The organism is Microbacterium hibisci, assembly GCF_015278255.1.
Lineage (GTDB): Bacteria > Actinomycetota > Actinomycetes > Actinomycetales > Microbacteriaceae > Microbacterium > Microbacterium hibisci.
The window spans coordinates 1-57,428 of the sequence record NZ_JADIJC010000011.1 but is presented as its reverse complement, the minus strand read 5'-3'; the positions used below and the strand labels follow the sequence as shown (position 1 = coordinate 57,428).

The window sequence follows — 57,428 nt, the reverse complement described above, 5'->3', positions numbered from 1 at the left end:
CCATTGCTTTGCTCTCCTAAACCCTGGGGGCCGCGCCTTAGCGCGCCTTCTTCTTGCCGGCGACGGTGCGCTTCGGGCCCTTGCGGGTACGCGCGTTCGTCTTGGTGCGCTGACCGCGCACCGGGAGGCCGCGGCGGTGACGCAGGCCCTCGTAGGAACCGATCTCGACCTTGCGGCGGATGTCGGCGGCAACCTCACGGCGGAGATCACCCTCGACCTTGTAGTTGCCTTCGATGTAGTCGCGGAGCGCGATGAGCTGGTCGTCGCTGAGGTCCTTGACGCGGATGTTCTCGTCGATCTCCGTCGCCTGGAGGATCTCGTTCGAGCGGGTACGGCCAACGCCGTAGATGTACGTGAGGGCGATCACCACGCGCTTGTCGCGCGGGATGTCAACGCCGGCAAGACGTGCCATGCGGTTCTCCTGAGAGTAGGTGGAGGTGTGGAGCAGTGTCGGTGCCCGGGCCTCCAGCCCGAGGTGTCCCCTCCGGAGAGGTTCTGACGCTGCCTGTATTCGTGTTCAGTTGTGGGTCTGCGGTTCGACAGGCTCACCGACCGTGCGGTCCCTGAGCCTGTCGAAGGGTCAGCCCTGGCGCTGCTTGTGACGCGGGTTGCTCTTGCAGATGACCATGACGCGACCGTGGCGACGGATGACCTTGCAGTGGTCGCAGATGGGCTTGACGGAGGGGTTGACCTTCATGATTTCTTCTCTTCGCTGTCTTCACCGGGCACATTTCGGCCGTTGAGCCTTCCGAAACGCGGGGTGTTACTTCTCGACCGGCCTAGCGGTAGCGGTAGACGATGCGCCCGCGGGTGAGGTCGTAGGGCGACAGCTCCACGACGACACGGTCCTCGGGAATGATGCGGATGTAGTTCTGCCGCATCTTGCCGGAGATCGTCGCGAGGACCTTGTGGCCGTTGCTCAGCTCAACGCGGAACATCGCGTTGGGCAGCGCCTCGGACACGACGCCCTCGATCTCGATGACACCGTCTTTCTTCGCCATACGCTCGCTAACACTTGTGCAGACCGGTCGATCTGCGGTGGATGGGGTTCGGTGCTACGACACGCCAATGAAGGCGCAACGCACCAAAGATCAAGCATACGTGATAGTGGATGCCGCGGCAAATGCCCGCCGCCACGTCACGGCTCCCCCTCAGGAAAGCCGCTCTCCTACGCACGCCGGAGCTGACGGATGCCGCGGGCCGCGGCATCCGTCACCTCCGAAGCTCAGTCGAAGAGCGTCGCGAGCTGGCCGGCCGCCGGCAGCTGCGAGTTGGCGATGACCTCGCCGTTGACGGCGACGGTCGGCGTGCCGACGCCGGCCGCGCCGGGCTGGATCGGGGTCTCGGCGGTCATCGCAGCGACGTACCCGGCATAGATGCCGTCATTGACGCACGAGTCGATGCCGGTCACGCCGACGCCCGAGGCGATCTCGAGGATCTCGTTGTTCGTGAGGCCCGACGAGCCCTCCGACGGCTGGTTCTCGAACATCGCCTGCAGGAAGGGCAGGGAGGCGTCGGCATCTTCGACCGCCACGCAGTACGCGGCGCTGGCAGCGCGCGTGGAGAACTGGGTGCCGTTGGACTGTTCGTCGAGGATCGAGATCGGGTGGATGCCGAGCGTGATGCTGCCGTCGTCGACCATGCCCTCGATCTCCGCGCCGTAGACCTGCTCGAACTGGCCGCAGACCGGGCACATGAAGTCGATGTAGGTGTCGAGGCGGTCGTCGCCCTCGCCGACGAGGATGGCACCGGTCTCGGCGTCGATGTTCGACGCGGACGGCGTGTTCACCTCGGTCGGCAGCGGCTTGGGAGTGGCGGCGTTGTTGAGCGTCACCACGAGCACGGTGACGAGCACGAGCGCCACCACGACGCCGAGGGTCACCCAGATCGCGAACCAGTTCGTCTTGCGTCCGGCCTGTGCCATTGTCGAGCCTCCTAGGCGATCGCGCGCGGTGTGACGCCGAAGGGCGCAAGCCCCGCCGCACCGCCGTCGGGTGCCGTCAGCACCCAGATTCCGTCCTCGTGCACGGCCACGCTGTGCTCCCAATGGGAGCCCGCGGTGCCGTCGACCGTCGAGACCGTCCACCCGTCGTCCTCGACGAAGGTGGCCTGATCGCCGATGACGACCATCGGCTCGATCGCGAGCACGAGCCCGGGGCGCACCTCGGGTCCCGGGTCTGCGACGCGGTAGTTGAAGACCGACGGTGACTCGTGCATCTTGCGGCCGATGCCGTGGCCCACGTACTCGCGCAGGATGCCGTAGGTGCCGGACTCGGGAGAGTTGGCTTCGATGTAGGACTGGATCGCCGTGCCGACCTCGCCGATCTGCTTCGCCGAGGCGAGGGCGGCGATGCCGGCCCACAGCGATCCCTCGGTGACGTCGGACAGACGCTGCCGCTCGGCGACGACCTCGGGGCGCGACTCGTCGGGCAGGACGAAGGTGAACGCCGAGTCGCCGTTCCACCCCTTGAACTCCGCGCCCGCGTCGACCGACACGATGTCGCCGGCGCCCAGCACCCGGTCACCCGGGATGCCGTGCACGACCTCCTCGTTCACCGAGGCGCAGATGGTGTGGCGGTAGCCGCGGACCATCTGGAAATTCGACTTGGCTCCTCGGGCGGTGATGAGGGCGGATGCCGCGGCGTCGAGCTCGCCCGTCGTCACACCGGGCGCGATCAACGCCCGGGCGGCGTCGAGCGCCGCGGCGGTGATGAGCCCGGGCTCGACCATCGCCCGCAACTGGGCGGGCGATTTGTAGATCGAACGGCGGAGCGACACGGATCAGGCCGCAGCGGTGCGACCGAGGCCACGGGCCTCGAGCGACGCGATGATGCGGTCGGTGATCTCGTCCAGCGAGCCCACGCCGTCGATGCGGTCGACGAGGTCGCGCGTGCGGTAGACCTCGAGGATCGGCGCGGTCTCACGCTCGTAGATCGCCAGGCGGTTGGCGATCCCCTCTTCGGTGTCGTCGCTGCGGCCCTGCTCGGCGGCGCGGCGCGCGATGCGCGCGATGCTCTCGTCGCGCGGCACCACGAGCTCGATGACGGCGTCGAGCTCTTCGTCGCGGCCCTCGAGGAACTCGTCGAGGTGCATGACCTGGGCGACGTTGCGCGGGTAGCCGTCGAGGAGGAAGCCGCCCGCGGCGTCCTGCTGCGACAGGCGGTCGCGCACGACCGCGCTCGTGAGCTCGTCCGAGACCAGATCGCCGGCCTCGATGATGGCCTTGACCTGCTGGCCGAGCTCGGAGCCGTCTGCGACGGCGCCGCGGAAGACGTCGCCCGTCGAGACGGCGGGGATGCCGAACGCCTCGGCGATGCGGACGCCCTGCGTGCCCTTGCCCGACCCCTGCGGGCCGATGATCAGAAGACGGGTCATCGGAGAAGCCCTTCGTAGTGGCGCTGCTGGAGCTGCGCGTCGATCTGCTTCACCGTCTCGAGACCCACACCCACGATGATGAGGATCGAGGCGCCGCCGAACGGGAAGTTCTGGTTGGCGCCGACCGTCGCGAGGGCGATGAGCGGCAGGAGCGCGATCAGACCGAGGTAGATCGAGCCCGGCAGCGTGATGCGCGTGAGTACGTAGTCGAGGTACTCGGCCGTGGGGCGACCCGCGCGGATGCCGGGGATGAAGCCGCCGTACTTCTTCATGTTGTCGGCGACCTCGACCGGGTTGAACGTGATCGCGACGTAGAAGTACGTGAAGCCGACGATGAGCAGGAAGTACAGCGCCATGTACAGCGGGTGGTCGCCGCGCACGAGGTACAGCTGGATCCACGCCACCCAGGCCGGCACATCCTCGCCCGCCTGCGGCTGGTTGAACTGCGCGATGAGCGCGGGGATGTACAGCAGCGACGAGGCGAAGATGACGGGCACGACACCGGCCATGTTCACCTTGATCGGGATGTACGTGTTGGTGCCGCCGTACGTGCGACGGCCGACCATGCGCTTGGCGTACTGCACCGGGATGCGGCGCTGCGACTGCTCGACGAAGACCACGAGCGCGACGACGACGATGCCGACGGCCAGGACGAGCAGGAAGACCTCGAAGCCCTTGGACTGCCAGATCGCCCACATCGAGGCGGGGAAGGCGGCGGCGATCGAGGTGAAGATGAGGAGCGACATGCCGTTGCCGATGCCGCGCTCGGTCACGAGCTCGGCGAACCACATGATGAGGCCGGTGCCGGCGGTCATCGTGATGATCATCAGCAGCTGCGCCCACCACACGTCGTTGGTGAGGAGGTTCTCGCACTCGGGCACGCCCGTGGTGCCGAAGAGCTGGCCGCTGCGGGCGACGGTGACGAGGGTGGTCGACTGGAGGAGTGCCAGCGCGATCGTCAGGTAGCGCGTGTACTGCGTCAGCCTCGCCTGGCCCGCCTGGCCCTCCTTGTAGAGGGTCTCGAAGTGCGGGATGACCACGCGGAGAAGCTGCACGATGATCGTCGCGGTGATGTACGGCATGACGCCGAGCGCGAAGATCGACAGCTGCAGGAGAGCGCCGCCAGAGAACAGGTTGACCAGCGAGAGCAGACCCTCGGTACCCGCCGACTGCCGCAGACACGACTGGACGTTGGGGAAGTCGACGAACGGCGCCGGGACGTGCGCGCCGAAGCGGTACAGGGCGATGATCGCCAGGGTGAATGCGATCTTCCGCCGGAGGTCGGGTGTGCGGAAGATCCGCGCGATGGCGCTGAACAAGAGGATTCCTCCAAGAGGGGGCGTCGGCACATACGACGTGCCAGCGTCCAGGGTAACCCAGTGGGGGCCGGAGCAAGCTCCGACCCCCACTGTGCGCGTATTACTTGACGGCGCCGCCCGCGGCGACGATCTTCTGCTCGGCGGACGCCGAGACCTTGTCGACCGACACGTTGAGCTTCACCGAGATGTCGCCGGTGCCCAGCACCTTGACCTTCTCGTTCTTGCGCACCGCACCCTTGGCGACGAGGTCGCCCACGGTGACGTCGCCACCGGCCGGGTACAGCTCCGCGAGCTTGTCCAGGTTCACGACCTGGTACTCGACGCGGAACGGGTTCTTGAAGCCACGGAGCTTCGGGGTGCGCATGTGCAGCGGCATCTGCCCACCCTCGAAGCCGACCTTGACCTGGTAGCGGGCCTTCGTGCCCTTGGTGCCACGGCCCGCGGTCTTGCCCTTCGAGCCCTCACCGCGACCCACGCGGGTCTTGGCGGTGTTGGCGCCGGGGACCGGACGCAGGTGGTGCACCTTCAGCACGCCCGGGCGCGAAGCCGGGACGTCCTTCTTCGGGGCGGCCTTGGTGGCAGCCTTCTTGGGCGCAGCCTTCTCAGCCTTGGCGGGAGCCTTGTCGGCAGCGGCCTTCTTAGGGGCAGCGGCCTTCTTCGGCGCCTTCTCGGCCTCGACGGCCTCGTTCTTCTCGGCCTTCTCAGCCATCAGTCGATCTCCTCAACCTTCACGAGGTGCGCGACGGTCCGGACGTAACCGCGCGTCTGCGCGTCGTCGGGACGGACGACCGAGTCGCCGATCCGCTTCAGACCGAGCGAACGCAGCGTGTCGCGCTGGTTCTGCTTCTCGCTCACCTTGGACTTGACCTGCGTGACCTTCAGACGCGCAGCCATCAGACACCTGCCTTCGCAGCGGCCGCGGCCTCAGCCTCGGCACGGACGAGACGGGCGGGGGCGACCTGGTCGAAGTCGAGGCCACGACGCGCGGCGACCGCACGGGGCTCCTCGAGCTGCTTCAGGGCCTCCACCGTCGCGTGGACGATGTTGATCGTGTTCGACGAGCCGAGCGACTTCGACAGCACGTCGTGGATGCCGGCGCACTCGAGCACGGCACGCACCGGGCCACCGGCGATGACACCGGTACCGGCTGCGGCGGGGCGCAGGAGCACCACACCGGCAGCGGCCTCACCCTGCACCGGGTGCGGGATGGTCGAGCCGACGCGCGGCACACGGAAGAAGTTGCGCTTGGCCTCTTCGACACCCTTCGAGATCGCCAGCGGCACCTCGCGGGCCTTGCCGTAGCCGACGCCCACCACACCGTTGCCGTCACCGACGACCACGAGCGCGGTGAAGCTGAAGCGACGACCACCCTTGACGACCTTCGACACGCGGTTGATGGTGACGACGCGCTCGAGGAACTGGCTCTCGTTGCGGTCGCGACCACCGCGGTCACCGCGGGTCTGGTTGCGCTCGCGGCCACCGCGACGCGGCTCGCGCTCGCGCTCGGCGGGCGCTTCGGCAGCCGGGGCCTGGGCCTCGGCAGCAGCCTGCTCGGTCACGATGTTCTCCTTGTTGTCACTCACAGGTTCAGACCTCCCTCGCGGGCGCCGTCGGCGATCGCCGCGACACGGCCCGCGTAGCGGTTGCCGCCACGGTCGAACACGACGTCCGAGACGCCGGCGGCCTTGGCGCGCTCGGCGAGGAGCTCGCCGACCTTGCGGGCCTTGGCGGTCTTGTCAGCGTCGGACGCACGAAGGTCGGTCTCGAGCGTCGAAGCGGAGGCCACTGTGTGGCCCTTGCTGTCGTCGACGAGCTGCACGAACACGTGACGCGACGAGCGCGTGACGACCAGGCGGGGACGCTCGGGCGTGCCGACGACCTTCTTGCGAAGGCGGGCGTGACGACGCGCGCGCGCGTCGGACTTCGACTTCACAGCCATGGTTACTTACCAGCCTTTCCGGCCTTGCGCCGAACGACCTCGCCGGCGTAGCGCACACCCTTGCCCTTGTACGGCTCGGGCTTGCGGATCTTGCGGATGTTGGCCGCGGCCTCGCCGACAGCCTGCTTGTCGATGCCCGAGACCGTGAGCTTGTTGTTGCCCTCGACGGTCAGGGTGATGCCCGCAGGAGCCTCGACGAGGACGGGGTGCGAGAAGCCGAGGGCGAACTCGACCGACGTGCCCTTCTGCGCGACGCGGTAACCCGTGCCGACGACCTCGAGACCCTTGGAGTAGCCCTGGGTGACACCGATGATGTTGTTGTTGATGAGCGTGCGGGTCAGGCCGTGGAGCGAACGCGAAGCGCGCTCGTCGTCGGGACGGGTCACGACGACCTGGCTGTCCTCGACCTTGACTTCGATGGGACGGGCCACGGTGAGCGTCAGCTCGCCCTTGGGGCCCTTGACGGCGACATCCTGGCCCTCGACCGAGACGGTCACGCCGGCGGGGATGTCGATCGGGAGACGACCGATTCGCGACATGTCAGATCACCACACGTAGGCGAGGACTTCCCCACCCACGCCCTTCTGCTCGGCCTGGCGGTCCGTGAGGAGGCCAGAGGAGGTGGACAGGATGGCGACGCCGAGCCCGCCGAGGACACGGGGGATCTCGGTCGACTTCGCGTACACGCGGAGACCGGGCTTCGAGACGCGCTTGATGCCGGCGATCGACCGCTCGCGGTTCGGGCCGTACTTGAGCGTCAGCGTGAGGGTCGAGCCGACGCGGGCGTCGCTGACCTCCCAGGAGGAGATGTAGCCCTCCTGCTTGAGGATCTCGGCGATGTGGGTCTTGAGCTTGGAGCTCGGCAGCGACACGGAGTCGTGGTGCGCCGAGTTCGCGTTGCGCAGACGGGTCAGCATGTCTGCGACCGGGTCTGTCATTGTCATTTCTTGATTCCTTTGTTCACGAGGTATCGGCTGCCGTTACACGCCAGACGACCTTCCATGATTTCCGTATTCAGTTGTGGCGGTATTCAGTTGCTGGTGTGGGGATGCCGCGACCGCCGCTTCAGCGCCGGTCGCGGCATCCGTTCAGGAATTACGCCTGCGCGTCGTCGGCCTTGAACGGGAAGCCCAGGGCGCGCAGGAGAGCGCGGCCCTCGGCATCCGTCTTCGCCGACGTCACGATGGTGATGTCGAAGCCGCGGACGCGGTCGATCTTGTCCTGGTTGATCTCGTGGAACACGGACTGCTCCTGGAGACCGAAGGTGTAGTTGCCGTGACCGTCGAACTGCTTGCCCGAGAGGCCGCGGAAGTCGCGGATGCGGGGCAGAGCGAGGTTGACGAGGCGGTCGATGAACTCCCACGCGCGGTCGCCACGGAGGGTGACGTGCGCGCCGATGGCCTGGCCCTCACGCAGCTTGAACTGCGCGATGGACTTGCGGGCCTTCGTCACGACCGGCTTCTGACCGGTGATCTTGGTGAGGTCGTCGACCGCGCCATCGATCACCTTGCTGTCGCGAGCGGCCTCGCCGACACCGGTGTTCACGACGACCTTGACCAGGCCGGGGATCTGCATGACGTTCGGGTAGCCGAACTCGTCCTGCAGAGCCTTCTTGATCTCGCCGTTGTACTTCTGCTTCAGGCGGGGCTGGATCTTGCCAGCCTCCACGGCAGTGGTGGTGCTCATGTTCAGAGGTCCTTGCCTGACTTCTTCGCGTAGCGCACGCGGACGTTGCGCTTCACGCCGTCCTTCGTCTGCTCCTCGACACGGTGGCCGACGCGGGTCGGCTTCTTGGTCGAGGGGTCGACGATCTGGACGTTGGAGATGTGGATGGGGGCTTCCATCGTCTCGATGCCACCGGTCTTGGTGCCGCGCTGCGACTGGCCGACGCGGTTGTGCTTCGTGACGTAGTTCACGCCCTCGACGATGACGCGGTTCTGCTCGGACAGGACCTCGAGGACCTTGCCCTGCTTGCCGCGGTCGCCGCCCTTGTCCTGCTTCTTGCCCGTGATGACCTGAACCAGGTCACCCTTCTTGATCTTGGCCATGAGGTCAGATCACCTCCGGTGCGAGCGAGACGATCTTCATGAACTTCTTGTCGCGAAGCTCACGACCGACCGGGCCGAAGATGCGGGTGCCGCGGGGCTCCCCGTCGTTCTTCAGGATGACGGCGGCGTTCTCGTCGAACTTGATGTAGGAACCGTCGGCACGACGGGTCTGCTTGACGGTGCGGACGACGACGGCCTTGACCACGTCGCCCTTCTTGACGTTTCCACCCGGGATCGCGTCCTTGACGGTCGCCACGATGATGTCACCCAGACCGGCGTAGCGGCGGTTCGAGCCGCCGAGAACGCGGATGGTGAGCAGCTCCTTGGCGCCCGTGTTGTCGGCGACCTTGAGGCGGGACTCGTTCTGAATCACTTGGCCTTCTCCAGGATCTCGACCAGACGCCAGCGCTTGGTGGCGCTCAGCGGGCGGGTCTCGTTGATGAGCACGAGGTCGCCGATGCCGGCAGTGTTGCCCTCGTCGTGCGCCTTCACCTTGGAGGTGCGGCGGATGACCTTGCCGTAGAGCGGGTGCTTCACGCGGTCCTCGACCTCGACGACGATGGTCTTGTCCATCTTGTCGCTGACGACGTAGCCGCGGCGGGCCTTGCGGTAACCGCGGGCGTCGGCGTCGCGAACGTCGTGCTCGCCGTGCTCGACCTCTGCGGCCTGCTTCTTGTCAGCCATCACTCGGCCTCTTCCTTCACGGCCTCGTCAGCGGCGTCCGCCTTCTTGGCCTTGGTCTTCTTCGCCTTCGTCGCCGTCTCCAGCGGAGCGGGCGTGGCACGGATGCCGAGCTCGCGCTCGCGGATCACGGTGTAGAGCCGCGCGATGTCACGCTTGACGGCGCGGATGCGGCCGTGGCTCTCGAGCTGGCCGGTGGCCGACTGGAAGCGCAGGTTGAACAGCTCTTCCTTGGCCTTGCGCAGCTCCTCGACGAGGCGCTGGTCTTCGAACGTGTCGAGCTCGCTCGGGGCGAGCGTCTTGGTGCCGATCGCCATTACGCGTCGCCCTCCTCGCGCTTGATGATGCGTGCCTTGAGAGGCAGCTTGTGGATGGCACGGGTCAGGGCCTCACGAGCGAGTTCCTCGTTGACGCCGGCGACCTCGAAGAGGACGCGACCCGGCTTGACGTTTGCGACCCACCACTCGGGCGAACCCTTACCGGAACCCATGCGGGTTTCGGCCGGCTTCTTCGTGAGCGGACGGTCGGGGTAGATGTTGATCCACACCTTGCCGCCACGCTTGATGTGACGGGTCATCGCGATACGAGCGGACTCGATCTGACGGTTCGTCACGTAAGCGGGCGTGAGGGCCTGGATGCCGAACTCACCGAACGACACCTTGGTGCCACCGGTGGCCTGGCCCGAACGGCCGGGGTGGTGCTGCTTGCGGTACTTGACCTTGCGGGGGATGAGCATTACGCCGACGCTCCTTCTGCCACGGGGGCCTCGTTGCGGCGCTCGCCGCCACGCTCGCCGCGGTCGCCACGCGGGCCGCCACGACGGTCGTCACGACGACGGTCGGACTTCGGCGCGTTGGCCTGCTCGCGAGCGAGCTCCTTGTTGGTCAGGTCGCCCTTGTAGATCCAGACCTTCACGCCGATGCGGCCGAAGGTGGTCTTCGCCTCGTAGAAGCCGTAGTCGATGTTCGCGCGCAGCGTGTGCAGCGGCACACGACCCTCGCGGTAGAACTCCGAGCGGCTCATCTCGGCGCCGCCGAGGCGGCCGGAGACCTGGATGCGGACGCCCTTGGCGCCGGCGCGCTGCGCGCCCTGCAGCCCCTTGCGCATCGCGCGGCGGAACGCCACACGAGCGGTGAGCTGCTCGGCGATGCCCTGCGCGACGAGCTGGGCGTCGGCCTCGGGGTTCTTGACCTCGAGGATGTTCAGCTGGATCTGCTTGCCGGTGAGCTTCTCGAGGTCGGCGCGGATGCGCTCGGCCTCGGCGCCGCGGCGACCGATCACGATGCCCGGACGGGCGGTGTGGATGTCGACGCGAACGCGGTCACGGGTGCGCTCGATCTCGATGTTGCTGACGCCGGCCCGGTCGAGCTGCGTCTGCAGAAGCTTGCGGATCCGGATGTCCTCGGCCACGTAGTCGGCGTAGCGCTGTCCGGGCTTCGTCGAGTCCGAGAACCAACGCGACACGTGGTCCGTGGTGATGCCGAGGCGGAAGCCGTACGGGTTGACCTTCTGTCCCATTACTTGCTCGCCTTCTTGCTCTTGGCAGCCGGCGCCGTCTCCGCGACCTCGGGGGTCGAGAGCACGACGGTGATGTGGCTGGTGCGCTTCTTGATCTGGAACGCACGACCCTGCGCACGAGGCTGGAAACGCTTGAGCGTCGTGCCCTCGTCGACGTACGCGTTCTTCACGTACAGGTCCTGCTCGTCCAGGTACTCGCCGTCCTTGTCGGCCTTCACGCGAGCGTTCGCGATCGCCGAGGCGACGAGCTTGTAGATCGGCTCGCTCGCACCCTGCGGTGCGAACTTGAGGATGGCCAGGGCCTCCTCAGCCTGCTTGCCCTTGATGAGCGCAACGACACGACGAGCCTTCTGAGGGGTCACGCGGATGTGTCGCACGCGTGCGATGGACTCCACCATTTCTCTCTCCTCTGCCCCCGCGTCAGCGGCGGCGGCCCTTCTTGTCGTCCTTCACGTGGCCGCGGAAGGTGCGGGTGGGCGCGAACTCGCCCAGCTTGTGGCCGACCATGGTCTCGGTCACGAACACGGGGATGTGCTTGCGACCGTCGTGCACGGCGATGGTGTGACCCAGCATGGCCGGGATGATCATCGAACGGCGCGACCAGGTCTTGATGACGTTCTTGGTGCCGGCTTCGTTCTGGACGACGACCTTGCGAAGCAGGTGCTCGTCGACGAAGGGGCCCTTCTTAAGGCTGCGAGGCATCTTCCTCTACTCCTACTTCCGCTTCTTGCCGGCGTTGCGACGACGGACGATGTACTTGTCGCTTTCCTTGTTCGCGTGACGGGTGCGGCCCTCGGCCTGACCCCACGGCGAAACGGGGTGACGACCACCGGACGTCTTGCCCTCACCACCACCATGCGGGTGGTCGACCGGGTTCATCGCGACACCGCGGACGGTCGGGCGGATGCCCTTCCAGCGGTTGCGGCCGGCCTTGCCCCAGTTGATGTTCGACTGCTCGGCGTTGCCGACCTCGCCGACGGTCGCGCGGCAGCGCGCGTCGACGTTGCGGATCTCGCCCGAGGGCAGACGCAGCTGGGCGTAAGGGCCGTCCTTCGCCACGAGGCGCACCGACGCACCGGCCGAACGGGCCAGCTTCGCGCCGCCGCCGGGGCGGAGCTCGATCGCGTGGATCACGGTACCGGTGGGGATGTTCTTCAGCGGCAGGTTGTTGCCCGGCTTGATGTCGGCCGACGGACCCGACTCGACGATGTCGCCCTGCGCCAGCTTGTTCGGCGCGATGATGTAGCGCTTCTCGCCGTCGAAGTAGTGCAGGAGCGCGATGCGCGCGGTGCGGTTGGGGTCGTACTCGATGTGAGCGACCTTGGCGTTGATGCCGTCCTTGTCGTTGCGACGGAAGTCGATGACGCGGTACTGACGCTTGTGGCCACCGCCGATGTGGCGGGTGGTGATGCGGCCCTGGTTGTTGCGGCCACCGGTCTTGCTGAGCGGGCGGAGGAGCGACTTCTCGGGCGTCGATCGGGTGATCTCGGCGAAGTCGGCCACCGACGAGCCGCGGCGACCCGGGGTCGTGGGCTTGTACTTGCGAATAGCCATAGTTCTCTAGTCCTCTGTCCCGACCGTCAGCCGACTGCCGTGAAGATGTCGATGGTGCCCGACTTCAGGGTCACGATGGCGCGCTTGGTGTCCTTGCGCTTGCCGGTGCCGAAGCGGGTGCGACGGGCCTTGCCCGTGCGGTTGAGCGTGTTGACCGCTGCGACCTTGACGCCGAAGATCTTCTCGATGGCGAGCTTGATCTCGGTCTTCGAGGCGCGGGGGTCGACGAGGAAGGTGTACTTGCCCTCGTCGATGAGCCCGTAGCTCTTCTCCGAAACGACCGGCTTCAGGATGATGTCGCGCGGGTCCTTGTTGACGGCGGTCATGCCGAGGCCTCCTCGGTGACGGCGCTCTTCGACGCGACGAACGCGTCGTAGGCGGCCTTGGTGAAGACGATGTCGTCCGAGACGAGCACGTCGTAGGCGTTGAGCTGGTCGAACGGCAGCACGTGCGCGAACGAGATGTTGCGGACGCTCAGGACGCTGATGTCGTCGGAGCGGTCCACGACCACCAGGACGTTCTTGACGGCGCCGAGACCGGTCAGGACCGCAGCGGCGGCCTTGGTCGACGGAGCACCCTCGATCGCGAACGACTCCACGACGTGGAGGCGCTCACCACGAGCACGGTCGCTGAGCGCGCCCAGCAGGGCGGCCGCGATCATCTTCTTGGGGGTGCGCTGCGAGTAGTCGCGCGGCTTCGGGCCGTGGACGATGCCACCACCGGTCATGTGCGGCGCGCGGATCGAGCCCTGGCGGGCGTTACCCGTGCCCTTCTGCTTGAAGGGCTTGCGGCCGGCGCCCGAGACCTCACCGCGACGCTTGGTCGAGTGGGTGCCCTGGCGAGCCGCCGCGAGCTGCGCGACGACGACCTGGTGGATGAGCGGGATGTTCGTCTTGACGTCGAACAGTTCGGCGGGCAGCTCCACGGAGCCGGCCTTCTTGCCGTCTGCCTTCACGACGTCGAGCGCGAGAGTCGAGTCAGCCATGAGATCAGGCACCCTTCACTGCGTTGCGGACGTAGACGATGCGGCCACGCGCGCCGGGGACGGCGCCCTTGACGAGCAGCAGACCCTTCTCGGCGTCGATGCCGTGCACCGTCAGGTTGAGGACGGTCACGCGCTCGCCACCCATACGGCCAGCCATGCGCATGCCCTTGAACACGCGGCTCGGGGTCGACGAGGCGCCGATCGAACCGGGCTTGCGGTGGTTGCGGTGCGCACCGTGCGAGGCGGAGACGCCCTTGAAGTTGTGGCGCTTCATGACACCCGCGGTGCCCTTGCCCTTGCTGGTGCCGACGACGTCGACCAGCTGGCCGGCCTCGAACGTGCCGTCCACCGTGAGCTCCTGACCGAGTGAGTAGTCAGCGGCGTCCGCGGTGCGGATCTCGGTGAGGTGACGGCGCGGGGTCACACCGGCGGCCTCGAAGTGGGCCGTCTGGGGCTTGTTGACCTTGCGGGGGTCGATCTGGCCATAGGCGATCTGGACGGCCTTGTAGCCGTCCTTCTCCGGCGTGCGGACCTGGGTCACGACGTTCGGAGCGATCTCGATGACGGTGACGGGAACGAGCTTGCCGTTCTCGTCCCAGACCTGGGTCATGCCGAGCTTGGTGCCGAGCAGGCCCTTGGAAACCTTGTTGTTGATGTCAGCCATGTCGAACCTCAGAGCTTGATCTCGATGTTCACATCGGCCGGAAGGTCGAGGCGCATGAGCGAGTCGACGGCCTTCGGCGTCGGGTCGACGATGTCGATCAGACGCTTGTGGGTGCGCATCTCGAAGTGCTCGCGGCTGTCCTTGTACTTGTGGGGAGAACGGATCACGGCGATCACGTTCTTCTCGGTCGGAAGGGGCACGGGGCCCACGACGGTCGCGCCCGCACGGGTCACGGTGTCGACGATCTTGCGCGCCGACGAGTCGATGACCTCGTGGTCGTACGACTTCAGGCGAATGCGGATCTTCTGTCCCGCCATTGTCTGCTCACTCTCTTTCTCGCGTCATACCCCTGTGGCATTGGACGCACGTGGCGCAAAGCGCCATGGCACTGTTCCTCGCGGCCGCTCGGTTCCCGAGCTTGTCGAGGGATGCTGCACCGCTGTTCTTCTGTCAATCCGGATGTCGCGCCGAAGCGCCGGCCCCCGGCATCCGTTCTCCGCCCGCGCGAAGCATGGCTCCGCTGAAGCTGGATTCTGGATGTGGTGGTTCTGCTGCCCGCGGCCTAGGACTCCGCGCTCTCGCGCCGCCTATGCACTGCCCTGGCAGTGATCCAGCGCGCGCCGAAAGGGGCGCTGGAATGTGGAACCTCACTAGTCTACGTGCAGCCCGGGCGTGTCGCAAACTCGGGCGTGTCGCGGCGCGGGTATGCTCGGGCGTTTCCCAGCCGGGCGGTCGAGAAGGCGACGAGCGGATGCCGGTGGCGCCGGTTTCCGCTCGGTTCCGGCGGCGCGGCGGTTCAGATCGTGCGGAGACGGATGCCCCGGAACAGCGTCTCGACATCGGGCTCGAGGAACGCCACCGAGGCGATGTTGTCGTCGAGGAGCTCGAGCATGAGCGCTGTGCCGTCGCGAGCGCCGATGACACGCATCACCGTGGCCGTCGCCCCACCCGGCAGTTCGAGCAGGATCATCACGCGGAGGGCGGTGTGGAACGGCGTTCCGGTGAGCGGCGTGACGCTCTGCACGAAGCCGCCGAAACCGGTGCGCGCGAGCTCCGTCAGCTCCTCGGCGTCGGGGTCGCCCTCCACCTGCATGGCGTACAGGTGCACGAGGCGATCCGGAGCGCCGGTGTCGGGACGACGCCAGAACCGCTCGATCGCCTCCTCGAGGGGTGACGGCATGAGGGCCCGCTCGAGCGCGGTCGCGGCGAAGGCGCGCTGCACCTCGTCGGGGGCGTCCCGCCCGGCGAGGAGGTCTTCACTGAGGTCGGCGGCCCACGCCATGGCCGTGTCGTAGCCGTTCCACGGGAACTCCAGCGGGACGGGAACCCAGACGGTGTAGTCGATGTCGAACGTGTACTCGAGGGTCATCGCCAGCGGAAGGTCTCCATGATCGTGTCGCTCGTCTCGGTCATGAGGGCGACGGCTTCGGGCGCGGCGTCGTCGGGGTACGCGATCGACGCGAGGAACACCATGCCGCGCCGATCGCCGGCGATCGGCAGGGGGAAGCCGTAGCCGACCTGCCGTGAGGTCACGCCGGCCATCTCGTCGCGGCCGCGCGAGTCCTTCTGCCACCGGAGGATCACGCCGATGGGCGTCTCGAACCTCTCGATCGGCGCGACTGCGAGTGCGGGCAGCGACTCTTCGAAGGGCACGCCCGGTGGGGCGGCGTGCTGTTTGGCCGCGATGGACAGCGGGATGCCGGCCTCGCCGGACCCCGTGGGCAGGTAGATCGCCGAGATCCGCTGCCGGATCAGCGTCTGCCAGTACGACTGGATCATGCTGCGCGCCTGCGCGTCGAGGTCGGGACGCGACAGTTCCCGCATCTTCGCGGTCGCCTGGGCGACGAGCGCCGCCTTCCCCTCGGCATCCACCAGATACCGCACCCAGCCGGGCGGCATCATGATGTGGAAGCCGCTCGGCTCAGCGGCGGCGACTGACTCCTCAGTCATAGAACTCCGCGCCGGTCTTGCGGATCCGCTCGTAGGCGATGCCTTTGACGACGATCGCCACGATCAGGACGGGCAGACAGAGCACTGAGAGCGCGAGCGCGATCCAATGCAACCCGAGATAGGTCCCCTCCTCTGGGAGCGGAAAGAGGCCGGAGTCCGCGGGGAACATCAGCATGAAGATGACCTCCGACGCGATGGCCGCGCCGGTCACCCCGAGGGCGCCGATGATCCGCGGCGCCTGGGCGGCAGGAGTGAGGATGCACATCGGGACGACGACGATCGCAGCGACCGCGGCGGGGAGGATGAGCAGCCACGGCGGCACGACGAAGACCGGCCAGTACCACACCGGCTCCCATTTGGTCGTCTCGCTCTCCGCGACCTGCCCACCCGTGAAGATCATGGAACCGGCGATGAAGGCCACCAGCACCAGCGCGTTGAATCCCAGCGCAATGGTGTAGATCCGCGACAGCAGCGTTGCGCGGTCACGCGCGCGGGTCACCATGAGAGCTTCACCTGGTCCAGTCCCGGGATCGTGAGGTCGGGGCCGACGCCGAACGAGGTCTTCACCGCCTGTGTCGTGTCCAGGCCCGCGGATCCCAACCAGACCGACACGTTCGCTGTACGGATCCAGAAATTCGGCATGGACGCGTTCGTGTTGGCGACGAACTGCTGCACGGCAGGCGACTGCCCCCACGGGGACTTCGCCATGGTGCCGAGGAACGTGTGGGTCTGTGTGAGCTTCGCGTCGCCGAACGCCATCGTACGGAGCGGGTTCGTCCACATCCCGGGCGACGGCAGTCCGGCGCGGGCCCTGAAGGGCGCGGCAAGCCACTGGAACGGCTTCCCCCAGGTCGTCGGGCGGAGCAGCTGCATCCGCGGGATCGCCGAACGGATGACGCCGGTCGCGACGGAGCGCCCGCCCCTGATCACCGTGGACAGCACGGGTGCGCCTTTGGACAGCACGCGGCCGATGCCGAACGGCAGCAGGCTGAGTGCCGCCAGGCCGAGGTCGCCCAGCGTCGCCCTTCCGAAGGCGAACTTGAGCGCGTTGAGCGCGAAGACGAGGAGTGCCAGTCCGAAGATGATGGCGCCGAGCAGTCCTGCCAGCGGAGCCCCGATGATGAGGGCGATCACGGTCAGCGCGAGGAGCACCCAGCCCAGCACCTCGAGCGCGTTGTCGATGAACTCCCAGAAGCCGTCGTTGTTGCCGGCGGTGTCCATCGCCTTCTGGATGCCCGACACGGCGTCCTCGTACGCGTCCTCCCACGTCTCGAACACCTGATCGAACGAGCCCCACATCTCGTCGCGATGGTTCGTCGCCGTCGTGAGCGCGGCGGCGGCGTTGTGCGCGGCCGTCTCGGCCGATGACTTCTCGGAGGCGCTGGGCTCGGCCTCCCACGACATCACGGTCTGGATGCCCGACAACTCGCGATCCGCGGAATCCCGCGCGTCGATGGCGGACTGATAGTCGCGCTCGGCTTGCTCGACGCTCGACTGGTTCGTGCGTATCCACGTCTGCGCGGTGGAAAGCGCGTCGGCGTAGGTGCGGAGGACCCGCCCGGTGTCTTCATAACGGACCGCGGCCTTCGCCAGGTCGTCCGCGGTCTCGTCCGCCATCTCGGCGAGCTTGTCGGTGCCCTGGCTCTTGTGGACGGACGAGTCGGCGATGTCAGCGAGGGCCGTGGCCGTCCTGTCCATCTGCAGGCCCAGCTTGACCAGGCCGTCGCCTCGTGTCCACAGGTCGCCGGCGTTGCCGTCGAGCTGTCGCAGCTCATGTCCCTTGGGTGAGCGCATCAGAGCGCGACCTCCGCGTTCACAGTGCCGGTCGAGGTCGCCCCGTCGAGATCACTGGCGGTCTGGCGATCCCACTCGTCCCAGCCGTCGATGATCGACGTGAGCTGTTCGAGGATGTTCGACAGGTTCTCTTCGAGCTTGCCGCGCTTGTCGTTCCAGGAGGCCTCGAAGTCCGAGACCTTGTCGCGCAGCTCACTGCGGTCGTCGGGCCGGCCGACCGACGACTCCAGTCCGTCGTTGTTGCGCGCCGCGTTCTTGAACTCGTCGATCGACGCCTTCAGGCCGGCCTGCGTCTCACGCAGCCTGGCCAGGTCGAGCATGATGTCGGCCATCGCCCATTACCCCCTCGAGATCGACGCCGCGGATAGGATGACGGATGCCGCAAGCCAGGCTTGCGGCATCCGCCCCCGGAAGATCAGTTACCGGCGAGTGCCTGGTCGGTGTCCTTGATCGCCTGCATCATCTTGCGCAGCGACTCGCCCATGTCGGAGATGCCCTCGATGGCCTTCTCCAGACCCGTGGTCAGCTCGTTGTACCCCTCACCGAACTTGCCCGACGCGTGCTGCGTCTTGAAGTCATCGCCCAGCAGACGGTCCACATCGCTCTTCAGACGACGCAGCGTGTCACCGATCTCCTCACGACCGGTGTCGAGCTTGCCCGCCATCGACTCCATCTCGCCATACGACGCCTTGAAATCAGCCATGATCCATCCCTTCGTCAAAGCCTGCAGACCCGATCAGGCCCACAAGCACCCTAATACGAGGTGACGAACAGCTTCGATGGGGATGATTCCCCATGTGGACGGCGCAGCAGAAGAGGGCGGCCGCGCTGCGCGCGACCGCCCTCTCCGGCTGACTGATCCGGGTTACCGCGTTCCCGCCTGGCGGCGACGGTAGGCCGCGAAGGCCACTGCGGCGATGCCGGCGAGGAGCGCGGTGCCACCGGCGACCGCGAACATCGGGCTGACGCCGCCACCCGTGGCGGCGAGCGCCTCGGAGTCATCCGACGCCGGCGTGCCGGTCGTGGGGGTGTCGGTCGTCGGGGTGTCGGTCGGGTCGTCGCCGCCGCCCACGGGCGGGTTGGCGCACAGCGCGGTCGCCGCCGGGTACTCGACCACGGTCTCGTACGTCGGGTTGACCGCGAAGCGGACGGTGACGCCCTCGCGGGTCCAGTTGAAGTTGCCGTCGGTCTTCACGTACTCACCGTCGACGAGCTCCCAGCCCGGCCACATCTTGGTCGGTCCGTCCGAGGCGCCCGGCCACAGCAGCGAGCCGCTGAGGGGCTGGTCGCCGCGCACGTAGTCCTCGCCGTCGGGGTTCACGAACGTGATGGTGACGGGGGTCTCGCTGTCGGCCTCGAAGCCCTCGGGCAGCGTGACCTCGTAGCTGAGGTACGGCACGTCGCTCACGCACATGGAGGTGATGTCACCGGGGACCAGCTCGCAGTCCTCGCCGATCTCGTCGGACGTGAGGTCGCGGGTCTGCTTCTCGGTCGTGGTCACGGTCGGCTCGGCGACCTCGCCGCGATACACGGTGGTGTAGACCTCGCGAGTCTGCGTGACGGTCGTGTCACCGCAGTCCCACTCACCATCGGCCCACTCACCGTAGGTGGTCTTGGTCGTCGTGGGGTAGCACTCCTCGCGTTCCTCGTCGGTCAGCTCGCGCTTCTTCTCGTCCTTGACGGTCTGAGCCTTCGACTCGTCGAGCACCCACGTCTTGGTGTCGGCGTCCCACTTGAAGGGCGTGGTCGTGGTCGTGGTCGTGGTGACCACGTAGCCGTTCACACAATCGGTGACCGACTGCTTCTCCTCGGTGACCTTGTCCTCGGGCTGCTGCGATGCGCAGCCCTCGACGAGCTTCGCGAGGTTCGGGACCTCCCAGATCGTCTTGATCCCCTCGGGGAAGTCGTAGCCGGGCGCGGGCTTCGCGGTCCAGATGGTGGCACCGTTCGTGCCCGGGGCCGACGTCCAGATGGCGCCGGCGCCCTTGATCAGCTCGCCTGCGACGTCACAGCTGGGGGGCGTCCAGTCGAGCGTCGGCGTGACGACGACAGGCTCGGTCTTGGGGTTCTCCCCCTTGCAGACGATCCAGTGGGAGATCTCGGCCTGCTGGCCACCGTTGTTGATCGGCGATGCGTACGGAACGCCGGCCTGCGGGTGCTCGATGACGGTCTGGTCGGCGCTTCCCGCCTTGATGACGAGCACCTCCCAGTGGTCGCCCGGCCACGACTGATTGAACTCCTTCAGCGTGATGCTCTTCTCATCAGGCGAAACCGTGCCGTGGTCGGAGCTCTTCGCGCCCTCGACCTTGTAGCAGTCGGCCTTGTGAGCCTTGTAGAGCTCTTCCCAGTACTCGACCTTGTTGGTGTCGTTTGTCCAGGAGCCCGAGGACTCCGGCTTGTCGGGCTTCGCGGCAGACGCGCCGGCGGTCGCGAGCGGCGCCACGACCAGGGCCGCCGCCATCAACGCCCCGGCGAGCGCCTTCAACGTTCTCTTGCGCACTGCAGACACAGTGATCCTCCCCTATTCGGCGCGAAGCGCCGTCTCAACGGCGCGACGAGGCGCACCGCACTTCCCAGCGACGTGCAGAAGCACGCCGTACATCCCAGCGACGTGCGGGAGCACGCCGTACATCCCAGCGACGTGCGGGGGCACGCCGTCCAACTCCGGCACGGGGGTGCCGGTCCTCACTCTCGACGCGCGGGGGCACGCCGTCCTCCCGTCACAGGACGGGTTCGGACCCCACGCAGTTCGGGCTGAGCGAGACCCAGATCCGCCGCCTTCCCGAAGGCCGCGGACACGACGGAGAACCGCCGTTCGTGCAGGCTATCGTGACAGCTCGAATAGGCGAAATCGACGCGCGGAGCGGATGCCGGGGGCCGCGGCATCCGTCCCCCTCTCCGTTCCTTGCACGCGCTCGAGCCCCCCGCCTTGGGGCGGGGGGCTCGAGTGTCCGGCCTGCTGAAAGCCGGAGGGTGCGAGAGCGCGGGCCTTGGGGCAGTCCCGCTCTCTCTCACGTCACAGCGTCGGCTTCACCTCTCCGCGACGACGGCGGGTGACGACGAGCATCGTCGCGCCTCCGAGCAGGGCGAGCAGACCCAGGATCACCAGCAGCGGAGGCAGCTGACCACCCGTCGCCGGCAGCGGCGGCACCGACGTGAGCTGGACGACGGCGTCATCCGAGTCGCGTCCGGGGTCGTCCGGGTCGCCGAACGTGTGGTAGTCGACGACCGCCACGTTGGTGATCGAGGTGCTCGTGCTCGACGGGTTCACCGTCGCCGCCAGCGTGATCGTCGGCGCGGCCGAGGGCATCTCGTTGGCGCCCTGCGGCTGCAGGGGTCCGTAGAGCACGCACTCGAGGTTGCCGCCGTATCCCGCGCTGTTCTGACCGGTCACCTCGCAGGACTGCCAGTTCGGGAAGACCGTGTCGTCTCCCTCGCCGGGCCAGCTGACGTCGGTGATCTTGATGTCGGCGGGGATCGCGTCGGTGATCACCACGGACTCGGCGGCCGCGTCGTCGCTCATGTTCTCCACCGCGAGGGTGTAGGTGAACGACTTGCCCGCCTCGGTCTTCTCGACGCTCGCGGTCTTCTCGATCTGGACGTCCGAGTGGCGGGCGACGAAGCACTCAGGCGTCGCCACCGGGTACTCGGTCTGGAACACCAGCTCGGGGTTGACCGTGAAGGTGATCGTCGAACCGAGCCGCCACGCGTAGTCGAGCTCGCGGTCGTCGAGGATCAGGCCGTTGAAGATGTAGTCCGGCTGGTCCTCGGGCGAGATGATGTCGGTCGTTCCCGGGTAGTAGTACTGCGTCGGGATCGAGCCGGGCACCACGTCGCTCAGGACGATCGGCCGCCATCCGGGGTAGTCGATGCTCACGCCCGAGGGGGTGAAAGCAGCGCCCGGCCACTCGATCTCAGCACTCCACGTCGCCGTGCCACCCGGCTGGGTGATCGCGACCTCCGCGGGGTCGGTGGTTTCCGTCCCGCTGTCGGGGGTCCAGAGGAAGTCGATCTCCTCGTTCAGGAGGGCCGCCGACTTGGTGATCGTCCAGCCGAGGAACGGGGCGTCAGCCACGCACTTGGTGTAGACGACCGCGGTGATCTCGCGGACCGGGATGTCGACCGTGTCGCAGTTGTTCTCCTCGACCTGGTCGCGCTCCGCCGCGACGCACGCGGTGTTGACGAGCTCCTCGAGCGGAACCGGCGGCTCTTCGCTGCCGTCGCCCGGCTCGACCGGCGGTACCTCCGCCGGCAGGAACTCGACCGTCACCGTGATGGCGGCGGACGCGCCCTTCGCCAGCGTCGGCGTGCTCACCTGCAGCACGTTGTCGCCGTCGACGAGGTCGGGCGCGTTGTCGTTGCTCCACCCCGCCGGGAGGTCGATGTTCGTCACCTCGAGACGGTCGGGGACCGCGTCGGTCACGACCACGTCCACCGCTTCGCGCGTGCCGTTGTTGGTCACCGTCAGCACATAATCGAACGTGTCACCCGGCTCGACGGAACCGCCCTCGGGGAGGTCGGTCGCCGTCTTCTCGATGTCGACGTCGTCGAAGTGGACGGTGCCACAGGCGCTGTCGTCCTCGGTGACCTCACCGACGGTCAGATACGCCGTGTTGACGATGCCGATGCCCTCGCCCTCCGCCGAGGCGCACGGGCCCGGCTGGGCGGGCATCGCGGCGACCTCGACGTCGACCTCGACCGTGTATACGGGGTCGTTCGAGCCGTTGTTCGGCGGCGCAACCTGGTCGTCGGCCAGCTGCGCCGACAGGCTCGGCAGCGTCCACGAGCCGCTCGTCGGTCCGGTCCACGACGCACCCGTGTAGGTGACGCCGGCGGCCGGGGTGTCGAGCGTGTCGACCAGGTCGTACGTGATGGGCACGACGACGCTGTTGTTGTGCACGGTGATCTCGTAGGTCACCGTCCACGAGCCGTCCTCGTTCTGGACCGAGTCGACAGCATCCTTCTCGACCGTGAAGCCCTGGTCGATGTGGCTGTTGATGATGGTGCAGACCACGTGCTCGCCCTTGTCGAGGCCTCGCAGCGTCGCCGAGCCCGGCTCGCTGTCGGTGAGCGTGATGGTGCCCGCGTCGTCAGAGACGCACGACCACTCCTCGGCTTCGAATTCGTCGAGGCCGACGGCGTCGCCGATGACCTCCTCGGTCAGCTCGTGCGGGAGGCCCGGCAGCACGGGCGTCGGAGCGACGTCGCCACCCGCCGGGTTGGTGACCACGTCACCGTCCTCCGGGGTGCCGAAGAGCTGCCAGTTCGTGTCGGCGACCGGAGCACCGTTCACGACCTTGACGAGCGAGAGCGTCGGACGCTCTGCCGTGTTCGTGAACTCGCACTGGACAGCGCCGTTCGGCATCGTGAACGAGCCGGTGCGCGCATCGACGTCGACCAGAGTCCCGGTCGTATCGGTGCAGACGAGCGACGACGCGTAATCCGACGGATCCCCTGCGAGGGTGTCGATCACCTCGGTGACCGTCACCGTCCCGCCGATCGTCGCCTGGTCGGTGACGGCGTTCTCCGTGTCGGTCCACTCGCCGACGTCACCGTTCGACGTCGAGGTGCCCTCGGCGTCCGCGTCGGCACCGGTGATGCTCAGGTCGGCGGTGTCGCCTTCCTGACCGTTCACCCAGGTCTTGACGACGGTGACGTCGCTGGTGAGGGCGCGGTTGACGAAGAAGCAGGCGGTGTTCCCGTCGGTGACCTTGAGGGTGAACTCCCGGCCCTGACCGTTGCCGCTCACCACACCCCCGCCGAGGCAGAGGTAGTTGGATGAATACACGCCGACGTTGTTGAGCTCCTCCTTGAAGGGCAGGATCGCGCCAACCCGCACCTCGAGCGTCAGCTTCACGGGGTCTTCGTACTCCCCCGGGTCACCGTTCGCCAGAGACGTCCTGGTCAGCGTGTTCAGGCTCAGCAGCGTGCTGCTGCCCTCGAGGGAGTTGATCCAGCGCTTCTGCAGCGTCACCTGCACCTTCTTGGCGGCGTTGGTGAACGTGCAGGTCACGTCGCTGTCGGGAGCCGTGAACTGGAAGGAGGTGCCCGACCCGACGCCGTCCTGCACCACCGAGCAGGCGTAGCCGCTCAGATAGGTGCCGACGTTGTCGCCGGCGAGGGTCTCGCTGACGTTCACGACGTCGCCGATGCGGACCGTCTTGACGACGACGTCCTCATCCAGCTGGTTCACGACCCCCGTCGCCGTCGAGACGTCGTTGTCGCCGTTGATGTACAGCGTCGCGTCGTCGCCCTGGAAGGCGTCGATCCAGCGCTTGTCGACGCGGACCGTGATCTCCCGGGCGGTGTTCACGATGGTGCAGTCGAGGTCACCGACGACGGTGATCTCGGGGATGCTCCCACCTGCGCCCTGCGTCCCGTTCGAGCAGAACCACGTCGAGGTGTACTCGCCCGTGTTCGCACCCGGCAGGCTCTCCGAGAGAGTGACCTTCTCGCCGACGCGGACCTCGACCGACGCCACGTTGGTGTTGTCGGTGCTGTTGCCGCCGGTCGCGACCGAGGTCGCGGCATCCGTTCCCGCTCCCGTGATGGAGAGGTCGGCCTCGTCATCCGCGAAGGCGTTGACCCACTGCTTGTTGAGGGTCACGGTGCCGCGGTCCGCGGTGTTGGTGAAGGTACACGTGACGTTCGCGTTCGGCACGGTCAGCGTGAACGACGTGCCGGTGCCGGTGCCCGTCGTCTGGCCGGCGGTGCACTCGTAGGTCGAGCCGTACGTGCCGACGCCCGCGAGAACCTCGCTGAGGTTGACGGTGTCGCCCACCCGGACCGTGGCCTCCGCGACGTTCACGGTGTCGAGCTGCTCGGCAGACCCGTCGGCCGTCGAGGTCTTGGAGTTGCCGCCGACCGTGAGCTGAGCGGTGTCGCCCTCGATCGCGTCGATCCACTCCTTCTGCAGCTTCACGGTCTTTTTGATCGCCGTGTTGGTGAAGGTGCACTGCACGCCGTTCGCCGACGCCGGGTAGGCCGGAACGGTGATCGATCCGCCGGTGCCGGTGTTGTTCGACACCGTCGCGCCGACACACGCGAGCGTCGACGAGTACTCGCCGGTGTTCGCGTCAGGCAGGGCCTCCGCCAGCGTGAGCGGCGAGCCGGGCGCGACCGAGACCTGGATGACAGGCCCGTTCGTCGGAGCGGTCGACGTGCCGTTGGCCGTCGCCGTGCCGCCGATCGAGATGTCGGCCCTGTCGCCCGGGAACGAGTCGACCCAGACCTTGGTCAGCGTGACCGTCGCGTACGGGATGTTGACGAACGCCGTCGCGATCGACGCGTTGGGCGTCTGCTGCGAGATCGTGAAGGTCTTGGGCGTGCCGTCCAGGACGTAGCCCGCCGGCGCGGCGGTCTCAGCCACCGAGTAGCTGCCCGTGGGGAGGTTCACCACCTTGATCTGGCCGGCCACCGGGTCGGCGTCGTTCGTGCCGTTGTCGACGACGGTCTTCGGGAACGTGCTCGCCCACGGTGCCGCCGCAGCGGCGCCGCCCGTCGCGGACAGCTGGAAGGTCGCGCCGCCGAGCAGGTTGCCTGCGGCATCCTTCTTGAGCCAGGTCGCGCTGCCGAGCGGGTCGACGAACGTCAGGGTCGTGGTCTGCCCCGTAGCGATCGACGCGGGCTGCGTGTCAGGCGTCGGCAACAGGTAACCCGCCGGCGCGACCGTCTCCTTCACGGAGTAGCTGCCCGGCTTCGCGTTGGGGACGGTCACCGAGCCGCCCGCTCCGCTTTGGACATCCAGGAAGGCGTCGTTGCTGATCGGACTCGGAGTGATCCGGAAGGTCGCTCCCTCGAGCCCGGTACCGGCCTCGTTCTTCTTGACGATGGTGAGCGTGCCGCAGGTGGACGGCGGGGTGATCGTCAGCGGGCCGGCCCAAGCCTGGATGTTGCCGCCGAGCTCGTTGTTGTTGCCGGTGAACGACCGGATGTAGACCGCGGAGCCGATCGTCGGCGGACAGCCCGGCTTGACGTTCGCCAGCAGTGCCAGGTTGAGCCCGACCTCTACGAAGGTGCCGTCCTCGCTGGTCACGCCCATGAAGCTGTTCGCGGGGAAGTTGCTCGTCACACAGGTGCCTGGATAGTTCGCGGTGCTCGTGTAGGTGCAGACACCCCGCAGAATCGTGCCGTCGTTGCCGCTCTGGTCGAGGAAGAAGACGGTCCCTCCGAGTGACCGGTCGGGCTGCGGGACGTTGCCGATGCCCCCCGAACGCGTCGGGGCCTTCGTGATCTCGATGATGAAGCCGGAGGAGCCAGTGCCGCTGGCACGGTCCCATGCCGCGAACAGGATGGGATCGCCATTCACCATCGTCGACCACGCCTGCCCGTTGAGGATGGTGGAGTGCTGCGCAGGATTGCCTGCCGCGTACCAGGTCGCAGGGTCGCTCTTGTCATTGTCGGTCTTGTAGGGACCGTGAGCGTTCGTGGTCGAGTCGGGCACGCTGCCCCAGTCGTTGCCTCCACAGTTCGCCGGACGATCGCCATCGATCTCGAACCCATAGAACAGCGGTGTACACGCGAGTGCTGCGACGTCCTCGGCAGCGGTCGGCGCGGCGAGAGTCGAGAACGACTGGTTCAGGACGGGCGTGTCGGCCTCGGCGGGCACGTCACTCTCCGCGACCTGCTCCTCCGGCGCCGTCGCCTCGGGCGCCACCGGCTCCTCGACCTTCGGCTCCTCGACGACCGGCTCTTCCGCAGGCGGCGGGGCCTCGGCATCCGTCGTCGCCGGATCCGTGGCCGTCGCCTCTGTCGTCGTGACTGCGGGGTCGGTCGGGGTCACCTCCTCCGCCGATGCCGGAGACATGCCCGAGAACACGAGCGAGCTCGCGACGAGTGTCGCGAGCCCTCCCACATACCAGCGGTGCTGAAGCGCGATCCTGCGCTCTTCGTTCCGCTCCTGACGCATGCGGCGGCGCAGACCCTCGTTGTTCGAGGTGCGCACGAAAGTACGACTGAACATCATTCACCCTTGGTCGAAACGACACAGGGTGCCCCAAGATGGAGCCCCTCCCAGCACGTCACGACCACGGCCGAAAAAAAGGCGTCCCCTAGAAGGTTCGGCGTTCTCCCCAAACACGAGCCGAAACGTGTTCCCGCTGGCAAAGGTATGCCCGGCGTCCACCGGCGTCAAGTGAACGGGACGAAAAACACCTGACGAGCCCGAAGAGGGCGGGCCCTTGGGGAAGCCCGCCCTCTCCGGTGATCATCACAGCGTCGGCTTGACCTCGCCGCGGCGTCGGCGCGTCACCACGACCGCGGTGACACCGGCCAGGAGCACGAGGAACCCGAGCGTCAGCAGCGGCCACACCGTGCCGGTGCCCGTCGCCGGCAGCGACGACAGGAGCACCGTCGCGTCGTCCGAGTCGCGCCCCGGGTCGTCCGGGTCACCGAACGTGTGGTAATCGACCACCGCAACGTTCGTGATCGTGTTCACCGTCGCCGACGGGTTCACCGTCGCCGCGAGCGTGATCCGAGGAGCCGTCGAGGCGCCGCCGTTGTCGGAGTTGATCGGCTGCAGCGGTCCGAAGAGCACGCACCGGAGCGTGCCGCCGTAACCGGCCCCGTTCTGACCCGTCACCTCGCAGGACTGCCAGTTCGGGAACGCGTCCGCGTCGCCCTTGCCCGGCCAGTTCACCGCGGTGATCCGGATGTCGGCCGGGATGGCGTCGGTCACGACCACGCTCTCCGCCGCCGAGTCCTCGCTCACGTTCGCCACGTCCAGCGTGTAGCTGAAGGACTTGCCCGGCTCGGTGCGCTCGACGCTCGCCGTCTTCTCGACCTGCACCTCGGTGTGTCGCGCGACGAAGCACTCCGGCGTCGCCGGCGGGTACGCCGTGGAGAACTCGAGCGTCGGGTTCACGGTGAATGTGATGTCGGTGACCCCGCGCCACGCGAAGTCCAGCTCGCTCGGGTCGAGGATCAGCCCGTTGAAGACGTAGTCCGCCTGCTGCGCCGGCGTCATCACGACGTTGGTGCCGGGCAGGTAGTACTGCGTCGGGATCGAGCCGGGGACGATGTCCGAACCCTCGATGGCGCGCCAACCGGGGTAGTCGATCGAGATACTGGACGGCGGCGGTGTGAACACCGCTCCCGGCCACGCGATCTCGTCGCTCCAGCTGAGCGATCCACCCGGCTCGGTGATGGCCACCTGAGCCGGCGAGGTCTGCGGCGTGACGTCCGCGTTGTTCGGCACCCACAGGAAGTCGATCGGCTCGGCGATCAACGACTGCGACTTGGTCACCGCCCAACCCAGGAACGGAGCGTCGTTGACGCAGCGCGTGTACACCAGCGCCACCACGTCGCGTGCCGGCACCTCGGCGTCGTCGCAGTTGTTCTCCTCGACCCCGTCGGCCTCCATCGAGACGCACGCCGTGTTCTCGAGCAGATCGATCGGCTCCGGGATCTCGGGCAGCCCCTCGTCGCCGACCAGCGGCGGGAGACCCTCGATGTCCGGCGTCTCGGGGTTGTTGTCGTGGTCGTAGAACACCGGCTCCTGCTCGTAGGGCAGGAATTCGACGTCGATCGTGATGACCGCCGACTCCCCGACGCCCAGCGTGTCGAGCGTGAGATCGACGACGTCGTTCGTCTGGTCGCCGCCGTTCTCGGTCCAGCCGGGCGCGGTGTGCCAGGTGACCTCAGCCGGCGACACGGTCAGCCCGAGGATGTCGAGCCGATCGTTGAGGTCGTCGTCGGTCACCCGCACGTCGACGGCCGGCCGCGTGCCGTAGTTGGTGACGGTCAGCTCGTAGCTGTACTCGTCGCCCGGCTCGACCGACTCCTGACCCTCGGCCAGGATCGCCGTCTTCTCGATGCCCACGTCGTCGAAGTGCACGACCTGGCAGCCCTCGTCGTCGTCGGTGTACTCACCGGAGGTGATGGTACCCACGTTCGGGATCAGGATGCCGGTCTCTTCCGTGTCTTCGCACAGCACCGGGTCGCTCGTCGGCGGCGCCGTCACCGAGACCGTCGCGAACACCCGGTAGGTGTGCACGTCGTTCTCAGGCGTCAGCTCGCCGTCGTCGACGACGGTCCACGTGCCGGAGCCGTTCCACGTCGGGTTCGTCGGGTCGGGGGTGACCTCGTCCCGCGCCTCCGCGTTCCAGTCGCCCTCCAGCTCGACGCCCGCCGGAAGCGCCGGAGCGTCCGTCAGGTCGTAGGCCACCGACTCGGGCAGCGGGTCGGAGCCGGACTCCGGGTACCGCACCGTGACGAGGTACTCGATGTCCCACGTGCCGTCGCCGTTGTCGGTCGTCTCACCGCCGTTCTTCTGGATCGTCGGGAAGACCGGCTCGGAGCAGGCGTCGACCGGAGTCTCGGTCCCGCCCGACGTGAGCAGCGCCGTGTTCAGGAAGCCACCCGGTTGCGGACCCTCGCTGCTGATGCAGTCGGTCGTGTCGCCGTCGATCGCCTCCTCGGTCACCGACGCGACGACCCGCACCTGGTAGGTGTGCGTCTCCCCCGCGTCGATGGTCTTGTCGACCGCCAGGTCCGCCGGGTCGGCAGGACCCGGGAACTCACCCTCGGACTCGCCCGTCCACGACGCGCTGCCGATGAGGATGTCGCCTCCGAACTGCAGCCGGTCGACGAGGTCGTACTCCGCCGACAGGCCCTTCGGGTTGAGCGGTCCCTCGGGAGCCAGCGTCACCTCGATGTCGTAGAGGATCGTCCAGTCCCCCGTCTCCGGATCCTGCGTCGTCGACGTCACCGTCTTGGTCGGCACCGGGTAGACGCGCTCCTCGACCGGGATGCAGGCCTCGCCGGGGATCTCCGTCTCGCCGATGGACAGGATCGCCGTGTTGAAGAAGCCCGTCCCCTCGCCCTCGCAGGCTGCGAGGTCGGGGTCGAACGTGTCGGAGATGTCGACCAGCCACGCGACCGTGTACACGTGCGGGGCGTCGTCGGCGTCAAGCGGCACATCGGCCACGAAGTCGGCGCCCGCCGTCACCGGAAGGACCGGACCGTCGGGGTCGGTGTCGGTGCGCTGGGCCGAGCCCGAGATCACCGAGATCCCGTCGGCGAAGTCCGGCGTGTCCGACAGCGAGTAGAACGTGTCGAAGCCGCCGTCGGTCACCCGCAGCTCGTACGTCACCAGCCACTTCGTCGCGTCGTCCTCGTCCTGCGCCGCCGAGACTCCGATCTTCTCGAAGGTCGGCAACGCCGGCTCCTCGCAGTCGTCCGCGATGATCTCGTCGCCGTTGACCGTGACGGTCGCGGTGTTGAGGAAGCCGCCGGCCACGGGGCCTTCGCCGTCCTCACAGGCGAGCGTCTCGCCCTCCCAGGCTTCCGCATCCACGTCCGCGTGCACGGTCACCGTGTAGGTGTCGACACCCGCGTCGCCGGCCCGCGGCGCGAGCACCTGGTCGGTCGCGAGGCTGTCGGCCCAGGCCGGCCCGGCGAACGCGTCGCCGCCGGTCGGGCCCGTCCACGAGGCATCCAGGATCTCGATGTCGCCGCCGAAGAGCAGCTCGTCCTCCAGCGAGTACACCGCCGCCAGCTCGGTCGACTCGTTCGTGACCACGACCTGGTAGGCGATGTCCCACGTGCCGTCGGCCCGCTGCGACGTGCTGGTGACGGTCTTGTCGATCGTCACCCCCGGCGGGTCGACCTGCGCGCAGGCCTCGGCGTCGTTGCCGCCGATGCCGTTCGTGACGACGGTGCCGTTCCACAGGCCGCCGTCCTCGCTCAGGCAGTCGAGCAGGTCCTCATCGACGGATGCCGGGATCTTGACGGTCCGGTTGATCGTGAAGGTGTGCGTCGCCCCGGACGGGATCTGGCCGGTCGCCAGGTCGAGGACGCCGGCGCCGTTCCAGAGCGGGTTGACGACTGTGGTGCCGCCACCGTTCAGCGTCGGGGTGAGCACCTCCCACGCGCCCCCGATGGAGCCCAGAGGGAGCGCCTCGGGGGTGTCCTTCACCGAGTACCAGAGGTCGATCGGCGACGGGTTCGTGACCGACACGGCGTACCGCAGCGTCCACTCCCCTGTCGTCGTGTTCTGCACCGACGGCAGGGCGATCTTGTTCACGACGGGCTTCGCCGGCACGGCGCAGCCGTCGTCGTCGGCGGTGCCGCCCGGGAAGGTGACGGTCGCCACGTTGTAGAAGCCGCCGCCCTGACCGGGCGTGCAGAGCAGGCCGCTCGCAGGCACCGGGTCGACCGTGTTCCGCGCCGTCACCACGTAGGTGTAGACGTGGGCGGCCGCGCCGGTGGCGTTCGCGTCGATCGGGACGTCGGTGGTGTCGGGCGAACCGAGCCAGCCTTCCGTGATGATCTCGAAGCTGGTCGGGTCGAACTGCGGGTCGTCCGTCAGCGAGTACACGCTGGGCAGCGGGTTCGGGTTCGACACCGTCACCTGGTATGCGATCGTCCAGATGCCCGCCGCTCCCTGCGACGCGACGCCGTTCGACTTCTCGATCTCGACCGGCACCGGGAGGATCTGGATGCAGTCCTCGGACGAGTCCTCGAACACGCCGTTCGTCACGACCGTCGTGTTCCAGAAGCCGTCCTTCTCTGCGGGAATCTCACCGCAGCGGAGGTCGTCGGGGTCGACGCTCGTCGTGAGCGTCACTCCGGCCGTCACCGTGTAGGTGTGGGTGGCGCCGGTCGGGATGGTGCCCGTGGCGACCTGCGGCTGCACGCCGCCGTCCCAGCCCGGCGTCAGGGTCGCCTCACCGGCGTCGGCGGGCGCCTTGACCGGACCGGTGACCGCCCACGCCGTGGTCAGGTTGACCCCGGTGGGCAGCGCGAGCGGCACGTCGTCGAGCGTGTACGCGAGCGTCATGCCGCTCGTGTTCTCCACCTCCACCGTGTACGAGATCGTCCACGATCCTCCGGGGCCGGGGGCCGGCGCTGCGCCGGTCTTGGTCACGGTCGGCGCACCGGGCTCGGCGCACGCGTCGTCGTCGTCGGTCCCGCCCGGGAAGACGACGGCTGCGACGTTGTGGAACGCCCCGCCCTGGCCGGGCACGCACTCGAGCTCGGGGTCCTCGGTCTCGGCGTCGAAGGTGGCGAGCACGCGGTATACGTAGGTGTGCGTGCCGTCGTCGTCTCCCTTCAGGCCGATCGCCGTGTTCGCCGCGGGCGCCGGCACCTCGACGCTGTGGTCCGCGGGATCGCGCCACGTACCGGATCCGGGTGCGGCGGTGAACCCGGCGCCGAGGTCAGGCGCGTCGGTCAGCGTGTAGACCGTGCGGGTCGTCTCGCTGGTGTTCTGCACCTCGATCTCGTAGTCGATCTGCCACGTGCCGTCCGCCAGCTGCGTCACGACGCCGTCGGCCTTGAACACCTGCACAGGCGGCAGCACGACGCTGACGCAGTCCTCGGCATCCCTCACCACCTGGCCGGAGGTGACGCTCGCCTTGTTCTTCAGGCCCGCCTGCGCGGCGCAGTCGCCGATCGGCGTCGCCGACGCGGATGGCGCGAGCGTCGCCACCACCGTGTACGAGTACGACGTGTTCGCCGGCAGGGTGCCCTGCCAGATCGTGCCGTTGCCCGGAGCGAAGGTACCCGCGGTGGGCGGCGGAGCACTGCCGACCGCGGTCACCGACCACGTGTTCCCGGCCAGCGTCCAGCCCGCCGGAGCGGCGGGGAACGCGTCGGTCAGCGTCGCCTGCACCGCCGTCGTGGCGCTGGGGTTCGTGACCGTGACGGTGTACTCCACGTCCCACGAGGCATCCGTGTTCTGCGAGGCAGGGCTTCCGACCTTGGTGATGGTCGGGAACGCCGGCTGCGCGCAGTCCTGCACCGTCGTCGGCTCGCCGTCGACCGTGAGGGTCGCGGTGTTGAGGAACGCCCGGTTCGGCTGCGTGGCCGTGCAGACCGAGGTCGCGGCCCCGGCCGCGCTCGGCGCGACGTCGGCGATCACGGTCACCGTGTACACGTGCGTCGCGAGCGGCTGCCCGGCGTTCGTCTGCGGTGCCAGTGAGGCGTTGGTCGCGAGGGTCGCCGTGCCGGTGGCGAGGTCGAAGTCGCCGTTGCCGTTCGGACCGGTCCAGCTCGCCGACGAGGCGGTGATGCCCGCACCGAGCTTGAGGGCGTCGGTGAGCGAGTAGAACAGCGTCGACGTGCGCGACTCGTTCGTCACGGTGATGTCGTAGACGATCCGCCACCTGCCGGCGTCCGCACCGTCGGCGATCTGCGTCGGCGAGCCCGGGCTCACCTTCTTGACGATGCTGCCGTCGGCGCGCACAGCCGTGTTCGTGATCTCGCACGTCACGTCGACGCCCGGGATCGGAGCGACGGTCTCGTCGCCGATCGGGAACTCCACGCGCGGGTCGCTTCCCGTCACGTAGCAGCTCCAGTCTCCGGCGGTGTACCCCGAGACGTTGTCGCTCTCGCTGAGGGTATATGCCACTCCCGGCATGACTGTGCCGGATGCCGTTCCCTGCCCGGTCACGGACGGCTGACCGGCCGCCGCCGCGGTGAGCGTCCAGTCCTCGGGCTCAGCCGAACCGGCGCCGTCGTTGTTGTCGACGATCTTGATGAGCGTGAGCGTGGGCTTGACGGCGCGGTTGGTGAACGTGCACACCACGGTGGTGCCGTTGGCGACGGTGACCGTCTTGTTCGCCAGCGAGGTTCCGCCCGTGGAGCACGTGAGGTCGGTCCATTCGTAGCCCGACACGCCCTGCAGCTCGTTCAGCGTATAGACGCCGGCGGGCACGTCCTGCAGCTCGTTGTGGTCGAACGAGCGCGTGGCATCCGCGCCGCGCTTCGCCTGCAGCATCCCGTCCCAGTCCTCGGGCTCGGCACTGCCGCCGTTGCTGTCGTCGACCACCTTCAGGAGCCTGAGCTTGCCCGGAAGGTCGTCGTTCGTGAACGTACACGTGACGTCATCACCCGGTTCGAGGGTCAGCGTCGGGCTCTGCTCGGTGGTGTCGGCGTAGTCCGTGCACGACAGATCGGTCAGCGCGTAGCCGGCGATCGTCGACTCGGACAGCGTGTAGACGACGCCCGCCTTGACGGGTTGCGCCGAGACCGCGGGGGTTCCGGTCGCGCCGGTGATGCTGGGGCCGCCCGGCGTGTTCGCCGAGAGAGTCCAGGCGCCGGCTTGGGCCGTGCCGCCGTCGTTGTTGACGACGAGCTTGACGAGGGTGAGCTTCGGCGCGACATCGTCGTTCACGAAGCGGTACACCGGGTTGTCGAGGCCGGCCACCTGGATCATCCAGTCGCCCTCGCCGTTCTGGCGTGGGAACCCGGCCGGGTCGGCGTTGGCCACGACGTCCACCCACGTTCCGCCAACGAACTGCTGCAGCTTCTGGAACTGGTAGCCGTCGACATCGGACTCGGTGAGCGTGTAGGTGTGGCGCGGACGCACCTGGAACGTACTGGCGTCGACCGTCGTCTCGGAACCGGTGACCGTCGTCGCGGTCAGACCGGTGAGCGTCGCCGGCGTCGCGGTCAGCTCCCAGTCATCGGCCGTCGCCGGACCGCCGTTGTCGTTGACGACGTGCTTGAGCAGCGTGAGGTCGGCGGTCTGGTTCGTGAAGGTGCACGCGACGTTGGTGCCGAGAGGCACGTTCACACCGCCGTTGATGCCGTCGGAGAATCCGCTGCCGGGCACGGGGTTGCCGTCGGCGTCGACTTCGATGCACGTGGCGGAGCCGGTCGAGAGCGGGTTCGACTGGATGTTGGTGCGGTTGTCGGTCTGCGCGTAGAGCGGGCTGCCGTTGGTCTCGAACAGCTGGTACCGCGCGTCCGGAGTGACGTCGTGCTTGACGCCGGTCGTGCCCGGCGCGAACGCGAGCGGGTTGCCCGGGTCGGTGCTCTGGGCGTTGAGCGTCCACGAACTCGCGGGCTCGTCGCCGCCCTGTACCGCCTTGAGAAGCGTGAGCGTGCTGCGGCAGGTCACGTTGTTCGTGATGGTCGCCGTGTTGTGCTCGCTCGCCAGCGCGACCTGGTATCCGGAGCCCAGCGCCACGTTCATCGGCGAGCCGTTGACCTCGGTCACCCGTGCATCGTTGGTGCAGAGCTGCGGATCGATGAGGCCCACCGTCTCGCTGATCGTCGCGGAGTCGCCCTGGGTATAACCCGTGCGCGTGACGCCCCAGCCCTGCGCGGTGGCACCGGCGGCGCCGGGACCGGTGAGCCGCAGCTGCGCGGTGAGCTCGGCCGGCTGCGCGCCGTTGGCGTACGGTGTGCCGTTCACCACCCATTGCTTCGTCACCGTGATGTCGGCCTCAGGGCTCGGGGCGCGGTTGTAGACGACGCAGTTCACGGCCTCCGTGCTCGGCACATTTACCGAGAAGCCCAGCGCGCCCTGGTTGGTCACCGGGACCGCCGCCTGGGTGTTGAGGTTGCGACAGACGGCGTTGAAGCCCCCGACCTGGGTCAGCGTGAACCCGGCCTGCTGCGTCTCGGTGACGGTGACGTTGCCGGTGCTGATGCCGCCGCCGAAGTCGAGCGGGTAGGTCACGGTGCCGGTGCCGTCGTTGGTCGTCGTGCGGTTGGCGGTGGGCGTGGTCACGCCCGGGGTGTTCGACACACCGGAGAACTGCCAGCCGGCACCGGCCGGCGTTGCGCCGGCGATGGAACCCGCCGGGGCGGTGTTCGGAACGATCTGCTTGGTGACCGTCAGGTTGCCCGAGCAGTTTCCGAGCGCGAGGTTGCGCAGCGCGCTGCCGACCGAGGCGTAGTCGTTCGTCTGGTAGTAGTCCGCCACCGAGCCGTTGCTGCCGGTGTAGGCGGTCGGGCCGGAGATCGCGCGAAGATTCAGCGAGTTCGTCGCGCCGGTCGCACCCGCGCCGACGCCGAACGCGAGCACGCGCGTGCCCGCAGCCTTCAGCGCGTTGGCCGAGAAGATGCCGTTCTCGGTCTCGCGGAAGCGGTTGTCGCTGCCGGTGCCCTGATACGGCTGGTTGTAGGTGGTCGGGTTGCCGTCGGTGATGATGACCGCGACATCGAACTTGTTCGCGCCGGTGTTCGACGACGCGGCGATACCCAGGCCGCGATCCCAGTTCGTGCCGCCGGACGACGTCCAGCCCGCGTAGCGGTTCTTGAACGTGGTGCCCTGGGCGGCGGTGGAGACCGGCACGAGGTCGGGGTAGTTCGCAGCGGCCCCAGCTCCGGGCGTCTGCCACGAGAAGGAGAACAGCGACATCCGGGAAGGGGTGCCCTGCAGCGAGTTGACGAAGGTGTTGGCCGCCTGCTTGAGGTTGGGCAGGGCGTCGCCGACGGAGCCCGAGATGTCGAGGATCAGCGCGACGTCGAGACCACAGGCCGGGGCGAGGGTCGGGTTGTTGCGCGACTGCTGCCAGATGCCGCCCGACGCGTTGTCGTTCGTGCCCGACGAGAGCATGAAGTTGTTCGCGTTCTGCGACGAGTACGTCTGTCCGCTGCGGAGCTGTGTGCCGGTGCGGAACTGGTACGCGAGCTCCGAGCCGCTTCCGGCGGCTCCGCCGACGCGGAGTACAGGGTTCATGTAGTACCCCGCGGGAACGCTCGACTGGACGACCCAGTAGCGGTCGTCGCGGTTGGATCCGCCGTTGCCGGTGTTGGGCACGACGAACGAACAATCGCCGTCGGCGTCGGAGGTGCACTTTGCCCACCCGTCGCCGGTGCCTGCGACACCGTCGGGACGCGACCCGTTCGGGCCGCCGGCCGTGCCTTCGTTCAGAAGGAGCACCACGCCCATGAGGTTCGTGACGCCGGTGATGCCGGTGCGGTCGGAACCGACCTTGACCGTGATGACGGCCTCACCCGCTCCGGGAGTCGGAACGGACTGGACGACGACGCCCCCGTCCTCGGACGGAGCGAGGCGGGACTGCTTCGACGGATCGGCCGGCTTGTCGTCGCTCGGCTCGGCGTCGTCGGACGGCGCGGGCGCGGGCTCCGACGGCACCGGCGCCGGCTCAGCTGGAGCGGGCTCGGACGGGGCCGGTTCAGACGGTGCCGGCTCGGACGGTGCCGGCTCGGCCGGCGCCTGCTCCGCGGGGGTCTCCTCCGCAGGTGCCGTCGTGTCTTCGGCGGGCGGGGTCGCCTCGCTCGTCGCCTCGTCGGCGGGAGGTGGCACGACTCCGGCGATCGCCGGCGTGACCCCGGTGAAGATCAGCGCACCGGACAGCAGCGTCGCAATTCCCCCGGCGTACCAACGGTGCCTCATCGTCAGCTTGCGGTCTCGCTCCCGAGCCGCCCGCAGCTTGCGCCGGATTCCCGAGCGCGCCGAACCGTCATTTCCCCATTGCCCAGACATCAAGGTTTCCCCTTCTCGCTGATGTCAGCTCAAGGAGAACCCGAATTCCCGGTCAGGCCCCCCAAGTGTCTCCGGTGTTCCTCCCCAGTTGCACCGGACACGTAGCCCACGGTCAAGCTAGCGGGGGTGCGACAGCCGCGTCAAGGGATCCCAGCGATGGGTTTTGTCGATGACCGCGACGACGCATACGAGAGCGCGGCGGTCGCCCGGCCGATCCGACGGTCACCGGGCGGCGGCTAATCCGAGATCGTCGCGCCGCGGAGAGCCTCGTACCGCTCGATCACCTTCTCGTCGCGCGCTCGCACGATCGCGCGGATCACGACAGCGAAGAGCACGCCGAAGGTCGCGCCGATCGAGTTGGCGATGACGTCATTCACCGTCGATACGCGCTCATCGAGCACGTAGCGTTGCGCGAGCTCGATGCCGGCCGAAAGCGCGGGCCCGAGCAGCAGGGCGACAGGCCACCAGCGCAGCGGCACCATGAGACCGAACAGGAATCCGACAGGGACGAACAGCAGCACGTTCATGAAGGACTCGATGAATTCGTAATCCACGAACGTCGGCACTCCGCGTTCGTGCAGCTCCGAGATCGCGCGCTCCAGAAGCCCCTGCACCGGCGCGTCGATCGGACTCGGCCAGAACACGACGAACGCGAGGAAGATCCCGTAGCCGACCGCCATCATGGCGATGATCGCGTGCCGCGGTCCGCTCGTCGAGGGCAGCCTCTGGCTCACTCGGCCGCCCGGAACAGTCCCGTGCACGAGCCGTCGACCGTCACCGGGGTCTGGGTGACCGTGGGCGAGTAGCGCACCTCGAGCGGTCCGAGCTCACCCTCGGGGAGTTGGGTCGTGAACGACACCGTCTTCGTCTCCCCCATCTTCAGCAGCATGGTGCGGCTGGAGAGCGGATGCCCCTTCTCGGCGCCGTCGCGATTCCACCTCTTGATGTCACCATCTGCCGGCGCGATGGCGGTGATCGTCGAGCCGGGCGGCGCGACGTACAGCGTGTCGAGGATCATCGTCGTGCGGGGCAGGTTCATCGACGGATTGCGCCATGCGAGCGTGTAGCCGCTCAGGTCGTTGCCGGGGACGGTGGACGACATGGTGAGCGTCGTGGTCATCGTGCGGGCTGCGGGGTCGCACATGACGTTCATCGTCGTCGACAGGTAGTACTCGAGCTTGCTGTACGACGCATCGTTCAGGTAGATGCCGACCTGCGTCGCCTCGGAGTTGTCGGCAGGGAGCGCGCCGTCGACGTTGAACTGCGTGACGATGGCGTTCTCGTCCTCGCGCGGGAACCAGGCATAGATGCGCTGCTCCTCGACCGATCGCAACAGCTGGTCGATCATGGCCGTGGGTCCCCACGAGCCACTGGCGATCTTGTCGAACACGCGGGATGCGACATCCGAGAAGTAGGCATCCGCAGCGAGGCCGTTGTTGCCGAAGCGCTCGTATGTGTCGCTCAGCAGCAGCTTCACCGCGTTCTCGGCGTTGATCTCGGAACCGTCCTCGAGTGGCACGGGGCCGGTGGCGGCGAGCATGTACGACAGCGCGACGGGGTCGAGGGAGATGACGCCGTCGAGTTGGGTGTCGTTTGTCTGCGTCCACAGCTGCGAGAACATCGACGCCGTAGTCGGGAAGTCGGGCGTGCGGCTGAAGTTCTGCGCGTTCCGCGTGAAATCTGCCTCGTACAGCTCGAGCGTCTCGTCCGGTAGGTCGGACTTGAGCCAGCCGTTGACACCGGCCAGGTAGAAGTCCTCGACCGTCTCGTCCTCCACCTTCTGGATCTTGCCGTTGTCGGTGTGGATCAGCGTCGAGGTGGCCGCGTTGCCGCCGGTCGCCCGGATCTCCGCGTTGTTCTGGAAGACCACGAGGTAGTTGCGGGGACCCTCCGACCCTGCCATGCGCAGGACGACGGGGAGCAGCTGCTCAGCAGTGTCGAGCAAGGGACCGGCCTGATCGACCACCCCGATGAGCTGGCCGACAGCTTCGTCGACGACGGGCAGCAGTTCGCCTCGGTCGATGCCGGAGATCTTTCCCTGCGCCTGCGCCAGCACGCCTTTGATATGCGGCAGCGTCTGCTGAGCCTGCTGGAAGGGGGCGAGGTTGATGCCTCCGCCCTCGACCTTGAGCTTGTCGGGCGACATGATCCCGAGAAGCTCGATGCCCGGTGGAAGGGCGTCGCGGACGATGATGTGGGTGGCTTCAGTGGCGCTCTTGACCGCGGCGACGTTCGCACCGACGACGGGCACCGCGGACGCGATGTCCCACAGCGGCCCCTGCACCGTGGAGTTCGCCTGGGCAGTGAGATCGAGCGTCTCCGCACCGATCGCCTGCAGCTGGGCGGCATCGCCGACTTTGTACGCCTCCGTCAATGACCCTAGCTTCGCCTTGGCGAGCATAAGGTCGTCGCGGACTTCCAGTGCCTGGAGGGCGAAGACACCTCCGACGGCGCCGATGCCGCCGATGACCAGGACCGTGCCGGCGAGGACCCATGGCCAGCGCCGACGCCGCCGCGGGGACGGCGCGTGGTTGCCGGCGCGACCATGACGGTAGCGACCGGGGCGAGGCTTGGGAGACACCAGAGGATGCTATCCGGCAAGGCCTGTGATCGCGCCGAGAGGCACGGTCAGTGGGCCGTTTCGCCGGGCGCGATGACGGCCTTGATCGTGCGGAACAGGATCTGAATGTCCTGGGTGAACGACCAGTTCTCGACGTAGTACAGGTCTAGGCGGATGGCGTCGTCCCACGAGAGCTTGGAACGACCGCTGACCTGCCACAGGCCGCTCATGCCCGGCTTGACGAGGAGCCGCCGGTGGGCGTCGTCGTCGTACAACGCCACCTCAGCCGCCCGCTGCGGGCGGGGTCCGACCAGGCTCATCTCGCCGAGGAAGACGTTGAAGAGCTGGGGCAGCTCGTCGATGGAGTGCCTGCGGATGAAGCGACCGACCTTCGTGATGCGCGGGTCGTTCGTCACCTTGAAGAGCGGCTGGTCGGTGGTTCCCTGGACGTCGAGGAGGCTCGCAAGCTGGTCGTCCGCGTTGGCGACCATCGACCGGAACTTGATCATGCCGAACTCGCGGCCGCGCCGGCCGATGCGGGTCTGGTGGTAAAAGATCGGGCCCGGCCCGTCCACGCGGATCGCGATGGCCGTTGCGAGGAGGATCGGCGAGAACACCAGGATCAGCAGCGACGATCCGATGACGTCGAACGCGCGCTTGGCCACTCGCTTGTAACCTTCCAGCTTCGGGAAGTCGACGTGAACGAGCGGGAGGCCTGCAACGGGCCGTGCGTGGATGCGGGGACCCGCCACATCGGTGAGGGCGGGCGCGACGACCCAATCCACGTCGCGGTCAGCCATCTCCCAGCCGATCCGTCGCATGGCCTTCGGGTCGAGCGCATCGGCGGAGGACACGATCATCATGTCGGCGCCCACTGCTTCGACGGCTCTCGTCGCGGATTTCAGGTCGCCGACGACGCGAACGCCGGCCAGCTCGCCGGTCTTCTGTGGTTCGGTGATCACCGCACCGACGATGAGGAAGCCGGAGTCGGGCGCCTGCTGGATCTGGCGGATGATGTGCGCGACCTTCGCGGGCTCGCCGAGCACCACGGCACGGTAGACGTAGTTGCCTTTGCGCTGGTAACGCCGGAGCCACTGCCTCCATATCCAGCGCGATGCGAGCAGACCCGCGAGGCCGAGCGGCAACGCGAGGGCGAAGAGCGACCGCGCGACGTCCATCTGAAGGAAGAACGCCAACGCTATGAGGAACGCAAAGACCGCCAGCGTGGCATTGACCAATCGCTGATACTCAGTGATGCCGTGCCCGACTATGTGCCGATCCCGTGTGTCGATGACATCCAAGCCGATCAGCCACACGAAGGCGACGAAAATCAGCAACGCCCAGTAGGGCAGCTCCACCGGCCCCGGCCAGGACACTGGCTGCGAGATCTCGTCGAGGGCGAACAAGGTATAGCAGGCGAACGTAACGGCGATGACTGCGGCGTCCGAGTAGAAGAGCCGGCTCGCATACCGCCGCGGCCAACCGGTATCCCGAGCAGGTGACTTGGTCGGCTTGGCTGACGCCGACCGGGGCGAACCGAAGTCACCATTTGACGCAGGCGCGAACTCAAATCGCTGATCCGTCACAACACCGCCTCGCAGCGTTCAGCCCCCACCGACATGCCCCCCAGGAATGCACCGCTCGCCCGGCGATGTCGGTGCCATTGAAAGGATAACAGCCCCCGCTGAGGACAAACTGCAGTTGATCGGGCACCCCGCGCTGCTCGCGTAAGATGGCGCGGATGAGCGAGATCCGACTTGCAGGCGTGTACTGCACCATCGTTGCGCAGAACTACCTTCCGCAGGCTCTCGCTCTATATGAGAGCGTGCGCAAGCACGAGCCGGAGCGTGACTTCGTTCTTCTGGTTGTCGATGGTGACCGCCGGGAGCTCGAGCTCGATCGGCCGCGGCTGACGGTCCTCGGGCGCAACGATCTTGGCATCGAGGCCATCGAGTACGACTACCTCGCGATGATCTACGACGTCGTCGAACTCTCGACGTCGGTGAAGCCGCTTCTCCTTCGCCAGCTGCTGAACACCTACGAGCAGGCGATCTACCTAGACCCGGACATGCAGGTCGTGTCGCCCCTCGTGGAGTTGGAGCCGGCGGTCCGCGAACATGGCGTTGTGTTAACTCCACATTTTCTCAAACCGATTCCTCCAGGGTCCAGCTACATCAGTGAGGTGCACAGCCTGACTGTGGGAGTACACAATCTCGGATTCTGCGCGGTAGGTCGAGGCGGACGCGACTTCCTCGATTGGTGGTGGGCGCACCTGGAGCGGGAGTGCCTTATCTACCCGCTGCTCGGCATGTTTGTCGATCAGAAGTGGACGGACGTGGGAGCGAATTACTTCGGTGCGCATTCCCTGCGTCACGCGGGCTACAACGTGGGCCCGTGGAATCTCCTAGAACGTCACATCGACCGTGACACGTCGCAGTTCATCGTGGGTGAGGACGGTCATCACCTGAGGCTGCTGCACTTCAGCGGCTTCAACGCGAACGACCCAGAGGCAATTAGCGAACGCCTGAACGCCGATATGCATAACGTGACCGATAGCGCGGCCTTCAGAGACCTCAGCCGCGACTACGCGCGAACGGTACTCCGCATAGAGCGTGAACTCGGCTCGACGGTCCCCTACGGATTCAATCGGGATTCCCGTGGCAAATCGATCTCGAAGCGTTTGCGCCGGCAATATCGCGCGGACCTCCTGTCGTCCGCAAGTGCGACTCCTCTTCCATCTGCGTTCGCCCCGCAAGCGGCCGAGCCGTTCTCGGCATGGCGGCGGTCCGCCCGGGTGCGAAAGCTGGGCCTCGCCGCCGGGGATCTGGCGATTGCGGCGAAGTATGCACTGCCTGATACCTTCGGATGGTTCAAACGCACGTTTCCGAAACGCTTCAAGAGTAGTCGTGAGCGGCTCCTATCAGCGGCCAATGTGCGACGCTAGGCGATAGGAATTGTGGGCATTCAACAGAAACTGAACGCGGCTTTCTCGCGCTTGAACGCCAAGCGACTTGGAATCACAGGTAGCGTGCCAGTAGGAAGCGTCGTCAGCGGATCAGGACTAGTCGTCGGTCGCGGCTTCTTCGCGAGTGGACCGGTCTGGCTCGAGGCTGTGACCGAATACGAGGGCCAGCGGTTCAAGCCCGTCATCCGACTGGGCGAAAACGTGCGAACTTCGCCACGCCTACACATCTCCGGGATCTCGAGAATCACTATCGGCGACTGGTGTCTATTCGGCGAGAATGTGTTCATCACAGACCATCAACACGGATCGACGACTGGCCACGAGCAGTCGGGACCCACCGTTCCCCCAGCGAAACGAGCGCTCGCAGGCGCGGCTCCCGTCGAGGTGGGCGCGCGTTGCCATCTGGGCAACAATGTCGTGGTCTTGCCAGGCTCGAGCATCGGCGAGGGCGTGATCGTCGGCGCGAACTCCGTGGTAGCCGGGCACATTCCGTCCAACTCGATCGCCGTCGGTGCCCCCGCTCGAGTCGTCAAGGTTTGGGACGAAGCAGAGCGAGCCTGGCGGCGCGTTAGATAGTCATCGACGTGCTCAGGCGCTTTTTCGTTCGTCTCGGCCCTTACGCGGCTAGCGTGATGCTGACCTTTGCCGTCGGCGTTCTTTCAGTCCCCGCTCTCATCCATCAGGTGGGGGCAGGAGCCTGGGCTGGGCTGGCGGTTGTTCAGTCGATCGCCGCATTGACTACTGTCCTGGTGAGTTTTGGTTGGGGTGCCACAGGCCCGAACCTGATTGCGCGACTGGGGGTGGAAGAGCGAAGGCAAGCGTTGATACGTTCCGCCTACGCGAGACTCGTCCTCTATGTCTTCGCGCTTCCGATAGCTGCCGGTATCGGAGTTTCCATCTCTGGCCTGCCAGCGTCCGTCGCTGTACTCGCAACCGCCGGATATTCGCTACAGTCCTTGGGCGTCGTTTGGTTCTTTGTCGGTGAGGCGCGACCGATCCGAGTACTTCTTCTGGACGCAATCCCGCGCGCCGTCGGGGTTGTCGTCGGTCTGGCCGCGGTCTGGGTAACTCAATCTCTGCTCGCTTTTGCGGCATCGATCACGCTCGCAGCACTACTATCACTGGCTTTCAGCTATCGGGTTGCCCTGAGAGGAGCTGGCCCTGCGCCAAGGCCGACGCCCTCGCTAATTTGGTCCGAGCTGGCCGGGCAGCGGCACGGCGTCGTGACGACGAGCATGGCGTCGTTGTACTACAACTCGTCGTTGATCGTAGTAAGCGTCATCGTCCCGTCAGCCATCGAACCGTTCGCCTTGGCCTTCAAGCTCTACAATTACGCCGGCGCCGCCTTGGTTCCGGTGCTTCAGTTCGCACAGAGCTGGCTACCTTCCGGGGGACCAGAGCATCTCGCGGGGCGTGTCCGAGTCGCAGTTCGCGCGGCGCTCACTTGGTCGATTGCTCTTGCCGTTGTGGCCGCACTTCTTATCCCGACGATGGGTTCACTCCTCTCGGTTGGAGCAGTGGTTATACCCTGGTCGATGGCGATACCATTCGGCGTCTGTATAGGTGCGATGCTCGTCAACCAGGTCGTGGGGCAAGCGGGCCTTGTGGCCATCGGCTCCGCGTCAATCCTGGCGCTAACGACCTCTGTGGGCGCCCTTGTGGGAGTCGCTTTGCAAGGTGCCGCGGCGCTTGTGGTCGGCGGACCCGGCGTGGCGATGGCGCTCGCAATCGTTGACGTCAGCGTCGCTTGTTGGCAGTTTCTCGTGGTCCGACGGTGGAGCAAGCGAACTGATCTCGCATGATCACTTCGCCTCCGGGACATCCGCGAAGGGCGCCGTCGGCATTCCGCCGCGGGCTTTGTCGGGGTCCCGGCCACTCGAGAACCGGGCATAACGACACTTGGCAGCTAGAACACGCAGACCAGATTGGGTGATCTCAAACTCGATCTGCCTCGCTCGGACTGCTGCGGCGTCTCGGACAACCACGCCGTCGCCGCCTCGGCGATCGACAGGATCATCATCCGCACGCCGACGTGCTCACGATCATCGGCGCCATCTAGCGCGCCGCGGCCGGGTGTCGGCGGCGGCGCTGATCGTCAAGCCGCACGATCCGGAGCAACTGACGAAACGACAACCATGTGCCTGGGGTTTTCGCCCCCGTCTTGGCAGGTTCGCCGACCGTCGCCGAGGCCCGCCAGGACGTGCAGTGGGTGCGCGGGCGTTGCCCATACCCGACCCTGCTCAGGCGCGACCCTGTCGGAAGAGGCGCTCCGCTACTCGATCAAGCCAACCGATCCGAAATGATAGTGCGACGATACCGGCGGCGAGGAGCGGGACAGCGACTGCGAAGATAGCCACCCCCTGGTTCATGAGGAGAAGGCGCCAAAACTCTGCGAAGCCGTACAGCGCGGCGCCTGCGGTGAGGTATGCGTAAGTCTGGACCCTCGCAGCGAAGCTGAAGATAAAGCCGAAAAGCGCCACCCATACCATGCTAAGCAGCAACCCTGGTACGGCGTAGTCGACTAGCGTGTCCGCAAACGCCGAGTTCGTTGACAACGTGAGATGAATGTCGACGACGTCGTGGTACCGCTGCGAACCTATCGGCAACCCCGGTGGGATATCGGTCAAGAACGACGGCAGAAGGACAGCAAAGGGCTGGTAGGTCGGCGACGCGAATAACTCCGGTTGTGCCGCAAGTGCGTTCGCCACTCCGACTGAAACTTGGAATGGCGAACCAACATAGGTTAGAGCCTGGAAAAACGCGGCGCTTATCGGATCGTGAACTCCATTCGTCGCGTAAAAAGCTGCATTACGAATGTAGTTCAGGAACACGAGCGCAGTGCCCACAAACAGAACTCCGACAGCGACGACAGCGCCGCGCGCGCGGATCTTGATTGGCTTGCGGGCAATCAGGTAAAGGAATATCACGGTTGCCATCATGAGCGACAGCCGCGATGCGACTATGGCAGAGATCAGCAGTAAGACAACATTGAAGATCGCCGACGCGTACCCAGTCCGGCGGGAAAGTGCCCGGTACACCCCGAGCGGCGCAGCTATGGCTGCCGTGTACCTCAGCGTCGAAAGGCCGGGCTGCCCGCCGGTCGCAGCTTTGAGAACGTTCGCATTGGTGTCGATCATCGCGTCCACAAAGGCAATTGGCCCACCCGCCGCTACTACCAAGTACCCAACACCAAGAAAAGCCAGGGCCGTTAGCAGGTAATAGAGACGAGTATTGAACTCGTCCTCGCGCGAGACGCTCTCGACGTATCCGTCCAGCCACCGCGGTAGACGAACGCGGCGTCCGACAAGTTCGCCCAGCGACGTCGCACCAGCCGCCAGTGCATAGAAGGCCGCCAGAATTAGCAACCCTACCCACGTGAATTGCGCGCGGGTGCCGAAGCCGCGCAGTTCGGCTGACTCGCCGGGAAACAACCACGCAAGTGCGCTCAGTCCCACCATGATCAACATCACCGGGACCGGCCGGAGCACACGCGACAATATATTCGACATTATCTACCGATTCTTCTTGGCAGCGGTACCGAGCTCGGCGGCTATCGTGCCCGACACTGCGGCGGCGACACGATCCCAGTCGAAAGTGTCCGCGGGGGGCGGAGAAACTCTCCCGCCAGAAGCTGCAAAATATTGGATGGCGCTCGCCCACTCCTCGGCGTCGAATGCGCCATTGACGGCGATGCCCCTGCCATCGACCGTTTCGGTGATCACATCGCAGCCGCCCCACCAAATCACGGGAGTTCCGCAGCAAATGCTTTCCAGCGGGGGTAGCCCGAACCCCTCGATCGTCGACGGCATCACTGTAGCAAAGGCGCCGCGGTACTGCGCCGCGATTTCTTCATCGCTCAGCCCACTGAGTGCCTTCACGCGGGGAGAAATGCCGAGTTGCTGACAACGCGCGCGTAGCTGCCCGACCTCGCGCTCAGGCACGACCGCTCTCAATTCGATACCATCGAGAGTTGCGAAGGCGGAAAGAATCGTGTCCAAGTTCTTGTGCTTGCGCATGTTTCCCACATACATCAGGTAGGGCGTCCGCGCAGCTGCCACTGGTCCATCCGGACGGAACGCCTCAGAGCGCCCGATTCCGGCATTCACCACGTTGACGCTATCGTCGCGAAGCCAGGAGACGATGTCCCGGCGTGACGTCGCTGAAACGGTCACGACCACTCCGGCTCGCCGAATTGCGCTCTTCACCGGGCCGTTGTAATACGCGAGGTACTTCACTCGATGAGGCCAGTTCACCTTCATATGTATAAGGTCGTGAACGGTGAGAACCTGCTTCTCCGCGGACAAAAGTGCGCCATAGCCGGGTGAGTAGACCACGCCTTCCCGAGCCCCTGACGGGAGCCTACGCAGGAAGTCGCCGGGGTCAGCGGGCGCACCCGGGAGGCCTAGCGGCCTCCATGACATGTGCAATCGAGAGGTCACTTCGTGGGCATACCGTCCGATGCCGTGCGATCCGCGGTAACGATCATCGACGTAGAGGCCACGAACCGCGTTCATGCCGTGGCTCCAAGGCTGGTGTAAGCCCATGCGCGAACACTTTCGACGAAACGTGCGGTGCTAAATTCCTCCGCACGTGCGACACAGGACTTGGGCGACGATGCGTCCGCGCGAGCCACAGCCTCGCGAAGGGATTGTGGCGACCAGTCAGCGACAACGGCGCCCGTCGTTCCGTCAAGGACCGACTCGGAGGCGCCTCCGATGGCGTTCGCGATAACTGGCGTTCCTGCGGCCATCGCTTCGACCGGGATGATTCCGAAATCCTCGATAGGGGCGAATACGACAGCGAGTGCACGACGGTAGAGCTCAGCCAGCAGCGCCTTCGACGTCTTGCCCACGAAAATCACATGCGCGTTGCGATTGGCGGCCATCGCCTTTAGGCGAGCCTCATCGGGTCCTTCACCGGCGATCACAACCGGTAGATCCGCTGCCAAGCCGGCTTCAATGACGAGATCCAGGCGCTTGTACGGAACGAGCCTTGACACTCCGAAGAGGAAGTGACGCGGGAGGGTGTCGAGAATTGCGTCCTCGTCGGCGGGCAGGCGACGCTGCGCCGTGGCAAAATACCCGACGTCCACGGGGGGATAGAGCACCGCGCTGTCGCGTTCCCATGTTCGGGCAATACGATCGGCGACGAACTTCGAGTTGGCAGCGATCGCCACGGGCTCCTTGGCCCGCTTGCGGTCGATGGGCTTCAGCGCGTTGGAGACGACGCGTGCTGTTATCCCGCCACCTCGGCCGTCAAGTTCCGGGGTCCACACGTAGCGCGCCGGAGTATGGGCATACACCAACTTGGGCGCATCGCGAGCAGGCCCCCGAAAACGCGCGTGGTGTGCGAACGCATGGCTACTGCACAATACCCACTCGGCGTCCCGCTTCGGGAGCGCCCGCCACGCGAAAGGCATTAGCGGGAGGGCGAGCGCCTTACGTCCACGCAACGGAGTGTGGGCGAGCACGGTCTCCTCAACACCGGCGAACCTCCCGTCGCTCTCATTCCAGAGACAAAAGCGCTCAGCGCCGGGGAACGCCTCCGATAACACTTCGAAGACATTCTCGGAACCGCCCGTAGGCGCTAACCACTCGTGCACCAGTACGCCGCTCACAGAACCCCCAAAGTCATGATCGACACCGCTAAACAGAAGAGGGGGCCGGGCGGATGCCCGACCCCCTCGTCGTAGTTCGCGAAGATTACTTCAGGATCTTCGTGACCGTGCCGGCGCCGACGGTGCGGCCACCCTCGCGGATGGCGTAGCCGAGGCCCTCCTCCATGGCGATCGGCTGGATCAGCTCGACCGTCATGTCGGTGGTGTCGCCGGGCATGACCATCTCGGTGCCCTCGGGCAGCGTGATGACGCCGGTGACGTCGGTGGTGCGGAAGTAGAACTGCGGGCGGTAGTTCGTGAAGAACGGGTTGTGACGGCCGCCCTCCTCCTTGGACAGGATGTACGCCGTGCCCTCGAAGTTGGTGTGCGGGGTGACCGAACCGGGCTTCACGACGACCTGGCCGCGCTCGACGTCGTCACGCTTGGTGCCGCGGAGGAGCAGACCACAGTTCTCGCCGGCCCACGCCTCGTCGAGCTGCTTGTGGAACATCTCGATACCGGTGACGATCGTCTTCTGCGTCGGGCGCAGACCCACGATCTCGACCTCGGAGTTGATCGCGAGGGTACCGCGCTCGGCGCGGCCCGTGACGACCGTGCCACGGCCGGTGATGGTGAAGACGTCCTCGATGGGCATGAGGAACGGCTTGTCCTTGTCACGCACCGGGTCGGGGATCGACTCGTCGACCGCCTCCATGAGCTCGAGGATCTTCGCGGTCCACTCGGCGTCGCCCTCGAGAGCCTTGAGGCCCGAGACGCGGACGACCGGAGCGTTGTCACCGTCGAAGTCCTGCGACGACAGCAGCTCGCGAACCTCGAGCTCGACGAGCTCCAGGATCTCCTCGTCGTCGACCATGTCGGACTTGTTCAGCGCGACGAGCAGGTAGGGAACGCCGACCTGCTTGGCGAGCAGCACGTGCTCGCGCGTCTGCGCCATCGGGCCGTCGGTGGCCGCGACAACGAGGATCGCGCCGTCCATCTGGGCAGCACCGGTGATCATGTTCTTGATGTAGTCGGCGTGACCCGGGGCGTCGACGTGAGCGTAGTGACGCTTCGGGGTCTCGTACTCGACGTGCGAGATGTTGATCGTGATGCCGCGCTGGCGCTCCTCGGGAGCGGAGTCGATCGACGCGAAGTCGCGCTGCACGTTGGTGGCCGACGGGTACTTGTCGGCGAGCACCTTCGAGATCGCTGCGGTGAGCGTGGTCTTGCCGTGGTCGACGTGACCGATCGTTCCGATGTTCACGTGCGGCTTGGTGCGCTCGAACTTGGCCTTAGCCACTGGGTCCTCCTCAGGACGTTCGTGTAGAGGTTCCGGGCGCTGGTGTGCGCCGGTCGTCTACGGGGATTTCTCTAGCTTAGTAGAGGGGTTCTGTTGAAGCGGTGTGAAGTTGTGGACGGATGCCGGGGGCCGCTGCCCCCGGCATCCGGGGCGATCACTCGCCCTTGACCTTCTGGATGATCTCGTCGGCCACGTTGCGAGGAACCTCGGCGTAGCTGTCGAACTCCATCGAGTACACGGCACGGCCCGAGGTCTTCGAGCGCAGGTCGCCGATGTAGCCGAACATCTCGGAAAGCGGCACCAGCGCGCGGACGACCTTGACGCCCTGGGCGTCCTCCATCGACTGGATCTGGCCACGACGCGAGTTCAGGTCGCCGATGACGTCGCCCATGTACTCCTCGGGAGTACGCACCTCGACGGCCATGAGCGGCTCGAGGATGACGGGGTTCGCCTTGCGGACGGCCTCCTTGAAGCCCATCGAGCCGGCGATCTTGAACGCCATCTCGGACGAGTCGACGTCGTGCGACGCACCGTCGAGCAGGATCGCCTTCACGCCCACCATGGGGTAGCCGGCGAGCACGCCGACGTTCATGGCGTCCTGGAAGCCCTGGTCGGTGGGGCCGATGTACTCGCGCGGGATGCGGCCACCGGTGACCTTGTTCTCGAACTCGTAGATCTTGTCGGCCGTGACCTCGAGGGGCTCGAGCGCGAACTGGATCTTCGCGAACTGGCCGGATCCACCGGTCTGCTTCTTGTGGGTGTAGTCGTGACGCTCGACGATCTTGCGGATCGTCTCGCGGTACGCCACCTGCGGCTTGCCGACGTTGGCCTCGACCTTGAACTCGCGCTTCATGCGGTCCACGAGGATGTCGAGGTGCAGCTCGCCCATGCCCTTGATGACCGTCTGGCCGGTCTCGGCGTTCTGCTCGACGCGGAACGTCGGGTCCTCTTCGGCGAGCTTCTGGATCGCCAGACCCAGCTTCTCCTGGTCGGCCTTGGTCTTCGGCTCGATCGCGACCTCGATGACCGGCTCCGGGAACGTCATCGACTCGAGGACGACCTGGTTGTTCGAGTCGGCCAGGGTGTCACCGGTGGTGGTGTCCTTGAGGCCGATGACCGCGTAGATGTGACCGGCGGTGACCGAGTCGACCGGCATCTCCTTGTTGGCGTGCATCTGGAAGATCTTCCCGATGCGCTCCTTCTTGCCCTTGGTCGCGTTCACGACCTGGGCGCCCGAGTCGAGGTGACCCGAGTACACGCGGATGTAGGTGAGGCGACCGAAGAACGGGTGCGTCACGATCTTGAACGCGAGCGCCGCGAACGGCTCGTCACGGTCGGCGTGACGCTCGATGATGACCTCTTCGTCCTTCGGGTCCTTCGCCTCGATGGCGGGGACGTCGAGGGGCGACGGGAGGTAGTCCACGACGGCGTCGAGCATCGGCTGCACGCCGCGGTTCTTGAACGCCGAGCCGCAGAGGACCGGGTACAGCTCCGAGGCGATGGTGAGCTTGCGGATCGCGGCCTTGATCTCGGCGACCGTGAGCTCCTCGCCGCCGAAGTGCTTCTCGAGAAGCTCCTCGTCGGACTCGGCGACGGTCTCGAGCAGGATCTCGCGGTACTCCGCGGCCTTGTCGGCGAGGTCGGCCGGGATCTCCTGGATCTCGTACTTCGCGCCCATGGTCACGTCGCCCTTGGCGTCGCCGGGCCAGACCAGCGCGCGCATCTCGACGAGGTCGATGACACCCACGAAGTCGCTCTCCGAGCCGATGGGCAGCTGGAGCACGAGCGGCTTGGCCTTCAGGCGGTTGACGATGGTGTCGACCGTGAAGTAGAAGTCGGCGCCCAGCTTGTCCATCTTGTTGACGAAGCAGATGCGGGGAACGTCGTACTTGTCGGCCTGACGCCACACGGTCTCGGACTGGGGCTCGACGCCCTCCTTGCCGTCGAAGACCGCGACCGCGCCGTCGAGGACGCGCAGCGAACGCTCGACCTCGACCGTGAAGTCGACGTGGCCGGGCGTGTCGATGATGTTGATCTGGTTCTTGTTCCAGAAGCAGGTGACGGCGGCCGACGTGATCGTGATGCCGCGCTCCTGCTCCTGCTCCATCCAGTCGGTGGTGGCAGCGCCGTCGTGCGTCTCGCCGATCTTGTGGTTGACGCCCGTGTAGAACAGGATGCGCTCGGTCGTCGTCGTCTTGCCGGCATCGATGTGCGCCATGATGCCGATGTTGCGGACCTTGTGGAGGTCGGTGAGCACTTCTTGTGCCACGGGGGTGTCCTTACCGGTTGTGGGTGATTCTGGGCGGGCGGCCCTTCGACAGGCTCAGGGACCGGCGAACCGGTCGCTGAGCCTGTCGAAGCGGCTTACCAGCGGTAGTGCGCGAAGGCGCGGTTCGACTCGGCCATCTTGTGGGTGTCTTCGCGGCGCTTGACCGCGGCACCGAGGCCGTTCGAGGCGTCCAGGATCTCGTTCTGGAGGCGCTCGGTCATCGTCTTCTCACGACGGCCCTTGGCGTAGCTCACGAGCCAGCGGAGGGCGAGCGTGTTGGCGCGGTGAGGCTTGACCTCGACTGGCACCTGGTAGGTCGAGCCACCGACGCGGCGGCTCTTGACCTCGAGGGTCGGGCGCACGTTGTCGAGCGCCTTCTTGAGCGTCGCGACGGCGTCCTGACCGTTCTTGGCCTCCACACCGCGCAGGGCGGTGTAGACGATCGACTCGGCGATCGACTTCTTGCCGTCGACGAGGATCTTGTTGACGAGCTGGGTGACGACGGGGGCGCCGTACACCGGGTCGTTGACGACGGGGCGCTTCGGGGCGGGTCCCTTACGAGGCATCTTTCTCAGCCCTTCTTCGCGCCGTAGCGGCTGCGAGCCTGCTTACGGTTCTTGACAGCCTGGGTGTCGAGCGCACCGCGGACGATCTTGTAGCGGACACCGGGGAGGTCCTTCACACGACCGCCGCGGACGAGCACGAGCGAGTGCTCCTGCAGGTTGTGGCCCTCGCCTGGGATGTACGCGGTGACCTCGGTGCCGTTGCGGAGCTTGACACGGGCGACCTTGCGCATCGCCGAGTTCGGCTTCTTCGGGGTGGTCGTGTACACGCGGGTGCAGACACCCGCCTGCTGCGGGTTCGCCTTGAGCGCGGGCGCCTTGGTCTTCGCGACCTTGGGCGAGCGGCCCTTGCGAACCAACTGCTGAATGGTTGGCACGTTCTCTCCTTGTTGTGCTGCACGGTGACAGCGTCGTGGTCTCCCCCGCGGCATCCGGATCTTGCGATTCATGACGCTGCGGGCTCACGTGGATCCACCGGCGCGACAGGATGGTGCCGAGCTTTTGTTGGTGGATATGCCGTGGGGGTGGCCTGTTCGCAGGCCGTTCCCTGAGATGCGGCGCCCGCTCGGCCGTCGACACGCCGAGGCACGTCGGACGGCGCGCGTGAGCGCACACCCGATCTATGATACGTGGGTTTCGGGGGTGCGGCAAACGCGGAGCGGATGCCGGGGACCGGGCGGCGCCGGAGCTCTCACGAGACGTCACCGCCGTGCGTCATCCGGCGTCTCCTCGCCAGACGACGGGCGGGTTCTTCCGCCGCAGGCGCTTCCCGTCCGCAGGACGGATCAGCTGCTCGCGCTCGAGGACGTCGAGAGCGGCGCGATAGGACCGGTCGGCGGCACCCCGCTCGGCGGGACTGAGCTTGGCCGGCAGAGCGACCCACCACTCCTCGACGGGGTCGGCGTCCTTCGCCGAGCGACCCCAGTCGTCCTTGGCCGCCACGTCGGGTTCTGCCAGCGCAGCCTTGTCGTGACGACGAGCGACGACGGCCAGCACGGCGATGCCGACGATCGACGCGCCGAGGAGGACGAGACCCGTCGTCGGCAGCGCGGGCTCCCACCGATCGACGTCGTCCCAGTTCGCGAGCATGTAGGCGAACACCAGCGCCCACAGCACCGCGAGGAAGATGTACATTTTCGGGGCGTTGCGCGTGTGGGCTCCGAACAGCAGCGAGTCGCGGCGTCCCGGCTCGAGCAGCGCGAAGACGATGAGCGTGGCGGCGGCGAGGACGCCCACCCACAGCGCCGCGTTGTCCACCCCCAGGGCGGGACGTCCGTTTCGAGGCGAGGGAAGCACCAGGGCCGCTGCGATGAACCCGGTCAGCAACGCGGCCAAAGCGAGCACCTCGCGGGGGGTCCAAAGGCTCGGTCTGCCCGGGCGCGCGGGACCACGTCGCGCGACCACCGCGTCGTGCTCGCCCCGCAGCCGGGGCACGGCGACGAGGACCGCCGCACGCGAGGCCGCCACGACGGCGTCGAGCTTCTTGTGCGAACGCAGGTCGGGGAGCCGCGTCCTGAGTTCGGCTCCGATGTCGGCGGTCAGATCTGCCATGTCACCTCGTGAAGCGGTCGAGCTCACGCCGCCCCGTCATCGGGAGTCCGCTCGCAGCTCGGCGCGGAGCGCCGCGAGCGCATCCTGCGCGATCCACTGCGCGTCACCGACCACCGCGTCGAACAGGTCGATCAGGAGCGGCGCCAGCTCGCTGAGCACAGTGGTGAAGCTGACGAGCACCACGCGGCTGTGGCCCGGCTCGGTCAGCCAGTAGTCCACGACGGTGACCGGCGCATCGCGTTCGGGATCGGATGCCGCGAGCCGGCGATCCCGTCGCAGGACCAGTCCGCCCTCCCGCTCGAACACCGCTCCCCCGGCCAGCTCGAACGCCTCCCACCGCTGATCAGGGTCGGCGCCGACCTCGGATGCCAGCACGCCGACCAGCCGGTCGACGAGGGCTGCGGCATCCGTCGACTCACCCAGCGGCAGCGACGGCCGGTACTCGGCGACCGTCGACGCGAAGGCGAGCCCGCCGGGCGCCTCCAGAGAGAAGAGGAACTGCGTCGCACCGGCGTCGCGCGCACGGCGCACAGCGGCTCCCAGGCTCAGGCGCTGCTGCGCCCGCAGCGTCGCCTGATCGTCGCGACGACCTAGCCGCTCGCGCACGAAGTCGGCGACCTCGGCCGCCACCTGGTCGTCGTCGGGTGACAGCTCGAACGAGCGCCAGGTGCCGGGCAGGTTCAGGCGCAGCGCCGCAGGACGGGTCATGAACCCGCGGCCTGCCGGAGCTCGTCGGGCGTCATGGTCAGCGACGAGCCCAGTGTGCCGTACGGCACGTCATCCGGGGTCAGTCGCTTGTCGAGGCTCAGCGAGACCGTGCCCGTGGGGGACGACTCATCGACCGCCGACACCGAGAACTCGTACTCCGACCACCCGGGCGCCTCGGCCGCCACGATGTCGATCGCGGCATCGAGCACCCCGGGCAGATCGGCCAGTCCGGCCTCGTCGACGACGAGCTTGGTGCGCAGCGCGTGGCGTCCGGGCGCACCGGTGTTGTAGGTCCCGACCGAGGCGTCTGTCACGCCGTCGATCTGAACGAGCTCGGACTGGATCGCCGCTGCGTCCATTTCGGGGTCTCCTCCTGCCGCGGGGCCGCAGCCTCCGAGCGCCAGCGCCGCCGCCAGGGCGACCGCGGCGAACGCGAGTCGTCGCATGCGTCAGTCTCCTCTGGTGTAGGCGTAGTCGTAGGCGCCGATCGGTTCACCATTCTCGCCCACCGTGGCGGGCGTGCCGAAGTAGTCGCTGATCTGCACGCCGTCGTCCGCCGAGGGATCGTCGGCGAGGAAGGCCCTCCCGACGTCGCTGCGGCCCTCGTCGACCTGTTCCCTCATGGTGGTCTGGTAGTAGCCGGCATTGTGTCCGACGGAATCCAGCCCGCCGGGCGACGGCACGTCGATCTTGTACCTGTTCGGATCGTCGGAGTGGTCGCCGGCGAACGGATTCTCGGTGCGCGGGACGGGATCGACCGTGTGCGAGACGTCGAGCACCCGCGTCGACGGCGGGATGTCGAGATCGTCGACCGACGACCCCGCCACGACGATGGCATCCACCTTGTAGGTGCTCGAGAATCCGGGATCGGATGCGAGATTGCCCGCGGTGATCCCGCCCAGGCTCCACCCGCTGAGCATGACGTGCGCCCCGTCCGGCACGTTCGCGCGCCGCATGGCGTCGATGACCATCTTCTCGAGCTGCGTCTGCTGCGCCTGGTTCATCTTCGCCACGATGTCGCTGGTGACGTCGTTGCCGCTCGTGCCGCCCGGCGTCCACTGCTGCGTGGACGGGATGTGCACGCGGTAGATGATCTCGCCGTCCGGTCCCACGAAGGGGATGATGCGCACGATCGACTCCTCGTTCGTGCTCGGATCGCCCGACGTGTGTCCGTTCTCGTCGATGTCCTTCAGGTCGGCGAAGAGCGTCTCGAACGAGTACTCCTCGCGTCTCTCCACGGCGGCGGTGTCGACGAAGTCGGGAGTGCCGGTCTCTTGGCCCGATGCCCATGCGATCACCGCCCACAGCGCCGGGTAGGTGAACAGCAGCGCCGGGATGGCCGCCTGCACCAGCGCCTGCACCGGGTCCATCCCGGTGGCCAGGTTGAAGGCGAACAGCCACGCCGTGCTCAGCAGGAACGCCAGCAGCCCGGGGACGAGGACGATCACCGCGGCGAGCAGGGCGATCGCCAGCAGCGCGAGACCCGCCACCAGCAGCAGGGCCAGCGTGATGACCAGCATCACGATCTGCAGCACCACCACCAGCAGCGCGAGGGCGATCACCGTGAGCACCAGCAGCGCCAGGATCGCGAGGCCGAGCACGATCACCGCGGCGATCACCGTGAGCACGGCCACGATGAGCTTGGCGATCGCGTCGAGCACCGCGACGATCGCATCGACGATCGCGTCGAGCGCGTCGGCCAGGAAGTCGACGACGTCGTGGAACACGCCGCCCACGTCGTCCCAGAACGAGTCGTTCAGCCCGCTGCCCTCGACGACGTCGCGGATGCGGGCCATCGCGTGCCGAGCGGCGCGGTCACGATCCGCGACGGCCTCGTCATAGCGGCGCTGAGCGGATGCCGCGTCCGCCGTCGCGTCCTCGACGCCGGTGAGCGCCGATCGGAGTGCAGCGTCGAGCGAGGCCTGCGTGCCCGCGGGCGCGTCGTCTGCGAGGTCGCCGAGATCGGAGCGGACGGATCGTGCCCGCGACGCCGCCGACGCACGGTCGGCATCCGCCGCCTCTCGGTCGGCGATGGCCCGGGCGGCGTCGTCCTGCGCCGACTGCAGCGCCTCGGCGTACTCCGACAGCGCCTCGCCGGTCTCGGCATACCGCCGCTCGGCCTGCGAGATCTCGCGGGCCAGCTGTGCGGCATCCCTGCGCACCCGGTCGATCGCCACGCTCACCATCGGCCCGCGGTTCGAGATCTGGTGCAGCGTCGCCACGGCGGAGCGGATCGCCTCCGCTGTCTCGGCGTAGCGCTGCCCGGTGCGGCGCAGCACCACCGGATCGCCGTCGAGTCGCTCCATGTCAGCGGGCTCCTGCCGACTCGCCGAGCGTGCGGTCGAGGTCTTCGAAGGCGGTGTGGATGTCGCGGAGCACGCCGGCGAGCGTGCCGAGGGCGTCCGACATGCCGCGACGGCGGTCATCCCAGGTCGTGGCGAACCGCCGGACGGTGTCGGCGAGGTCGGCGTGGCCGCACGCGTCCGCGGCGGCGCGCGAGGAGTCGTCGGAGTCGTCGAAGGTGCGACGGATCCGGTCGGCATCGGTCGCCGTGTCGGCGATCGCCCCGAGGTCGAGCTTCACCATGCCGGCCATGTGGCCCTCCGCGTCGTGTGGTTGCCGTCAGATCCGGACGACCCTTGCACGTGGGGCGCCGTTTCGCGGAACGAGCGGATGCCGCGGACCGAGGCCAGCGGCATCCGCCCCGGAAGATCAGTTGCCGGCGAGGGCCTGGTCGGTGTCCTTGATCGCCTGCATCATCTTGCGCAGCGACTCGCCCATGTCGGAGATGCCCTCGATGGCCTTCTCCAGACCCGTGGTCAGCTCGTTGTACCCCTCACCGAACTTGCCCGACGCGTGCTGCGTCTTGAAGTCATCGCCCAGCAGACGGTCCACATCGCTCT

56 protein-coding genes (1 of these 56 running past the window's edge) are annotated in these 57,428 nt (G+C 67.1%); 3 read left to right on the top strand and 53 right to left on the bottom strand.

Annotated elements, in window-relative coordinates:
• The 40 genes from rpsK to IM770_RS16650 all read right to left on the bottom strand — a co-directional run.
• Window positions 1–4: the 5' end (the start) of a 30S ribosomal protein S11 gene (gene rpsK / locus IM770_RS16845; protein WP_018171470.1), read on the bottom strand. The gene continues 395 nt to the left of window position 1, outside the view; only the first 4 of its 399 coding nucleotides appear in the window; the start codon lies at window positions 2–4; its stop codon lies beyond the left edge, outside the window.
• A 33-nt stretch (window positions 5–37) separates the two neighbouring features.
• Window positions 38–412, bottom strand: a complete 375-nt coding sequence (gene rpsM / locus IM770_RS16840) for a 30S ribosomal protein S13 (protein WP_203582307.1) — start codon at window positions 410–412, stop codon at window positions 38–40.
• A 168-nt stretch (window positions 413–580) separates the two neighbouring features.
• Window positions 581–697, bottom strand: a complete 117-nt coding sequence (gene rpmJ, locus IM770_RS16835) for a 50S ribosomal protein L36 (RefSeq protein ID WP_005050492.1) — start codon at window positions 695–697, stop codon at window positions 581–583.
• A gap of 82 nt (window positions 698–779) precedes the next feature.
• Complete coding sequence (infA, locus tag IM770_RS16830) at window positions 780–1,001, bottom strand: translation initiation factor IF-1 (RefSeq protein ID WP_018171468.1); 222 nt, start codon at window positions 999–1,001, stop codon at window positions 780–782.
• Between the two features lie 224 nt (window positions 1,002–1,225).
• A complete protein-coding gene (locus IM770_RS16825) occupies window positions 1,226–1,924 on the bottom strand; it encodes a DsbA family protein (protein WP_203582306.1) in 699 nt (232 codons plus the stop codon).
• Window positions 1,925–1,935: 11 nt separating this feature from the next.
• Window positions 1,936–2,778: a type I methionyl aminopeptidase gene (gene map / locus IM770_RS16820; protein WP_203582305.1), complete on the bottom strand. Its 843-nt coding sequence runs from the start codon at window positions 2,776–2,778 to the stop codon at window positions 1,936–1,938.
• 3 nt (window positions 2,779–2,781) lie between these two features.
• Window positions 2,782–3,375 (bottom strand): adenylate kinase, encoded by a 594-nt coding sequence (locus tag IM770_RS16815; RefSeq protein WP_203582304.1) that lies wholly within the window; start codon window positions 3,373–3,375, stop codon window positions 2,782–2,784.
• The gene (gene secY, locus IM770_RS16810) at window positions 3,372–4,694 is read right to left on the bottom strand and encodes a preprotein translocase subunit SecY (RefSeq protein WP_203582303.1); all 1,323 of its coding nucleotides are present in this window, start codon (window positions 4,692–4,694) and stop codon (window positions 3,372–3,374) included. The genes IM770_RS16815 and secY overlap by 4 nt, the downstream gene beginning before the upstream one ends.
• 100 nt (window positions 4,695–4,794) lie before the next feature.
• Window positions 4,795–5,403, bottom strand: a complete 609-nt coding sequence (rplO, locus tag IM770_RS16805; protein WP_203582302.1) for a 50S ribosomal protein L15 — start codon at window positions 5,401–5,403, stop codon at window positions 4,795–4,797.
• A complete protein-coding gene (gene rpmD, locus IM770_RS16800; protein ID WP_018171461.1) occupies window positions 5,403–5,588 on the bottom strand; it encodes a 50S ribosomal protein L30 in 186 nt (61 codons plus the stop codon). Before rpmD ends, rplO begins: the two co-directional genes overlap by 1 nt.
• On the bottom strand, window positions 5,588–6,277 hold the full coding sequence (rpsE, locus tag IM770_RS16795) for a 30S ribosomal protein S5 (protein WP_203582301.1): 690 nt from the start codon (window positions 6,275–6,277) through the stop codon (window positions 5,588–5,590). The genes rpmD and rpsE overlap by 1 nt, the downstream gene beginning before the upstream one ends.
• Window positions 6,274–6,633, bottom strand: a complete 360-nt coding sequence (rplR, locus tag IM770_RS16790; protein WP_109210480.1) for a 50S ribosomal protein L18 — start codon at window positions 6,631–6,633, stop codon at window positions 6,274–6,276. The genes rpsE and rplR overlap by 4 nt, the downstream gene beginning before the upstream one ends.
• Window positions 6,634–6,635: 2 nt before the next feature.
• Window positions 6,636–7,172, bottom strand: coding sequence for a 50S ribosomal protein L6 (gene rplF, locus IM770_RS16785; RefSeq protein WP_203582300.1), 537 nt, complete (start codon window positions 7,170–7,172; stop codon window positions 6,636–6,638).
• Window positions 7,173–7,178: 6 nt separating this feature from the next.
• Complete coding sequence (rpsH, locus tag IM770_RS16780; RefSeq protein ID WP_192635696.1) at window positions 7,179–7,577, bottom strand: 30S ribosomal protein S8; 399 nt, start codon at window positions 7,575–7,577, stop codon at window positions 7,179–7,181.
• A gap of 151 nt (window positions 7,578–7,728) precedes the next feature.
• Window positions 7,729–8,319: a 50S ribosomal protein L5 gene (gene rplE / locus IM770_RS16775; protein ID WP_203582299.1), complete on the bottom strand. Its 591-nt coding sequence runs from the start codon at window positions 8,317–8,319 to the stop codon at window positions 7,729–7,731.
• A gap of 2 nt (window positions 8,320–8,321) precedes the next feature.
• Entirely contained in the window at window positions 8,322–8,681 is a 360-nt protein-coding gene (gene rplX, locus IM770_RS16770; protein WP_203582298.1) for a 50S ribosomal protein L24, read from the bottom strand.
• A gap of 4 nt (window positions 8,682–8,685) precedes the next feature.
• The gene (gene rplN / locus IM770_RS16765) at window positions 8,686–9,054 is read right to left on the bottom strand and encodes a 50S ribosomal protein L14 (RefSeq protein ID WP_045301495.1); all 369 of its coding nucleotides are present in this window, start codon (window positions 9,052–9,054) and stop codon (window positions 8,686–8,688) included.
• Entirely contained in the window at window positions 9,051–9,365 is a 315-nt protein-coding gene (rpsQ, locus tag IM770_RS16760; protein WP_203582297.1) for a 30S ribosomal protein S17, read from the bottom strand. The genes rplN and rpsQ overlap by 4 nt, the downstream gene beginning before the upstream one ends.
• Entirely contained in the window at window positions 9,365–9,679 is a 315-nt protein-coding gene (gene rpmC / locus IM770_RS16755; RefSeq protein WP_045275475.1) for a 50S ribosomal protein L29, read from the bottom strand. Before rpmC ends, rpsQ begins: the two co-directional genes overlap by 1 nt.
• Entirely contained in the window at window positions 9,679–10,098 is a 420-nt protein-coding gene (gene rplP / locus IM770_RS16750; protein WP_018171451.1) for a 50S ribosomal protein L16, read from the bottom strand. The genes rpmC and rplP overlap by 1 nt, the downstream gene beginning before the upstream one ends.
• Window positions 10,098–10,880, bottom strand: a complete 783-nt coding sequence (gene rpsC, locus IM770_RS16745; protein ID WP_203582296.1) for a 30S ribosomal protein S3 — start codon at window positions 10,878–10,880, stop codon at window positions 10,098–10,100. Before rpsC ends, rplP begins: the two co-directional genes overlap by 1 nt.
• Entirely contained in the window at window positions 10,880–11,278 is a 399-nt protein-coding gene (rplV, locus tag IM770_RS16740) for a 50S ribosomal protein L22 (protein WP_109210486.1), read from the bottom strand. The genes rpsC and rplV overlap by 1 nt, the downstream gene beginning before the upstream one ends.
• Window positions 11,279–11,300: 22 nt before the next feature.
• Window positions 11,301–11,582: a 30S ribosomal protein S19 gene (gene rpsS, locus IM770_RS16735; RefSeq protein WP_018171448.1), complete on the bottom strand. Its 282-nt coding sequence runs from the start codon at window positions 11,580–11,582 to the stop codon at window positions 11,301–11,303.
• A gap of 12 nt (window positions 11,583–11,594) precedes the next feature.
• Complete coding sequence (gene rplB / locus IM770_RS16730; protein ID WP_116194494.1) at window positions 11,595–12,434, bottom strand: 50S ribosomal protein L2; 840 nt, start codon at window positions 12,432–12,434, stop codon at window positions 11,595–11,597.
• A gap of 26 nt (window positions 12,435–12,460) precedes the next feature.
• On the bottom strand, window positions 12,461–12,760 hold the full coding sequence (rplW, locus tag IM770_RS16725; RefSeq protein WP_045301485.1) for a 50S ribosomal protein L23: 300 nt from the start codon (window positions 12,758–12,760) through the stop codon (window positions 12,461–12,463).
• On the bottom strand, window positions 12,757–13,419 hold the full coding sequence (gene rplD / locus IM770_RS16720; RefSeq protein WP_203582295.1) for a 50S ribosomal protein L4: 663 nt from the start codon (window positions 13,417–13,419) through the stop codon (window positions 12,757–12,759). The genes rplW and rplD overlap by 4 nt, the downstream gene beginning before the upstream one ends.
• A gap of 4 nt (window positions 13,420–13,423) precedes the next feature.
• Window positions 13,424–14,083, bottom strand: coding sequence for a 50S ribosomal protein L3 (rplC, locus tag IM770_RS16715; protein WP_109210488.1), 660 nt, complete (start codon window positions 14,081–14,083; stop codon window positions 13,424–13,426).
• 8 nt (window positions 14,084–14,091) lie between these two features.
• Window positions 14,092–14,400: a 30S ribosomal protein S10 gene (gene rpsJ, locus IM770_RS16710; RefSeq protein WP_106816553.1), complete on the bottom strand. Its 309-nt coding sequence runs from the start codon at window positions 14,398–14,400 to the stop codon at window positions 14,092–14,094.
• 479 nt (window positions 14,401–14,879) lie between these two features.
• On the bottom strand, window positions 14,880–15,452 hold the full coding sequence (locus tag IM770_RS16705; protein WP_203582294.1) for a hypothetical protein: 573 nt from the start codon (window positions 15,450–15,452) through the stop codon (window positions 14,880–14,882).
• A complete protein-coding gene (locus IM770_RS16700) occupies window positions 15,449–16,033 on the bottom strand; it encodes a hypothetical protein (RefSeq protein WP_203582293.1) in 585 nt (194 codons plus the stop codon). Before IM770_RS16700 ends, IM770_RS16705 begins: the two co-directional genes overlap by 4 nt.
• Complete coding sequence (locus IM770_RS16695; protein ID WP_203582292.1) at window positions 16,026–16,532, bottom strand: hypothetical protein; 507 nt, start codon at window positions 16,530–16,532, stop codon at window positions 16,026–16,028. Before IM770_RS16695 ends, IM770_RS16700 begins: the two co-directional genes overlap by 8 nt.
• A complete protein-coding gene (locus IM770_RS16690; protein ID WP_203582291.1) occupies window positions 16,529–17,827 on the bottom strand; it encodes a hypothetical protein in 1,299 nt (432 codons plus the stop codon). Before IM770_RS16690 ends, IM770_RS16695 begins: the two co-directional genes overlap by 4 nt.
• The gene (locus IM770_RS16685; protein WP_203582290.1) at window positions 17,827–18,159 is read right to left on the bottom strand and encodes a BAR domain-containing protein; all 333 of its coding nucleotides are present in this window, start codon (window positions 18,157–18,159) and stop codon (window positions 17,827–17,829) included. The genes IM770_RS16690 and IM770_RS16685 overlap by 1 nt, the downstream gene beginning before the upstream one ends.
• Window positions 18,160–18,242: 83 nt before the next feature.
• Window positions 18,243–18,530, bottom strand: coding sequence for a WXG100 family type VII secretion target (locus IM770_RS16680; RefSeq protein ID WP_203582289.1), 288 nt, complete (start codon window positions 18,528–18,530; stop codon window positions 18,243–18,245).
• A 162-nt stretch (window positions 18,531–18,692) separates the two neighbouring features.
• Window positions 18,693–20,327 (bottom strand): hypothetical protein, encoded by a 1,635-nt coding sequence (locus IM770_RS16675; protein ID WP_203582288.1) that lies wholly within the window; start codon window positions 20,325–20,327, stop codon window positions 18,693–18,695.
• Window positions 20,328–20,843: 516 nt separating this feature from the next.
• Window positions 20,844–26,789, bottom strand: a complete 5,946-nt coding sequence (locus IM770_RS16670; RefSeq protein WP_203582287.1) for a SpaA isopeptide-forming pilin-related protein — start codon at window positions 26,787–26,789, stop codon at window positions 20,844–20,846.
• 246 nt (window positions 26,790–27,035) lie between these two features.
• Complete coding sequence (locus tag IM770_RS16665; protein ID WP_203582286.1) at window positions 27,036–36,923, bottom strand: prealbumin-like fold domain-containing protein; 9,888 nt, start codon at window positions 36,921–36,923, stop codon at window positions 27,036–27,038.
• Window positions 36,924–37,249: 326 nt separating this feature from the next.
• On the bottom strand, window positions 37,250–37,747 hold the full coding sequence (locus IM770_RS16660) for a VanZ family protein (RefSeq protein WP_203582285.1): 498 nt from the start codon (window positions 37,745–37,747) through the stop codon (window positions 37,250–37,252).
• Window positions 37,744–39,594: a DUF4012 domain-containing protein gene (locus IM770_RS18230; RefSeq protein ID WP_203582284.1), complete on the bottom strand. Its 1,851-nt coding sequence runs from the start codon at window positions 39,592–39,594 to the stop codon at window positions 37,744–37,746. The genes IM770_RS16660 and IM770_RS18230 overlap by 4 nt, the downstream gene beginning before the upstream one ends.
• A gap of 47 nt (window positions 39,595–39,641) precedes the next feature.
• A complete protein-coding gene (locus tag IM770_RS16650) occupies window positions 39,642–41,159 on the bottom strand; it encodes a sugar transferase (RefSeq protein WP_307785493.1) in 1,518 nt (505 codons plus the stop codon).
• A gap of 155 nt (window positions 41,160–41,314) precedes the next feature.
• Between IM770_RS16650 and IM770_RS16645 the strand changes: the two genes are divergently transcribed.
• The 3 genes from IM770_RS16645 to IM770_RS16635 are packed head-to-tail and all read left to right on the top strand — an operon-like array spanning window position 41,315 to window position 44,340.
• Window positions 41,315–42,517: a glycosyltransferase family protein gene (locus IM770_RS16645; protein WP_203582283.1), complete on the top strand. Its 1,203-nt coding sequence runs from the start codon at window positions 41,315–41,317 to the stop codon at window positions 42,515–42,517.
• 12 nt (window positions 42,518–42,529) lie between these two features.
• On the top strand, window positions 42,530–43,114 hold the full coding sequence (locus tag IM770_RS18260; RefSeq protein ID WP_372430699.1) for an LbetaH domain-containing protein: 585 nt from the start codon (window positions 42,530–42,532) through the stop codon (window positions 43,112–43,114).
• A 53-nt stretch (window positions 43,115–43,167) separates the two neighbouring features.
• Window positions 43,168–44,340, top strand: a complete 1,173-nt coding sequence (locus IM770_RS16635) for a hypothetical protein (RefSeq protein ID WP_203582281.1) — start codon at window positions 43,168–43,170, stop codon at window positions 44,338–44,340.
• A 438-nt stretch (window positions 44,341–44,778) separates the two neighbouring features.
• Here the strand turns inward: IM770_RS16635 and IM770_RS16630 are convergent, their stop codons facing one another.
• The 13 genes from IM770_RS16630 to IM770_RS16570 form a co-directional block, all read right to left on the bottom strand.
• Complete coding sequence (locus IM770_RS16630; protein WP_203582280.1) at window positions 44,779–45,996, bottom strand: hypothetical protein; 1,218 nt, start codon at window positions 45,994–45,996, stop codon at window positions 44,779–44,781.
• Between the two features lie 54 nt (window positions 45,997–46,050).
• The gene (locus tag IM770_RS16625) at window positions 46,051–46,797 is read right to left on the bottom strand and encodes a glycosyltransferase (RefSeq protein ID WP_239066369.1); all 747 of its coding nucleotides are present in this window, start codon (window positions 46,795–46,797) and stop codon (window positions 46,051–46,053) included.
• A 251-nt stretch (window positions 46,798–47,048) separates the two neighbouring features.
• Window positions 47,049–47,714: a glycosyltransferase gene (locus IM770_RS16620; protein WP_307785492.1), complete on the bottom strand. Its 666-nt coding sequence runs from the start codon at window positions 47,712–47,714 to the stop codon at window positions 47,049–47,051.
• Window positions 47,715–48,240: 526 nt separating this feature from the next.
• A complete protein-coding gene (tuf, locus tag IM770_RS16615) occupies window positions 48,241–49,434 on the bottom strand; it encodes an elongation factor Tu (RefSeq protein ID WP_203582277.1) in 1,194 nt (397 codons plus the stop codon).
• Between the two features lie 154 nt (window positions 49,435–49,588).
• Window positions 49,589–51,703: an elongation factor G gene (gene fusA, locus IM770_RS16610; RefSeq protein WP_203582276.1), complete on the bottom strand. Its 2,115-nt coding sequence runs from the start codon at window positions 51,701–51,703 to the stop codon at window positions 49,589–49,591.
• A gap of 95 nt (window positions 51,704–51,798) precedes the next feature.
• Window positions 51,799–52,269, bottom strand: coding sequence for a 30S ribosomal protein S7 (rpsG, locus tag IM770_RS16605; RefSeq protein ID WP_019181739.1), 471 nt, complete (start codon window positions 52,267–52,269; stop codon window positions 51,799–51,801).
• Window positions 52,270–52,274: 5 nt separating this feature from the next.
• Window positions 52,275–52,643: a 30S ribosomal protein S12 gene (gene rpsL / locus IM770_RS16600; protein WP_071044913.1), complete on the bottom strand. Its 369-nt coding sequence runs from the start codon at window positions 52,641–52,643 to the stop codon at window positions 52,275–52,277.
• A 337-nt stretch (window positions 52,644–52,980) separates the two neighbouring features.
• Window positions 52,981–53,817: an MFS transporter gene (locus IM770_RS16595; protein ID WP_203582275.1), complete on the bottom strand. Its 837-nt coding sequence runs from the start codon at window positions 53,815–53,817 to the stop codon at window positions 52,981–52,983.
• A gap of 36 nt (window positions 53,818–53,853) precedes the next feature.
• Window positions 53,854–54,525 (bottom strand): hypothetical protein, encoded by a 672-nt coding sequence (locus tag IM770_RS16590; protein WP_203582274.1) that lies wholly within the window; start codon window positions 54,523–54,525, stop codon window positions 53,854–53,856.
• Window positions 54,522–54,971, bottom strand: a complete 450-nt coding sequence (locus tag IM770_RS16585; protein WP_203582273.1) for a hypothetical protein — start codon at window positions 54,969–54,971, stop codon at window positions 54,522–54,524. The genes IM770_RS16590 and IM770_RS16585 overlap by 4 nt, the downstream gene beginning before the upstream one ends.
• Before the next feature lie 3 nt (window positions 54,972–54,974).
• Entirely contained in the window at window positions 54,975–56,831 is a 1,857-nt protein-coding gene (locus IM770_RS16580; protein ID WP_203582272.1) for a PspA/IM30 family protein, read from the bottom strand.
• A 1-nt stretch (window position 56,832) separates the two neighbouring features.
• A complete protein-coding gene (locus tag IM770_RS16575) occupies window positions 56,833–57,120 on the bottom strand; it encodes a hypothetical protein (protein WP_203582271.1) in 288 nt (95 codons plus the stop codon).
• 117 nt (window positions 57,121–57,237) lie between these two features.
• Window positions 57,238–57,428: hypothetical protein (locus IM770_RS16570; protein WP_203581634.1), on the bottom strand; the 191-nt coding region annotated here is incomplete at its 5' end.

What these genes read in the sequence shown, in the direction of transcription:
- rpsM (WP_203582307.1), bottom strand. Translation starts at nt 412, where the DNA reads ATGGCACGTCTTGCCGGCGTTGACATCCCGCGCGACAAGCGCGTGGTG.
- rpmJ (WP_005050492.1), bottom strand. Translation starts at nt 697, where the DNA reads ATGAAGGTCAACCCCTCCGTCAAGCCCATCTGCGACCACTGCAAGGTC.
- infA (WP_018171468.1), bottom strand. Translation starts at nt 1,001, where the DNA reads ATGGCGAAGAAAGACGGTGTCATCGAGATCGAGGGCGTCGTGTCCGAG.
- IM770_RS16825 (WP_203582306.1), bottom strand. Translation starts at nt 1,924, where the DNA reads ATGGCACAGGCCGGACGCAAGACGAACTGGTTCGCGATCTGGGTGACC.
- IM770_RS16815 (WP_203582304.1), bottom strand. Translation starts at nt 3,375, where the DNA reads ATGACCCGTCTTCTGATCATCGGCCCGCAGGGGTCGGGCAAGGGCACG.
- rplO (WP_203582302.1), bottom strand. Translation starts at nt 5,403, where the DNA reads ATGGCTGAGAAGGCCGAGAAGAACGAGGCCGTCGAGGCCGAGAAGGCG.
- rpmD (WP_018171461.1), bottom strand. Translation starts at nt 5,588, where the DNA reads ATGGCTGCGCGTCTGAAGGTCACGCAGGTCAAGTCCAAGGTGAGCGAG.
- rplR (WP_109210480.1), bottom strand. Translation starts at nt 6,633, where the DNA reads ATGGCTGTGAAGTCGAAGTCCGACGCGCGCGCGCGTCGTCACGCCCGC.
- rplF (WP_203582300.1), bottom strand. Translation starts at nt 7,172, where the DNA reads ATGTCGCGAATCGGTCGTCTCCCGATCGACATCCCCGCCGGCGTGACC.
- rpsH (WP_192635696.1), bottom strand. Translation starts at nt 7,577, where the DNA reads ATGACAATGACAGACCCGGTCGCAGACATGCTGACCCGTCTGCGCAAC.
- rplE (WP_203582299.1), bottom strand. Translation starts at nt 8,319, where the DNA reads ATGAGCACCACCACTGCCGTGGAGGCTGGCAAGATCCAGCCCCGCCTG.
- rplX (WP_203582298.1), bottom strand. Translation starts at nt 8,681, where the DNA reads ATGGCCAAGATCAAGAAGGGTGACCTGGTTCAGGTCATCACGGGCAAG.
- rpsQ (WP_203582297.1), bottom strand. Translation starts at nt 9,365, where the DNA reads ATGGCTGACAAGAAGCAGGCCGCAGAGGTCGAGCACGGCGAGCACGAC.
- rpmC (WP_045275475.1), bottom strand. Translation starts at nt 9,679, where the DNA reads ATGGCGATCGGCACCAAGACGCTCGCCCCGAGCGAGCTCGACACGTTC.
- rplP (WP_018171451.1), bottom strand. Translation starts at nt 10,098, where the DNA reads ATGCTCATCCCCCGCAAGGTCAAGTACCGCAAGCAGCACCACCCCGGC.
- rpsC (WP_203582296.1), bottom strand. Translation starts at nt 10,880, where the DNA reads ATGGGACAGAAGGTCAACCCGTACGGCTTCCGCCTCGGCATCACCACG.
- rplV (WP_109210486.1), bottom strand. Translation starts at nt 11,278, where the DNA reads ATGGTGGAGTCCATCGCACGCGTGCGACACATCCGCGTGACCCCTCAG.
- rpsS (WP_018171448.1), bottom strand. Translation starts at nt 11,582, where the DNA reads ATGCCTCGCAGCCTTAAGAAGGGCCCCTTCGTCGACGAGCACCTGCTT.
- rplB (WP_116194494.1), bottom strand. Translation starts at nt 12,434, where the DNA reads ATGGCTATTCGCAAGTACAAGCCCACGACCCCGGGTCGCCGCGGCTCG.
- rplW (WP_045301485.1), bottom strand. Translation starts at nt 12,760, where the DNA reads ATGACCGCCGTCAACAAGGACCCGCGCGACATCATCCTGAAGCCGGTC.
- rplD (WP_203582295.1), bottom strand. Translation starts at nt 13,419, where the DNA reads ATGGCTGACTCGACTCTCGCGCTCGACGTCGTGAAGGCAGACGGCAAG.
- rplC (WP_109210488.1), bottom strand. Translation starts at nt 14,083, where the DNA reads ATGGCTGACATCAACAACAAGGTTTCCAAGGGCCTGCTCGGCACCAAG.
- rpsJ (WP_106816553.1), bottom strand. Translation starts at nt 14,400, where the DNA reads ATGGCGGGACAGAAGATCCGCATTCGCCTGAAGTCGTACGACCACGAG.
- IM770_RS16705 (WP_203582294.1), bottom strand. Translation starts at nt 15,452, where the DNA reads ATGACCCTCGAGTACACGTTCGACATCGACTACACCGTCTGGGTTCCC.
- IM770_RS16700 (WP_203582293.1), bottom strand. Translation starts at nt 16,033, where the DNA reads ATGACTGAGGAGTCAGTCGCCGCCGCTGAGCCGAGCGGCTTCCACATC.
- IM770_RS16690 (WP_203582291.1), bottom strand. Translation starts at nt 17,827, where the DNA reads ATGCGCTCACCCAAGGGACATGAGCTGCGACAGCTCGACGGCAACGCC.
- IM770_RS16685 (WP_203582290.1), bottom strand. Translation starts at nt 18,159, where the DNA reads ATGGCCGACATCATGCTCGACCTGGCCAGGCTGCGTGAGACGCAGGCC.
- IM770_RS16680 (WP_203582289.1), bottom strand. Translation starts at nt 18,530, where the DNA reads ATGGCTGATTTCAAGGCGTCGTATGGCGAGATGGAGTCGATGGCGGGC.
- IM770_RS16670 (WP_203582287.1), bottom strand. Translation starts at nt 26,789, where the DNA reads ATGTTCAGTCGTACTTTCGTGCGCACCTCGAACAACGAGGGTCTGCGC.
- IM770_RS16665 (WP_203582286.1), bottom strand. Translation starts at nt 36,923, where the DNA reads ATGAGGCACCGTTGGTACGCCGGGGGAATTGCGACGCTGCTGTCCGGT.
- IM770_RS16645 (WP_203582283.1), top strand. Translation starts at nt 41,315, where the DNA reads ATGAGCGAGATCCGACTTGCAGGCGTGTACTGCACCATCGTTGCGCAG.
- IM770_RS16630 (WP_203582280.1), bottom strand. Translation starts at nt 45,996, where the DNA reads ATGGTGGGACTGAGCGCACTTGCGTGGTTGTTTCCCGGCGAGTCAGCC.
- IM770_RS16625 (WP_239066369.1), bottom strand. Translation starts at nt 46,797, where the DNA reads ATGAAGGTGAACTGGCCTCATCGAGTGAAGTACCTCGCGTATTACAAC.
- rpsG (WP_019181739.1), bottom strand. Translation starts at nt 52,269, where the DNA reads ATGCCTCGTAAGGGACCCGCCCCGAAGCGCCCCGTCGTCAACGACCCG.
- IM770_RS16595 (WP_203582275.1), bottom strand. Translation starts at nt 53,817, where the DNA reads ATGGCAGATCTGACCGCCGACATCGGAGCCGAACTCAGGACGCGGCTC.
- IM770_RS16590 (WP_203582274.1), bottom strand. Translation starts at nt 54,525, where the DNA reads ATGACCCGTCCTGCGGCGCTGCGCCTGAACCTGCCCGGCACCTGGCGC.
- IM770_RS16585 (WP_203582273.1), bottom strand. Translation starts at nt 54,971, where the DNA reads ATGCGACGACTCGCGTTCGCCGCGGTCGCCCTGGCGGCGGCGCTGGCG.
- IM770_RS16580 (WP_203582272.1), bottom strand. Translation starts at nt 56,831, where the DNA reads ATGGAGCGACTCGACGGCGATCCGGTGGTGCTGCGCCGCACCGGGCAG.
- IM770_RS16575 (WP_203582271.1), bottom strand. Translation starts at nt 57,120, where the DNA reads ATGGCCGGCATGGTGAAGCTCGACCTCGGGGCGATCGCCGACACGGCG.